The organism is Paenibacillus donghaensis, from assembly GCF_002192415.1.
GTDB lineage: Bacteria > Bacillota > Bacilli > Paenibacillales > Paenibacillaceae > Paenibacillus_AQ > Paenibacillus_AQ donghaensis.
In genome coordinates this window covers 2,249,188-2,306,858 of the sequence record NZ_CP021780.1, presented here as the reverse complement: position 1 = coordinate 2,306,858, position 57,671 = coordinate 2,249,188, and the positions used below count along the sequence as shown (strand labels likewise).

The window sequence follows — 57,671 nt, the reverse complement described above, 5'->3', positions numbered from 1 at the left end:
CCAGCACCATTCCGCTGAAGCCCAGCCATTTCATCCGGGCCTTGTTCTGGCCCATAATCTTGCCGGTTCCATAGGAGGCCAGACAGAGCAGAGCCAATGGAATCGCCAGCACAAACCCCTTCCTCGCCCCATGCATCTCATATTTCGACTCCAGAATCTCCGACAAATAGAACTGGACACCAAAGGTGACAAACATGCAGATGCCGCCAATCGCGAAGATGGCATATAACCAGCGTCCTTTTTCATGCAAAATGCGGACAATCCCGCCCATAAACTCCTTGATCCCCTGCGGTTCGGCTTCTTCCTGGCGCTTCGGCTTCTTAACCAGAAACAGCACCAGCCCAAATGAAATAAGGCACAGCACCGGAATCGCAATAAAAGGCGCATACCATAGCAGCAGTCCCAAATACGCCCCCAGAATCGGACTCAATACCTTGCCGAAGGTGTTGGAGGTTTCAATAATGCCCAGACTTCGGCTGACCTCGCGTTCATCGCTGAACAAGTCGCCCACGAATGGAAGCACAATGGGAAAAGCTCCCGCCGCTCCGATTCCTTGCAGCAGGCGTCCGCCCAGAATAACCCAATATGCGTCCACTCCGTTCATGAACCAGGCGGCAGCCACACAGACAGCCCCGCCCGCAGCGGCAATAATCAGGCTTGGCAATATGATCTTCTTCCGTCCGAAACGGTCGGACAGATAGCCGGCTACCGGAATCATCACAATTGCCATTAGGCCATATACAGTAATCAGCATACTCACTTGAAAAGCAGAAATGCCCAGCTCCCGTGAAATTTGCGGTAGAATGGGCAGCAGCATGGAGTTGCTCAGCGTCATTATCAGCGGGATGGAGGCAAGCGCCAGCAGGTCCCACTTCTTGTCCTTCATCGTCGAACCACCTTTAAACATAATCAGAGCTCTTTCTATTGTGGTTTGTTCTGACTGATTTATGTATACTGCGAAATAGTACTAACGTCTGACACAGCAAAAAACCACCTTTGAAAGGTGGTTGAAGCTTCCTGCGCATCTATTTTGATAAAAAATCAATGGCGGTTTTATTGTACAGCTACCGATTCGTTGCCTGCTGCTTGCAGAACGCGTTCAGGCAAAAAGGCGCTGGGCTGGCCCAAGCTGTAAATATGCAGCAGATGCATGGCCCGGGTGCAAGCCGTATAGAACAGCTTGCGCTCACTCTCGCGGCCGTAACGCTCTGCCGACCCATCATAGATAATGACTGCGTCAAACTCCACGCCTTTGGCCAGATACGCTGGAAGCACCAGCGCACCCTTTTGGAAGTTCGGTGTATCCTTGGTGACCAGCCTTACTGGCAGCCTTCCCTTCAGCTCAGCGTGTACATGTGCGCTCTCCTCCGCAGTCTTGCAGATGACAGCCACATAATGATAACCCAGATCCTGCAGCTTGCGGATATCCTGTTCTACCGAATCCAGCAGCTCAGCCTCACTGGAGACCCTACTCAGCTGGGGCTCCTCTCCACGCCGGTTAAACGGTACTATCTTCTCGCCGCCTGGTATCATAGCACGGGTAAATTCCACGATCTCATAGGTGGAACGGTAGCTCCGCGTCAAGGAGATCACTTCCGTATTCTCCTCCCCGTACACACTGACCAGCCCTGCCAGATCGCCCAGCACCTCGCCCTGGGCATAGATGGCCTGGTTCAAGTCACCCAGCACAGTCATTTTGGCCCGCGGGAACAGCCGCCGCATGAACTCCAGCTGGAAGGGGGAATAATCCTGCACCTCATCCACAATGACATGGCGGATCAGCGTATTGGTGCGGAAGCCCTGACTCAGTTCTTTCAGATATAAGAATGGAGTGGCATCCTCATATGCCAGTTCATTCACAGATAAGGATTCCAGGGTTTGACCGCAGATATTCTCCCAGCTCGCCGGAAGCGGCTTGCCGCCGCTTAAGCTCTCGATGTATTCACGGCCTTCGAACAGACTGCTGTACAGGCCCTTCACATCCACGAAGCGCCCCCGCTTGGTCCACACCCGCAGCGGTTTCAGCCTCTGGCTGATCAGATAGCGGGCCAGCATTTCTTTTTCCAGCTCGAAATCGTCAAAGCTCTCCTGCCTCCCGCCGCTCTTGCGCCGCAGCATCTGGTATGCCCGGTGATAGTCGCTCGAATCCAGCAGCTCGATCTGATCCTCCACCCAAGCCGCACTCCGCTCCTCTACACTGAACGCAGCAATCCGCTTGAGCAGCCAGCCTGTCATCAGTTCCACCCGGTTAGCCAGCTTGATCGCCGGATCATAGCTGTAGAACTGCTGCTGCATTTCTTCTTTGGTTACGATCGCTCTCCCCTGGAAGGTCAGCGGCTTAAAGCGCATTCCGCTGTTCTCCAGCGTAGTCGCAAATGTACGGATTACATCCAAGAACACCACAGAGGATTTGTAGGCTATCCCGTCTCTGCGCACGGAAGCTTCGGAACTATCCGGAGCATTCAGCAGCTTCTCCGTCTGATTGAACACATCCTCCAGCTGGAACTCACTGCCGAGGCGGTGCTCCAGATACATCTGGAAGGTAGTCTGCTGCATATTCTCCTCCCCCAGCTCCGGGAGCACGGTCGATACATAACTGTTGAACAGCGGATTCGGCGAGAACAGCAGCATCTGGTCGGCTTGCAGCACTTCACGGTATTTATACAGCAGATAAGCTACCCGCTGCAGTGCTGCGGAGGTTTTGCCGCTGCCCGCCGCCCCCTGCACCACCAGCATGCGGGTTCTGTCATTGCGGATAATCGCATTCTGCTCCTTCTGGATTGTGGCCACGATGCTCTTCATCCGGTCATCGGCACTATGGCTTAGCACCTGCTGCAGCAGCTCATCCCCGATGGTCATGCCGGTGTCGAACATCACCTCGATCGTTCCGTCATGAATCACAAACTGGCGTTTCAGATCCATCGTGCCTGCCACCTCGCCTCCCGGCGTTTGATACACTGCCGGTCCGGGAGCACCGTCATAATAGAGGCTAGAGATCGGAGCACGCCAGTCATAGATGAGGAAGGTACCGTTATCCTCCATCAATGAGCCGATTCCCAGATAGATCTGCTCGGAAGTTCCATCCGGCCGTTCGGTGAAGTCAATTCTGCCGAAATACGGTGAGGTAACCAGTTTTTTATATTTTTTGAGCGCTTTGCTGGATTGAAGATGATGCCGTTCGCGTTCATTCAGGATCTGGGCTTGCTGCCGCAAGCTGGTCGAGGTCTCGCCCAGATCGTCGGGACTGCTGAAATTGACCGTTACCTCTTCCCAGAAGTCCTTGCGCATATCAACTACATCACTCCGGTGGAGACCAAGCTCCTGGGAGAGGTGCTGAATATGGGCGGCGAGGAGTCTAGTTACTCCGCTTACCCGTTCCTGCTCTGCTTCCCATTCGCTGTTTTGATTATCCATTTTAATTCATCCCCTCTGGAAGGTTGACTTTCAGTATTTATTCTTCGCACATTTATTTCAGCGAAAATCGGCTCCGAACGACTTTAACTGTAATCCGTACAGCTATTATCCGTCAAAACGCTGCTGAAGCTCCAAACGGCCTCTTTTAACTGTACCAAACACACTTATATCTTCTCAAGCAGCTAATTTCGCCATTATAGCTGCACGAAATACAGTTATAATCCCTGTGATTCTTCCTTATCCTCACCATTAACCCGGTTGATCTGTTCGGCTACGCGGTCCAGCCGTTCCAACTGATAGCCGTAATCATAGATCGCCGCTGCCACCACCGAGAGTCTCAGCTGGCCTGCCTTCTCCGGGTTGTAGCCGTTGATGGCCGCTTCCAGGAAGCGGTCGTTATCCTCCTCCAGCGGCTGGGTATCCGCGGCCCCCCGCTTCAGCTTATCTTCAAATTTCAGCAGAATATGCTCGTGAGATTTAATCAGCTGCTCCAGATGGAGGTCAAATAGCCGATCTGTCCCTTCAGACCTCTCCGCCTGGAAATAATGGCGCTCAATCGCCTCAAGCACCTCATAGCCCTTCTGCAGCGAAGACAATAAATTTTTGTAAACGACCATTTGCCGGGTTTGGCTGTATTTGGCGCGACGCAGCTGCTTCTGCTCCTCTTCGAACAAGCTGTATTTATCAGCCAGTGACTTGATGGAGCCTTCCAGCGTGTTCTTCTCGTCACGAAATACACTTTCCTTCATCTCATGCGACACCGCTGTGCGCAACAGCAGCGACAGGCTGGAGAATACATTCTCAATCTGTTTGATATACTGCTTGCGCGGCTGTGGTGGGAATACACTGATGTTAATCACAAACGCGGAGACAATCCCCGTCAGAGTCAGCAAGAAGCGGGTCAGCGCGAATTCCCATTGGCCGGAGGCTTCCATTACGGAAATAACGGTGACCAGCGTCAGGCCGATCGTATCCCCCCGGTTCATCTTCATACTGATCATTATAACCAAAATACAAACCAGACCGACGGCAATCGGTTCATTGGACAGCAGCATCCCTCCCAGCAGCGCCAGAACGGCCCCAATGGTGCTGGTCTGAATCTGATCCAGGAAATAGCGCCAAGAACGGTAGATCGAGGGCTGCATTGCAAAAATAGCGGCAATCGCCGCACCCACGGGAGAAGAGAATTGCAGCAGCGCGGACATATAAAGAGCTAGTGTTACTGCCAACCCGGTTTTGAGAATACGGGCACCAAAAGCCAAATTCATCCCTCCTAAATAAATGTGAGCATCAGCTATGCTATTCCCTAACTTATGGTTAATAGCCATCCATCATGCAGATAGTTAAGATTGTGATACAACCATTATTACCCATCGTTCCTGCCAGCGAATTTATCATAACTTAAGCTGCGTTTCATAATTATTGTAGTTTTCAGGGAATACTGAAAACTGGCATGCCCATTACATTGCAAAGCAGGTGCAAAAATGAGAAACAAATTGACCCCGATTACAGCACTGGCAGCTGCCATGCTGCTTAGCCTTTCCCCTGCCTCGGTACTCGCAGCGCCCGGCACCGGTGGGGGATCTCCCACTCCGGTCCCCGATCAAATCCGCGCCGGACAGGAGCATCCTCATAACCCTCACGCAGTGAACAAAGAGGGTAAATTCAGAGCAGGCGGACACTTCATCCTGGCCGAATCGGCCCGGCTGCTGGAGATGGACCGGGCCGAGCTGGTCACCAGCCTGAAGGCCGGCAAGACTCTAACCGAGCTGGCCAAGGAGAAAAAAGGCTGGAACGAGGACCAGTTCATCCAGAAGCTTAACGAAGCTGCCGGCGCAAGGCTGGATCAGGCAGTCGCCGACGGCCGCCTGAGCGCAGCCGATGCCGCCAAGCTGAAGTCCAATCTGCCGCTTATCCTCAAGCAGCACATCGGCAAGATCGGCCGTTTCCAGGAAGGCCGGCCGGGCGGCGAGCACGTGAAGACGCCGTAGAATCTTCTTCCACTCCATAAAGCGGATACCTGCCGTTTCTGCGGCAGGTATCCGCTTCTTTTTGTAAATATGATAGGTAGCTTGTTTGCACTCTGTAATTAAATCCGCTTACCGTTGCGATTCTTCTTCTCTCTGGACTCCCTGTATTTCTGAAACAAGGTTATCGACAACATCAGCCAGGCCCCGCTTACCGCATACCCGCCGATCACATCACTTGGATAGTGAACCCCCAGATAAATCCGGCTCCAGCCAATGCCGCCGGTCATGAAGACCACGAGCAGAATCAGCACCACCCGTTCACGCCTGGACCTGAGATGGCGCCACAACAAAAAAGCAGTCACACCGTACAGGGAGAAAGCAGCCATGGAATGCCCGCTGGGAAAGCTGAAGCCCGCCTGTTCGATCATCCGGTGAAGATCGGGACGCTCCCGGCGGAACCAGAGCTTCATCAGCGTATTCAGCACCTGCGAACCTAGTCCCACCCACAGGAACAACACGATCTCCACACGGTGCTTCAGCAGCAGGAACAGCAGTCCCATTACCACTAATGAAATAACTATCGCAAGCTGGGTGGACCCTACAAGAGACAGTGACTTCGCCAGTGAAGTAAGCGGCGCAGATTCCGCAGACTGGACAGCATGGATTATCGCAAGATCGAAGGCAGCTGCCCGGTCCAGTTGGACAAGCACGGCAATGAAGACGAAGCAAGCCCCAAATCCCAAGAAAAAGCGAAAACTCTTGAACCTCTTAAGATAGTCGAGCATATCTAACCCCTTGTCTGATAGAAGGCTATTTAACCCATTTCCGGCGGAGCTTATCCGCATGGTATAATCAGTAATAAATCAATTCATTTCACAAAAATGGAGTGCTGCCAAAGTGGAAAGTCTAAAATTGCAGGAGCGTTTGTTGAACCAGTTCATCTCAACAAAAGTACCCGTGACGATCTTTACTACGAACGGAGTCAAAATGCAAGGGCTTGTAACCTCTTATGATGCGTATACCATTACCTTGCACGGCCAGGGTGACGGACGGCAGAATGTGCTGTTCAAATCTGCGGTATCCACTATTGTACCGCTGAAGCCCGTATCACTCAAATCATAATTCCAGATCATACAGGGAACACCGGAACAACTCCGGTGTTCCCTGTTTGTCTCTCTGCTACAAGGGTTGTACTACCCCTGAAAGATCACAGGCTTGACACATACCGGCTTGGACACTTCTGCTGTGTTGCCTGTGAAGTCAAGCCGGCCGCTCTGTGCGTCTACAGTAAACACAACCAGATTATTGGCATCGCGGTTAGCCACAATCAGATACCCTCCGTCAGCGGTCAACGCGAAATGGCGCGGGTGTCCGCCCCGGGTCGGCACATGCTCAATCACGCTAATTTCTGCCGTGGCACTATCTACCTTGTACACAACCAGACTGTCATGCCCGCGGTTGGAGCCGTACAGATAGCTTCCATCCTGAGACAGGGCGATTTCTGCACAGATATTCTCGCCTATGAAATCCTCCGGCAGGGTGGAGACAGTGCTTACTGGGTGCAGTGTACCCGTCTCCGGTTCATAAGTAAACGAAGTGACAGTGGAATCCACTTCATTAATAACATAAGCAGAACGGCCGTCCGGGTGAAACACAAAGTGGCGCGGTCCTGCACCCGCATGCAGCTTGGTATCCTTATGCGCCTCCAGCGTCTTGGCCTCGGCGTTAATGCGGTAGGAGCGAATCAGGTCCAGGCCAAGATCTGAGACAAACACATAATTGCCGTCCGGGCTGAACACTGCTGAATGCGGGTGCGGACGGTCCTGGCGCTCGGGATGACTGCCATGGCCGCTGTGCTGGGCAACATCGGTCAAGCGGCTCGCCAGCTTGTCCTCATCCAGCTCGATCAGGCCAATACTGCCTCCATGATAGCTGCACACAATTACAAAAGGGCGCTGCGGATCTCTGGCAATATGACAGGTTGTAGTCTGCGCAGTGCCGGCGGCAGGCATTGTAGTAAGCCGGCCCAGCTCCTCCAGCGTGCCGCTCTTTGGATCAATCCTGAAGGTAACGACCTCTCCTTCCTTCCCTCCTGCACCGTTGCTTTTCTCCGCGATGGCATATAGTCGTGAAGCAGTGGCATCTACATTCAGAAATGTGGGATTGGTTAATCCTTGCACTCCGTCCAGCCGCAGCAAGGTGCCTCCCGCCTCCGCATTGAATTCGAATACCTCTACGCCGCTTTCCCCCGTGCTTGCATAGGATCCTGTGAATATCAATTGTCTGTTGTGGCTGTTCATGTGTTCGAACTCCTCCTTCAGTTATGGTTAGTTATGTTTCAGTTCTATGTACCGCAATTGCAGCCATCTTTATAATTTACAGTTTTTAAAGGCCTATGACAAATGCAGCGTAACAATTGTCACAAAACATTTCAAAAATAAGACTTCTCAAAGCAAAAACGGTATGATATAATGAAAGCGCTAACATCAATTAATTTATTCCTTAACAAAGGGGGAACACGAATGAGTAGCATCCTGCTGGAAGCCAGAAACGTATATGAGGACTTCGAGGTGGAAACGGACATTCTGTTCTTTAAGGTCGGAGACCATGACCAGGTCATTTTTCACGGCAGAAATTATAATATTAAAAAGAGAATGACTGCCGAGCAACTAAACCGCCTGCTATCTCATTCAAGTTATTATCACGTCTATGGCAGCTGTTATGTGAATCTGAACAAGATCAGCTCCATAGAGGACGACTGCATCTACTTCGGACAAATGGGCTTGTACGCCAAGAACGTGCGAGTTCCCAGACGGAAGCAGGACAACATCCGCCACATGCTGAAGAATCTGGGTTCTTAGGCGGATCACGAATCCGCTGCCTCACAAAAAGCCGGAAAGACATGGTCCGCCATGGCTCTTCCGGCTTTTTGCTTGAGATTCTTTAGATTAATGAAAACTTAAAAATATTAAGTGCTTTTTTATACTTTCTTAAGGTTTACGAATCTGTTTTCTGGTAAAGTTGTAGAAAGAGAGGCAACACCTATATTGAAGGGAGTCATTACTTATAATGGACAAAAAAGATCTGAACGAAAATGAACACCAGAACGACAATGGGACGACGGAGGAATCAAACACCTTCGAGAATAATAAAGCTCCTGCCCCTGCAGATTCCGCTGCAGCGCCGGAATTAATCAAGGCTAAGCCTGCCGCAAATGTTCCCGTGATGAACAAAGTAGGACAAACTCCACCGGGAACGCCATCAACTCCAGGCAAAGGCGGCAAGGGCTGGATGATCACTTCACTGGCACTCGCTGTGGTGCTTATCATTGTATTGATTAAACCGCCATTCCAGAAGACTGATTCTGCAACAACCGTTGCGTCTGTAAATGGTACCGATATAACCAAAGAACAGCTGTACGATAAATTGCTCGAAGCAGGCGGCGAGAGTACTCTGCAAGGTCTGATTACAACCAGTCTGGTTGATCAGGAAGCCGAGAAGGCCAAGGTTACTGTAACCGATGCCGACATCGAAGCTGAAATCAAGGATCTTACCGCACAATTCGGCGGCGAAGAAGCCTTGAATGCCGCACTGACCCAGAGCTCGATGACCCTTGATGACCTCAAAGAGCAAATGCCGCTGCAGATCAAAGTACGCAAGATTCTGGAGCCGCAGATCAAGATTACGGACGAGGATATCAAAAAATATTTCGACGAGAACAAAGCCACTTACAATGTTGAGGAACAAGTTCGCGCTTCCCATATCCTGGTTAAGACCCAGGCTGAAGCCGACGCCATTCTCAAACAGCTGAAGGATGGCGCAGATTTCGCTGCCCTTGCCCAGGAGAAATCAATTGACCCTGTTTCAGCGGCCCAAGGCGGGGACCTCGATTTCTTCACCCGTTCAATGATGGTACAGGAATTCTCCGATGCTGCCTTTAAGCTCAAGACTGGAGACTTAAGCGGCGTAGTTAAGAGTGAAAAAGGCTACCACATTATTAAGGCGACAGATCATAAGGATGCCCACAGCTATACTCTGGATGAGAAGAAAGAAGAAATCCGCAAGCTGCTGATCCAGAAGAAGGTCAGCGAAATGTCCGCTACTTGGATGGAAGAAACTACAAGCAAAGCTAAGATTACCAACTCGTTAACGGACACCGACAAACCTGAGGTTTCCCCAGCAGCCTCTCCGGCAGCTACAGCTGAACCAGCTAAAAAGTAATATAACAAATAAAAAGCAGGACAAGCGCTAACCCGCCTGTCCTGCTTTTTATTTGTTCTGTCAATGGCCCTTCTTGCGGATCTGCTTGTCGTGGTTCTCGCCCCACTCCTTGGCCTGTGCTGTGGCAATAGCAATGGCGCGTCCTTCTTCATAGCCGTCATCCAGCAGGGCGTTGGCTATTTCTATCGCCTTGTTGCGAACAGGTGCCATGAAATTCTTCATTGAATCCGGATAGTTGTCCTTATCCCAGGGCATAACAAAAACCTCCTTGATCAGACTAAATATTATTTAGCCCACTTCAGGAGGTTCTAAACACTAACTTAACTTATTTATGGATCTTCACACGGTCTTCAATCGGCTGGAATTCCTTCTCGCCTGGTGCAGTAACCGGCTTGCCGAACGGCATCTCTGCGATCAGCTTCCACTCCTGCGGAATCCCCCACTCTTTCTTCACTTCATCGTCAATCAGTGGATTGTAATGCTGCAGCGAAGCGCCCATGCCTTCCTCAGCCAACGCCGTCCACACAACAAACTGCAGAATTCCGGAAGATTGGTTAGCCCACACCGGGAAGTTGTCAGCATAGAGCGCGAAATTCTCCTGCAAAGATTTCACTACCGTCTGATCTTCAAAGTACAATACAGAGCCATATCCGGCCTTAAATGAAGCCAGTTTCTGCGCAGTGCCCTCGAATTGCTCGGTTGGCACAATTTTGCGCAAAGCATCCGCTGTAATATCCCACAGTTTATCATGCTGCTCACCCAGCAGCACAACGGCTCTTGAGCTTTGGGAGTTAAATGAGGTAGGGCTATGTAGAACGGCCAATTCCACAATCTCCTGGATTTTTGCATCCGATACTGTAGATTCTTTACTGATGGCATACACGGAACGTCTGCCTTTTACCGCTTCAAAGAAATTTGTAGACATAATATGACTACCTCCATTATTTAAGTTACTTACTTTTGTTTATCTTAACACTTTTTATCCTGGAATACAATACCTCCTTCCGCTTGCGCAGCAGTTGGATTGTTTAACACCTCTTATTGTGAGGGTCCATGAGGCTATTTATTCTTTCCAAAATCGATCCCTCCCAAACCCTCCCTTCCAAGGGAGGGCCCCAAAGGGTTGCACCCTCTGGACACCTGCAAGTTTGGCGAATGAGCCTGGCGGTACTGTGATTAGTAGGCTGGGTGGGGAGAGCGCTTATCCCTGCGGGACCGCTTGAACGCCGCACTGTCCGGCCCGCTATCCCTGACGGGATGCACGCCGGGGGCTAAGGTCAAAGACGGGCTGTTCCTTCGGAATGCGCAAGATCTTAAGGGCAAAGGCGGGCTGTTCCTTCGGAATGCGCAAGATCTTAAATGACAAAGGCGGGCTGTTCCTTCGGAATGCGCAAGATCTTAAATGACAAAGGCGGGCTGTTCCTTCGGAATGCGCAAGATCTTAAGGGCAAAGGCGGGCTGTTCCTGCGGAATTCGCAAAACCTTCTTACATTACAAAAAAGGTTGCCCGCACATTTCTGCGCGGGCAACCTTTTTTTGAGGAATATTATTCGCGTACGATATCAATCCAGCCGTCCGGAGCTTTCTCCACCTTGGCATGAAGGGCTTCGGCCAGCATCCGCAGCGGAACATAAGCATCGCCGTATTCATCTACGAACACTGGCTTCTCCAGCTTCACTTTGGTGCCATTGACCATTACGTCGGCTGAGCCGATTTTGAAAATAAGCGTATCCCCATAAACATCATCGGTAACCACGATCGCACGGTTCACTGTATCCCACTCCACATCAGCACCCAAATCCTCGGCAAAATAACGCAAAGGCACATATGTGGTGTTGCCGTCTACAATCGGATAATAATAGTCATCATCCGGACCGATACTAATCTCCTTCTTGGTTATTCCCATGTCTTCCTTAAGGATGCGGTACACATCCGAGTTGGTCTCGAAATTGCGCAGTGTCTCACCAGGAGTCAAGCTCCCCGTTGAAACATCCAGGGCCCCTTCAGCACTGATTACATCAGCTTTTACAGCTCCGCCAATATTCCAGTTCTGTGTTTCAGCCTTGAAAGAAATGCTCTCGAGCGGCAGCTCATCGCTTGGCGGCAGCGCCACATTCAGGTCCATCGTCTGCTTGCGGATATGCAGCGAGCTATCCATGAAGATATCTGTCTTCAGACTGGTTCCCTTGCCGAGAACCGTCTTCAACTCAGGCGTGGATTCATACATGCGGGCAAGCTGCTGATCATAGACCAGAAGCAATGCGTCGACGCCTAATTTGGCAGCATCGTGTACAACGGTCACTACCGCTTCCTTGTCGTCCAGTGGAATCTCTGCGAATCCGAGATCAAGGGTGTTTCCATTGTCCATGGCTTCTGCCTTAATCATCGGGTAGAGGTAATCATATAAACCGCTGATGACTTGGGTGAATCCCTCTGTATCCTTAGAGATCGATTTCAGGAATTCCTTAAGAAGAGCAGGAAGCTGGTCGCCGCTGATTTCAGCATGGATCTTGGTCAGATTAAGCTGTTCTCCATAGACCGCTTCCGTCACTGGTGTGATATTGATCACTTCAGGGTTAGGCAGGTTACGGACGATAAACTTGGTCAGGAGTTTCGTCAGCTCCTGTGCTTTGGCTGTATCCAGTCCTTGCAGCGCAAGTGTCATTTCATCATCGGTAAGTGGAATATAAAATGGCTGTTTGGCACCTTCTACGTTAAATACGACAGCATCTGTGTTCATAAACAACGAGAACGGAATATCCATCTGCTTAAAGCCGATAGACCCTGCTGCAGACACGTTGCCGTTGTCCTGCACCTTGGCATTAAACACCTGCAGCGTAAAGGAGTTCACCAGATCAACCATAGCCTGGTCTTCGGCGCTGATTCCTGCAGCAGGAACAGCCTTCACTGAGAAGCTCATGCTGGATTCAGAGGATTTGACATCCAAATTCCCTTCCAGCGCTTTCCCTACATCCATTCCTCCGACAGGTTGACAGCCGGCCAATACCAGCAGCAGTGCGATAACAGGCAGCAACCACCTTGTCCTTGCTTTCATTTTACTCATAACATGTCTCCTCTACCCTATATTGGTTGAATCGTAATTCACAGTTTGGATTTCACCCTAAATTCAGTAAACTCCGCCACTCTATATGTACCCATTCATCCGAAACAAGAAACCTGACAATGGCTAAAACTGCCAGATGACCCGGATAAAAAGCCCACCAGACCCAGCGCGGAATCCGGTGCCGCTCCAGCGCTCCCCAATACACAGGCAATAAGCCGATTAACAGAGTGGGCACAATACTAAGCATCTGCACTTCCCAGCGGAGATAGAAGAAATAGAACAGGTTAAGCACAAAGTGGGCGATGACTACCCCGTAGGAACGGGTGTAGCGGAACACCAGCACCAAAAGCAGCCCATAAGCGTTATAGTCGAGCGGGAAGTATTCCATAAATGCACAGGCGGCTACCACCACCGGCAGCCCAAGCCATGGACTTGGCAGCTTATCCAGCAGCACTAGCACAAGCGCCGAGAGCAGCAAGGTGAATACCACATTTAAGCCGCCCGGGTCCAGTGCCAGATTGTAAGGCACCTGGGCAATCAGAGCGATCAACAGCAGACGCAGCAGGTATTTAGGTCTGGATGATGTATGTATATGCCCTTGTACCAGCGCATAGCAGTAAATTGGAAAAGCAATTCTTCCCACGTATCTCCAAGTGAGTTCTCCCGGAAAAAAAATATAGCCGATGTGGTCGATTAGCATCGTCAGCATGGCGATAATTTGCATTGCAGTCCTCCTTCAGCTTGGGATGCTCGGCTCCCTGACATTTTTCATCCTATTATCTAATGTTTTCCCTCAAGCCGCAAGCACTAGATTATAATTCGCAGATTAAGTATGTCAAAGAGGCCGCCCCCGATTGTTACGGGAGCAGCCTTCTATGGATAGACGCCATACTCCCAGGAGAGGATTACGTCTTCGACTTATTATAAATATCGAACCCAACCGCAAGCAGCAGCACCAGACCTTTAATGCCCTGCTGCCAATCAACGCCAAGGCCGACGAGGGACATTCCGTTATTCATTACCCCCATGACAAGACCGCCAATAATGGCTCCAATCACGGTTCCAATACCACCGGAAGCAGAGGCGCCGCCAATGAAACAGGCAGCAATCGCATCCAGTTCAAAGTTCGTTCCCGCTTTGGGTGTGGCTGAATTAAGCCGAGCGGCAAACACCAGGCCGGACAAGGCGGCCAACACCCCCATATTAACGAACACCCAGAACGTGACACGTTTGGTTTTGACACCGGACAGTCCGGCGGCTTTCTCATTGCCTCCAAGCGCGTAAATATGGCGGCCCATGGTCATCCGGTTCATCACAAACGAATAAATGGCAATTAGAATCAGCAGAATGACGAGAATATTGGGAATTCCGTTATATTGGGCCAGCACCACAGTGAAGAGGTTAATGATAATGACCAACACGGCGGCTTTTACTATAGACAACCAGACTGAAGATTGCTCAAAACCGTATTTCAACGTAATCTTGCGGGTTCTGAATTCCTGGTAGACGATAAGGAGCGAACAGATCACGCCGATAAGGATGGTGAGAAGATGCATCGAACCTCCGCCGAACCCATCGGGAATAAAACCGGAGCTTATTTTTTGAAAAGTTTTAGGAAAAGGCGCAATGGATTGGCCATTCAGCACAATCATGGTCAAACCGCGGAACAGCAGCATTCCCGCCAAGGTAACGATAAAGGCAGGTATTCTAATATAGGCTACCCAAAAGCCCTGCCACGCGCCAACAAGCGCCCCCATAAGCAAGGACAAAATTACAGCAAGTACAGGATTCAACTGCATATCGACCATCATTATGGCGGACAATGCGCCAATGAATGCAGCCACCGAACCCACTGAAAGGTCGATGTGACCCGTGATGATGACCAGTACCATCCCGATGGCCAGGACCAGAATATAGCTGTTCTGCAAAATCAGGTTCGTAACGTTCAACGGTTTGAGCAAGATGCCGTCTGTAAGGATCTGAAATAAAATCGAAATGAAGATCAGCGCAATAATCATGCCATACTGGCGGATGTTTTTTGTCACAATTCCCTGTAATGCCCCCATGCGGTTACCCCCTGCTTCGTGTCATATGTTTCATCAGTGTTTCCTGAGCAGCTTCCTGCCGCTCGAACTCGCCGGTAATGCGCCCTTCGCACATTGTATAGATCCGGTCGCACATACCGATAATTTCCGGAAGCTCGGAAGAGATGACCAGCACGCCTTTGCCTTCCGCCGCCAGTTGGTTGATGATGGAATAGATTTCATATTTGGCTCCAACATCAATCCCGCGGGTCGGTTCATCCAGGATGAGAATTTCCGGCTGCGCATAGATCCATTTGCTGAGAACGACTTTCTGCTGATTGCCGCCGCTGAGATTGACCGTCTTTTGCAAAATACTCGGTGTTTTGATGTTCAGCTTCCTCCGGTATTCCTCAGCGACCAGCACCTCCTCATGTTGGTTAATGACGCCGCGCTGCGATAACTTCTTTAAGCTGCCCAAGGAAATATTGCGTTTGATATCGTCGATCAGGATCAGTCCGAATTGCTTCCGGTCTTCCGTCACATAGGCCAGTCCGCTGCTGATAGCTTGGGGATATCGTCCAACTGCACCGCCTTGCCATGCATCAGCACCTGGCCACTGATCCGCTTGCCATAAGCTCTGCCGAATATACTCATCGCCAATTCCGTACGACCGGCTCCCATCAGTCCGGCAATGCCAACCACCTCTCCGCGGCGGATATGGATGTTGATGTGATCCAGAATCTTGCGGTCCTTCTGCACCTCGTGATAGACCTCCCAGTCACGGACCTCGAAGATCGTCTCCCCGATATGTGATATTCGCTCAGGATACCGGTGCGTCAGATCGCGGCCGACCATGCCTTTAATGATGATATCTTCGGTAACCTGATCCAGCTTCATATCCAGGCTCTGAATCGTTTGCCCATCGCGCAGGATGGTAACGGTATCCGCTACCTTTTCGATCTCGTTCAACTTATGTGAAATAATAATGGAGGTAATGCCCTGCCGTTTCAGCTCGAGGATCAGCATCAGCAGATTCTCACTATCATTCTCGTTCAGTGCGGCTGTCGGTTCATCCAGAATCAACAGCTTCACTTGCTTCGAAAGCGCTTTGGCGATCTCAACAAGCTGCTGCTTGCCTACGCCGATCATCGACACCTCTGTAGACGGCGACTCGTTAAGTCCAACGGTCTGCAGGAGTTCCCGTGTCTTCACCGTTGTTTCGTTCCAATTGATCACGCCGTGCCTTGCTTGCTCATTGCCGAGGAAGATATTCTCCGAGATCGACAAATACGGAATCAGCGCCAACTCCTGATGAATAATGACAATTCCAAGATTTTCACTATCTTTGATATCTTTAAATGAGCAAAGCTGTCCTCTAAATAATATATCCCCCTCATAGGTTCCATGAGGGTAAACCCCGCTAAGCACTTTCATCAGCGTGGACTTGCCCGCACCATTCTCGCCGCACAAGGCATGTATCTCGCCTTCCTTTACCTTCAGATTCACATTGGCCAGCGCCTTGACACCCGGGAAGGTCTTTGTAATCCCTCTCATCTCCAATATAAACTCCGCCACTGCTTCTCACCCAGCTTTCCTTGTGACTATTCTATCCGGTGCATCCGGCAGCCGCATTCGGCCACCGCCGCACCCAGTTGCAGGAATCAGAGCCGCCGGTTATTCGGCGAGCTGATCCTTGGTATAATAGCCGCTGTCTACAAGCACTTGATCTGCATTGATCTGATCCACAGAGACAGGTTCCAGCAGATACGAAGGCACAATTTTGGCTCCATTGTCATAAGTGGTCGTATCATTCACTTCCGCTTCCGTTCCTTGAAGCACACTTTCGGTCATTTCCACCGCTTTCTTGGCCAGCTCACGGGTATCCTTAAACACGGTTTGGGTCTGCTCCCCGGCAAGAATGGACTTGACGGAAGCCAGCTCTGCATCCTGACCGGTTACAACCGGAAGCTTTCTGTCACCCGTGCCGTATCCTACTCCTTTGAGTGAGGACAAGATCCCGATGCTGATTCCATCATAAGGGGACAGCACAGCGTCCAGACTCCCGCTGGCATAATTGGCGCTCAACAGGTTATCCATGCGGGCCTGGGCGGCTGCACCGTCCCAGCGGAGGGTTGCAGCTTGCGCCATCGTCGTCTGCTTGCTGCGGACCACAAGCTTGCCTGAATCGATATAAGGCTGAAGGATCGACATTGCGCCGTCAAAAAAGAAATAGGCATTGTTATCGTCCGGTGAACCACCGAACAATTCGATATTGAACGGTCCCTTGCCATCCTTCAACCCCAGTTTCTCTTCAATATAAGAGCCCTGCAGCACACCGACCTTGAAATTATCGAAGGTTGCGTAATAGTCTACATATTCACTTTTTTTGATCAAACGGTCATAGGCAATGACTTTAACGCCGGCATCATGCGCCTTTTGCAGCACATCGGTCAGCGACTCTCCGTCAATGGAAGCGACCACAATCGCATTCACGCCTTTGGTGATCATATTCTCAATTTGCGAGACCTGATTCTCCACGACATCTTCCCCATATTGCAGGTCGGTATCGTAACCCAGTTTCTCGAATTCCTTGACCATGTTGTTGCCGTCATTCACCCAGCGTTCCGAGGATTTCGTAGGCATGGCGATTCCCACCTTACCTTTGTTCCCTTCGGCTGTACCGCTCGAATCCTTCCCGTTGCCGCAAGCAGCCACAACCAGTACAAGTGCCATTGCCACCAGCATCCATGCATATTTCTTCATTTTAGCGCGACCCCCCAGACTATTCTGTTGCCCTCACGGGGAACGCTCCCCGGTTGACACGATGAGTATAGCAAGGGGAGACTAGAAGTGTATTTACACGGAAGCTACTCTTTTTATAAAAATCAAACTTACACTACAACAGGCCATGAGAATGGGAAGGCGCTTTTTAAGCGTTATCCCCTTCAGCCGGGCCCGCTCCCTTACGGAACTGGAGCGGAGATACACCCGTCTGCTTTTTAAAAGCAGTGCTGAAATAATGCTGGGTCTCATAACCGGAGCGTTCCGCGACTTCATAGATGCTCATTTCAGTGGAATGCAGCAATTGCGCCGCTTTGCGGATGCGGATTTGCGTCAGATACACACCAAAGGATTCGCCAAGCTCATGCTTGAACAACCGGCTGAGATAGACCGGTGAAGTCTGCAGCATCCCCGCAATGGATTCCAGCGTCATGCCACATTCACTGTAATGTTCCAGAATATACAATTTGGCTCTGCGGACCAGTGGGGACAGCGGCACTTCCCTGGATAATGCAGCCCGGCACTTATGGTAACAGAGCAGCAGCTGATTGAGCTCTCCCTCGACCGGCTCGCTGGCAACTTCGACAGCGATTCCCAGATTCGCGCGCACCTCTTGTCCGATCCGCCCCACTGTCCCTTCGGCCCCGTCCTCCCAGAGCAGAATCACCATCAGGCCGGACGAATCCCGGAACAGCACCTTGGGATAATCGTTAAGCAGCTCAGCAGCGATATTCTCAATCGCAAAAAGAAAAAGCTGGCGCTCTTTTTCCTTCATGCCCGAATACCGGGTTTCCCAGCTCCAGCGGATTATTCCGATGAGATGAGGCACCCGTTGCGGGAGCTGTAAAAATTGCAGCTGCTCCATGATCTCCTGCGGGCTCAGGCTGCCCTCCAGCCATTCCTGACAGAATCGTTCGCGCAACAGCGGAAAATTCTTGAGAATATGCTGTGAAGCCTGCTGCAGATGGAGGCGCTTCTGCTGTTCGGCAGCAAGCTCATCCCGCATCCCGCACAGCACTTGGGTTAACTGCTGCGGATCGGCGGGTTTCAGGATATAGTCATTCACCTGCAAACGGATCGACTCCTGGGCATAGGTGAATTCATCATGACCGGTGATGACTACAATTTTACATCCGGGCAATTGTTCCCTGATCCGTCTCATCAGTTCAAGTCCATGCATAATCGGCATGTTGAGGTCAACGAGTGCAATATGCACGGCATTCCGCAGCGCCAGCTCCAGGGCTTCCTCGCCGTCCTCCGCTTCCGCCACCACCTGCATCGACAGCGATTTCCAATCCACAGAATGCTTGATGCCCTCACGGATAATATCTTCATCATCCGCAATCATAACTTTCCATAGTTCCATTGCGACCCCTCCATAAGTAGACATTTGCCGCTTAAGAATAGTCTTAAGCGGACCCGTGGTTCGTCCAGCAGTTGTCCCGCACGATCGGATGCCTCACCGTCACCGTGGTCCCCACTCCCCATTCACTCTCGACATGCAGGCCATACGGCTGGCCACAGGTTAGCCGCAGCCGGGCCTGTACATTCAGAATGCCGTAGCCGCTGCCTGTACTTGCTGCAATGGGCGGCCCGGCTGCTGCGATCTCCCCTTCGGTTCCGGCTTCTTCCAGCTTGCGGTTCAACATCATGAGCTTCTCCGGTGGAATGCCCGCTCCGTTATCCCTGACAGTCAAGTACAAATCTCCTTCGCCTTCAGTTACCGCAATGGCAATATGTCCCGGGCCGCGCCTTTCCTTAATGCCATGATAAATCGCATTCTCAACAATCGGCTGCAGCAGCAGCTTCAGTACATACAGCTCCCGGAGCTGAGGCTCCACCTCTATGCTGTAAGCCAGCTTACTGCTATAGCGGACATGCTGGATCTTCAAATAGCTGACGATATGCTCCAGCTCATCGGAGACCGGAATACTGTCGCTGCCTTTGCTCAGGCCCAGACGGAACAGCTTGGACAAAGACTGTACCACTTCCGCGATGTCTTCCGCCCCTTTGCTGCGGGCCATCCAGTGAATGGTATCCAGCGTATTGTATAAAAAATGCGGCTTAATATGGGCCTGAAGGCTGCGAAGCTCCGCCTCCCGCTTCTGCCGTTCCTGCAATGCCGTCAGAGAGAGGAGGCGCCCAATCTGGGCCAGCATCGCGTTGAAGCTCCGGCCTAACATCCCAATCTCATCAGAGCGGTCCCCCCAATAACGGATGGTTAAATCCCCGGATTGGGCTTTGCTCATGAAGGAAGCCAACTGGCCAATGGGCCGGGATATGGAATACGCCAAATAAAAGGAGGCCGTCATGCCCAACAGGCAGACGACAAATACAAAGGTCACCACATTAAAGGTGATCTCCCGTACACCGTAAGCCGATTCCTCCATTGGGAAGACGCCCATTATCGTCCAGCCCGTAAATGACGAGGTCCTGTATATGAGCTGCAAAGGGCGGCCGTTCACTTTTACCGACGTAATTCCGGACTTCTCCGGGAACAGCTCTGCGGGTATGTTCTTCATCAAGGATTGCTGCGGAGCGTAGATCATTTCCCCACCGCCGTCCACAACGGTCAAATAGCCTGTTTTGCCCAGCGTAACCTCTCTGGTTGTCTCGGCAATAACCCGCAGCTTCAAGTCCACCAAGACTACGCCCAGAACGACTTGAGTTTCAGGATCGACAATGGCTCTTACCGCAGACACAACCTCGCTTTCCTTATAATCCACATGCGACCTTACAGACCGGTTATACGGATGGCCAATGATTCTGAAGATCCCTTTGTTCGCGGCTGCTTCCCGGTACCACTCCTCTTGGGTGGCCAGAGTTCCAGGCCGGGCATACATCTCATTGCTGATGCTGTCCCCTGCACTGTTTACGAGCATAATCCCGGCAATTTCCGAGCTAAGCGTGCTGAATCCCTGCAAGAATTTACGGATATTATATTCCACCGATTCCCCGTCAGGAATTGCACTTCCTTCTTGCAGATTCGGCTTGATCCCGCCGTTCATAAACGTCTGCACCGCCGGATCAAAAGAGATCAGGTACGTAATCTTCTGCAAGTTCTCCACATCATTCTCAATCACAGCGTTCACTTTGCCGATCAGTTGCATCGTGTTCGCATTGCTCTGATCTTCTACGATCCGGTCTACCGTCCAGCCAATAAGCAGGCCAAGACCAATCGCAGGCAGAATGCTGATAAGCAGAAAATGAAAGATCAGCTTATACCGGATAGGCAGATTGTTCATTCTTAACTTCTTCAGCAGCTGCATATCTTGGCGCATATTCGCTCACCTCCCCCTGCATACCCCTATTTCGCATAATAGTTGTCCACATTCACCGGCGTTACAACGTCGATGCCCGTATCCACCATGCCCGGGACAGGCAGCAGTTTATTATTCTTATAGACCGCGGGATCGGCTGCCAGATCCCTGTGAAGCTGAAACAGTTCCAGAAGGGACCAGTAGCCCATATTCCAGGTACCTTGCGCCATTGTCGCCGAGATCCCCCCCTTCTTCACCAAGTCCAGGGTCTCTTTATCCGTGTCAAAACTGATGATTTTGGGCAGTGCTGCGCTGTTCCCCTTCGCTGCCGATACGGCTTCAGCCACTCCGATTCCACCCTTGGATTCCGTGGCGAATATCCCGGCCAGCCGTGGATAATCGGCTAGAATTTGCTCGGCAGCCCCTCTGGAAGCCAACTGATCTCCCCGCCCATCCTTGATGGCAACCAGCTTCATAGCGGGATAGTGCTCGCGGATGGTATCGGTGAAGCCTGCCGTACGTTCCTGATGATTATGCTGATCCGGTGTTGTAATAATGGCGACTTCGCCTTTGGCATCGGTCAAATCAGCCATTTTGCGCGCTGCCTCAGCTCCGGCCTTGTAATTATCGGTACCCAGGAACGAATAGGCCTTGCTGTCAGGCGCGCCCGAATCGAATATTACCACCGGGATCCCGCTCTCAACAGCTTTGTTGATGGTTTCCGTCAAAAGCTTGGAGTTCACAGCGGAAATGGCAATCCCGGCAGGCTTTTTGGCAATCACCTGCTCCAGCACAGTCATCTGCTCGTTCGCATTATGCTGGGTAGAACCGTGGTATTCAACCGATACGTTCAGATCCTCAGCCCCGTCCTCAAAACCCTTAAGCACACTTTTCCAGTAATCTATGCCAATCTGAAAGGTAAGCATAACGTAGGTATCTTCCAGATTCCCCCGCAAACCGGCAGTTTCCCAAGGATCCACGTTATTGGCTTGCAGCCTGTAGTTCAGCAAATAAACGACGAAGATTCCAATCAGCAGCAGGTATACAAGGCCCAGCTTCTTCACTCTGTAACCCCTTTCATAAATCACGTTAATGTATAAACGCAGAACAGTTAAGGTTCGCGTTTTTAAAAAAGGGCACGCAGAAATAACTTCTGCGAACCCCATTTGGCCTAGCTATTCGATATTATGACGTAAGCAGCTTCTATTTCACGTATAAGCGGCTGCTTTCTTCCCAATACTCGCCCGGACTGAGGCTGAACAAGCCGATTTCTTCTGCGGGCAGGTCTACCTTGGGCGCATTGACCAGGTTGATTTGCGGTTCTGGGCAGAAGAAGCCTTCGGTAGCTCCGTTGTTCCAGATCATCCACTGTTTGTAGGAGGTTCCCACATCATAAACAAGGGTCACGCCGGCTTTGGTGTCGGTCAGTTCCATGCGGTTGCGGCCGTTCTGGGCCACTGCAGTGTAGTGGTTGTCCATTGCCGCGTAAAAAGGATACACGCCTTCTCCCTGCAGGGCCAGCTCCTCTGTCTGCAATTCCTGAAACTTGCCGGTAGGGAGCATCCGGTCACTCAGCTCCCAGCGCTCGCCGATAGTCAGCTTCACCCGGTAATCCTGAGCCGCGCTGCCCGATGCAAACGGGGCATTAACCGCGGTATGGAAGGCCAACAGACAGGGCATAACATCGTCTCCGTCATTGTGCACCAGCAGTTGTTGGGTCAATCCGCCTTCGCCAAGGCTGTAGCGCAGCTTGATCGTGTATTTGTGCGGCAGGTAGGCATAGGATGGATGGGACTCATCCACTTTGATTTGGACCGTTACGTAGCTCTCGGTCTTGCCGCTCCCGAAGTCTTCTACCTCCCAAGCTGCCGTATGTAAGAACCCGTGCAGATGGTTGCCAGTCGCGGCCTCATTGACCGGGAATTTATAAGTTTGGCCGTTCCAGGGAAATTCTCCGTCCTCATAGCGGTTCGGAGGGAATAATACGGGAATTCCGTGGATGCCCGGGTTTGCCTTGAACGCTTCCATCTCTTCCGCTCCGGGTTCATGCAGGAAACGGTAACCGTTTTCGTGATCGCGGAAACAAATCAGATTGCCTCCGATTCCCGGCAGGATAGCCGCCTCATAACGTCCGGCTTTAAGCCACACGGCTGCTTCTCCCTCATATTGTCCTTCATAGGCTGTAATTGTCATATCCTTCAATCTCCCTTCTATACTCTTATAAAATGCTCTCCACTTGTTAGAGCGTGTCTTCAAACCTAATTACCGATTCTGAAGACACCTCCTAGATTACCACATCTTCACAAGTGGAAACATGGCAATTTTATAGCTGCGCCACCTCTACGCTCATCACATGCTCAATCTGCTTCACATCATAATAAATTTCAGTGGCATAATCCGTATCGGGTGCAGACAGCACCATATCGATCATTTGTCTGCCGTCCTCCAGGTCCTTGATCTTAATGCGGCGGATCGAACGGCCCGGCCCTCTCGACTTACGCTGGGTGCCGAGATGGCGGCGCTCAATCTTCTGGATCACCTCAGTCAGCACAAAGTTGGCCTCCGTAATAATCTTGACTGAAACTTCATGTTTGTTGAGCACCTCCGGGCCAAGAGAGCGGATCAGCAGCGGCACGACATTGACTGCGAACATCAGCAGCACTACCGCATAAGCCGCTTCCACATAAAAGCCCGCTCCAACGGCAATGCCGATGCCGGATGCCGTCCAGATCAGAGCAGCCGAGGTCAGGCCGGAGATCGCATCTCCGCCTCGGCGCAGAATCACCCCTGCGCCGAGAAACCCGATTCCGCTGACAATCTGCGCAGCAAGCCGCATGGGGTCCATGTTGGGATGGTCCGGGCCTGAGAATTTGTCAAAGGCATGAATAGATACCAGGGTGACAAGGCAGCTTGCGATGCTAATGACCATACTGGTCCGAATCCCCAGCGGCTTTTGTTTGAGCTGACGGTCGATGCCGATGAACAGCCCGAACAGCATGGCCACAAGCAGTTTAATTAATGAATCCAAATGTAATATTTCCACGGTCCAATCCCCTTTCTGCACAGATAATCTATTATAACGGAAAACAACGGTAGATATCACCTGATTTATAGAAAAACGGCGTGCCTTCTTCCGTCACATGCCCATATCCCTTAACGGGATAGCACAGAACAGGAAGTCAGCCGCCGCCGTCTCACCAAAAAATAACGCATGCTCATTGAATAGTTCTGTCCAGCTTACCCATGCAGCAATGATTCTGCACCGTCACAATAAATTTCGGTTCCGGTGATATGATCCGAATCCTCGGATGCCAGGAACAAGGCGAGCTTCGCAACTTGATCCGGCCGTCCCGGCCCCTTCTCGAGCGGCTCTCCGCCATCCGGGAACTCCACAGGAATCTGAACTTCCTTCAGATCGTCGGAGGGATAGGTATTGTCGTCAATATGGGTCTTGATCGCTCCCGGACAGATGGCGTTGACCCTGATCTTGAATTGGGCCAGCTCCAGAGCTGCCATCTTCATGAAGGCAACCTGTCCGGCCTTGGTGGTGCTGTAGGCCGAGAAGCCCACATTAGAGAAGACACGGTTCCCGTTAATAGAGCTGTTGATCAGGATGCTGCCCCCGCTCTCTTTCAGATGCGGAATGGCATATTTGACCGTCGCAAACGTTCCGCGCAGGTTAATCTGTATCGTCTGATCCCAGGATTCGATATCCATCGTTTCAATCGGTGTCATTGCCCCGTTAATGCCTGCGTTGGCGAAGACGATATCCAGCCTTCCCCACTGGGCTGCTGCCTGTTTCACTGCGGCCTCCACCTGCTCGGGCTGGGCAACATCACATTCGATGACCACCGCTTCGCCGCCTTCTGCCTCTACCTGACGTTTTACCTTCTCCGCATTTTCAACCGTGCGATCCAGCAGCGCTACCTTCGCGCCATTTCTGGAAAATTCGAGTACGGATGCCCGTCCGATTCCCGAGCCGCCTCCAGTTACGATTGCTACCTTGCCTTTCAATTTCAGATCAGCCATATCAGCGTTTCCTCCTTGTGGAATATGCAAGCTTTCCAGTTAGTTCTTTCCCTAACCTTTACCTCACATACAAGAAGATGAACCGCCGGGAAGTTTATCCGTATGGATTGCTCTTGGTTCATTCCAGCGCGCTCTAGCCTTGCCGCAAATAAATCACAAGGTCATGCAGTCCGGCTTCACGGATGCCTTCCACTACCAATTCGGCCAGCAGACGCCCGCCAAGGATCTGGAAATGAGTATTATCCTGCACACCGGCAGGATGCTGAATAAATTCCCCCGGATAGCTCCACATAAACAGATCCTTCGAGCCTTCCGGTCCATAGGCTTCAAACAGCCGGCGACTCTTCTCATGCAGATCGATCAGCGGCACCTGCTCTGCGGCGGCCAGTTCTCTCATGGCTACCGGATAGTCGCCATGGCTATCTCTGATTACCCCATCGGCGTCGAAATTACGCCGGTGCATGGAGGTAACCAATACCGGAATGGCACCTGCGCTGCGGGCCTCGGTAATCATCGTGAGCAGGTTCTCCTTATACGTGGTGAAGGGCTCGGTATGACGCGCTTCATCCACTTTGGAGTCATTGTGGCCAAATTGGATGAACAGATAATCACGCGGGCGGATGTCAGCCATAATTCCGCTGAACAGCCCTTCATGGATGAAGCTGCGTGTACTACGCCCGGACAATGCGCGGTTGTCTACAGCAACGCCAGGCTTGAAGAAACCGGGAAGCATCTGTCCCCAGCCTGCATACGGGTAACCGTCCTCCGGCTGATCCGTCACGGTGGAATCGCCGGCCACAAATACAGTCAGCCCTTCGAGATCCGGTACAATCTCCAGCGCATTGATGCGTGGTGCCGCTCCCGAGAAGGAGAGTCGAAGCTGCCCGCTCCGGATGCACAGCGAGAACCCGTCCCGCAGGAACTGTCCGGAGGGCACATTCAGCGTATCCAACACAAATTTGCCTTCCCCAGCCCGGATAACCGTGCTGGTGTCGGCAATCAAATCGCCAAGAAGCAGGGATATCCGGTACACGCCATCCGGAATATCTGCCAGGAATACCGCCTTATGGGGAATACAGAAGTCATTGCGCAGAGGATCAACCCCTCCCCGGGAACGTCCATAAACCGTGGACCCTGCCGTGAATCCATAACCCAGCTCTTGGGTATACAGCGTCTCCGGCGACACTTTCGTGTAACCGGAGGCTGCAGCTTGAAGACCAAAATCAAACTGATAAGAAGTCAATTCCGTCATTCACCTTTCTGGCTTAAGTTTCCATGACCTTGCTAAACCCTATCCCTTCAATCCACTGGTACTGATGCCATCCACAATCTGCTTCTGGAAGATGAAGAAGATCAGCATGACCGGCAACAGACTGATTACCGACATGGCGAACATCGGCCCCCAATTGGATACGGACTCGCTGTCGAGGAACATTTTGAGCCCCATAGAGACGGTGTATTTGGATGGAGAGTTCAGATACAGCACCGGACCGAGTAGATCCTCCCAGCGCCAGTAGAAGGAGAAGATAGCCGCCGTCGCCATGGATGGGCGGATCAGCGGTAGGATAATCTTGTAATAGAGCCGAAATTTGCCGCATCCGTCGATGGTAGCCGCTTCATCCAGTTCCTGTGGAATCGTGCGGATGAACTGCAGCATCAGGAAGATAAAGAACGGTACCCCGAAGAATTGCGGGATCACGATGGGCCGGATGCTGTCAAGCCAATTCAGCTTGGTGTAAATAATGTACTGTGGAACCAGCACCACATCGCTGGGAAGCATCAGCGTCATCATCATCAGGCCAAACCAGAGGCCATGGCCCACAAATTTATTGCGGGCAAAGCCGAAGGCAACCAGAGAGGAGGAGAACACGGCGCCAACCGTGGCAATCAGTACAATAACGAATGAGTTCTTGATAAAGACACCGAAGGAATATCCGGCAACGCCTTCCCAGCCTTTGGCGTAGTTCCCCCATTCCCATGGATCCGGAAACAGCTGCTGGGCGGTTATAAATACCATCCGGCTTTCCTTGAAGGAGCTCATGATCATCCACAGAATCGGGTAGAGCATAATGACGGCAAGTCCACCGATGAGAATGTGATAGATCGGCCATTTAATTTTATTCTGTACCATGGATCATTTTCCTCCTCCCGATTCGTAGAAAACCCACGATTTGGATGTTTTGAACAGAATAGCGGTCATAATTCCGATCATCAGCATCATCACCCAGGCCATGGCCGAGGCATAGCCCATGTTATTGAACATGAAGGCTTGACGGAACAGGTACAGGGAATAGAGCAAGGTACCATCCATCGGGCCGCCTTCGCCCTTGGAGATAATATAGGCAGGTACGAAGGTCATAAATGCGCTGATTGTCTGCATAACCAGATTGAACAGTACGACCGAGCTTAAGAGCGGCATTGTAATCTTGAAGAACTTGCGGAAGAAACCCGCGCCGTCTACATTGGCTGCCTCGTACATTTCGCTAGGAATATTCTTCAGTCCGGCCAGGAAGATCAGCATGGAGGAACCGAATTGCCAGACGGACAAGGAGATCAGCATGACCAGCGCCGCGCTTGGATTGCCGAACCAACTGACCGGACCCAGACCGAAGAAGCCCATCAATCCATTGATAATACCAGTGTCGCTGAAAATATTGCGCCACATAATCGAGACGGCTACACTGCCGCCGATGATGGATGGCAGGTAATAGATAGTACGGTAGGTCCCTACCATACGCGATTTCGTATTTAGGATCATGGCCACAAACAGGGCGAACGTCAGCCGCAGCGGCACACCGATAAATACATAGAGCAGCGTCACCTTCAGAGACTGCAGATATTTCGGGTCATTTGTGAACATTTTGATATAATTGTCCAACCCCACCCATTGCGGTGGGGAGAACAAGTTATATTTGGTGAAGGATAGATAGAGTGAAATTATCATTGGCACCAGAGTGAAGCAGAGGAAACCAATAATAAAGGGACTTATGAAAGCATAGCCGGTCAGATTGCTCCGCAGCCGCTGTTTTAGCGGTTTTTTGGTCTTATAGACCGGCGCGTTTGCCGGCAGTGGATTGCTGAATGCCAAGGGTCACCAGCTCCTTATCTTTTTATGAGGATCACAGTATGGTTCATTACTTGAATCGCCTTAGCGACTGCTTAGGATTGCGCTTGCTTCCTTACGGAATTGGGCTGCAGCAGCATCCGGCTCAATCTGGCCAAAGTTCATCTGCTCTGCAAGGTCAGTAAGCAAGGCCACAACCTCCGGTGAACCTACCGGCGGACTCATTGGTGAAGTTTTGGGTTCCATATCGGCTACGAACTGGAAGACCTGCTTGCCGGATTCGGTCAAATCAGCTGCCAGTCCTTCTTTGATTTTGCTTGAAATCGGCACACCGCGTTCACCCAGAATAAGCTTGTTCGCTTCAAGGTTATTCGTCCAGAAGTCCACAAATTTGGCGGCTTCTTCTTTAGCCTTCGAGTTGGCTGTTACGGACCAATACATACTTGGCTGCATGTAGAGACCTTTTTCCATATCAGGACCCGGCATTGGCGCCAGCTGCATTGGACGGTTAACGGCCATCTGCAACGCTACATATTGATTGGACCACTGCCAGATTCCGATTCCTGTTCCTTTGACAATATCCGATTCTTCAATGACGCCCTTGTTCTGGCTCAGCTTGTCCTGTGAAGGGACTGCACCTTCCTTGATCAAGTCCGACAGCATGCCGAAGAATTCACTGTACAGCGCATCATCCTCATAGCCAAGCCCAGTACCGTCGGTATTATAGAGCGCCAGGCCTTTGGTGCGCAGGAAATAGTTGAAGAACACATCCGCAGCCATCGAGGAATCCATGAACAATCCAGCATCTTTGGCTTTCATGGCGATTTCCTTGTATTGATCCCAAGTCCAGTTCTCTGGAACCGCATCATAACCAGCTTTTTTGAGCAGCTCCGGATCATAATGCAGACCCAGCACATTGACTCCAAGCGGAATTCCGTACTGCTTGCCGCCAATGTTGCCGGTATTCAGTACATTCTCGTTCACATCGCCCACCTGAACCTGTTTGTTCAAATAGGGAGTCATGTCCTCCAGCTGTCCGTTCGAGCCATATTGATTGATATAGGAGACGTCCATCTGAACGATATCGGGAAGGCGGTTCGCTGCAGCCTGAGGAGCCAGCTTCTTCCAGTAATCATCAAAGGAGGCATATTCAGGTTCAATGGTTACGTTGGGATTCTGTTCTTCATACATGTCAATAACCTGCTGAGTGTAGGAGTGACGGGTGTCCCCACCCCACCAGGCAATACGCAGGGTAACCGGATCTGCTGAACTCTCAGCAGCGGGTTTGTCGGTTGAAGCCGCGTTCGTTGCTTTGTTCTCTGCTGCATTGTTATTTCCGCCGCAGCCGGCGAGAACTGACATCAATAACGGGACTGCCAATAATGCGGATAATTTCTTCAAATGTATTTCCCCCTTGTTACTTAGTTTGGAAGTGTTGCGCTTTCTGTTAGCGCTTCCATGTATGTATCTTCTCAAAATTCCATGGTTAAATGAATACAAAAAACCGTTTTGTTTGTGCAAAAATCAGGTCTGCTCTGTTTGGGGTTTCATAAAATCAGTGGGAGTGCGGCCGGTCACTTTTTTGAATACATTGCTGAAATATTGGGCATTCCCCCCAAAGCCGAACATTTCCGCCAGCTCAAACACCTTCACATCCCCGCTCTGCAGAATATGCTCGGACGCTTTCGCAATCCGGTATTGTGTCACATAATTGGAGAATTTCTCCCCGGTAATCTTCTTGAAGATTTTGCCGAGATAATCGGCATTCATATAGAGCATTTCAGCGGCTACCGAGCCTAGCGTCAGCTCAGCATTGCGGTAATCGGCTTCGATGATCCGCAGCATCTTATCTACCGTTGCCGCCTGGCGGGATACGAAGTGGCGCTCATACATACACGTCAGACGGTCTGCCGCTTGTTTCACATGATTCTTCAGTCCACCCAAGGTGTCGATCCCGGCCAGCTCTCCAAGGCCTGAGGTGAAGCTGCTGCGTTCCTCTGGCAAGCAGAGACGGATCATCGCGGCGTAGAGCTGCAGAATATAAGAGCGGGTCACATTGATATCCAGCCGGTCTGCCGACAGTACATCGAACAACCGCTCCAGCTCCTTGTCCACAGCCTGATTGTCGCCCGCCTTAATCAGCAGACAGATCTGCTCCTCCTCCAGATCAATCTCAATGCTGCCGCCCATTTCATCACCGGGGATATCACTTCTTGTAATCAAGCTGCCCGGCTCCAGATAGAAGCGGTGATTCATGCATTCCAGCGTCTGGCGGTACAGCCTGCGGGACTGGCTCATCCTGCCGGTGTCGCTAACGGCAATGGTCACATCCAGCTTGTAGAAGCGGCAGAAGACCTCCCGCACTTCACCCGTGCGGGCAAGTAGGCTGCCGCTTCCGTCAGCGGTCTCCACATGCTCCAGCAGAATCAGGAGATGGCTGCCAATCATCGTGCTGAGCAGGATCTCCTGCAGCATATCCTGGGCAATATTCTGCAGCGCAAACAGATGCTCATATTCATAGGAGCCTTCAATGCGGAACAGCAGCAGCCGGACATTCTTGCCGTTCAGTTCAATGCCGAACATCTCCTGGTAATATACCAGGTCACGCCTGCCGTAGGTCTTGTTGGAGATCCATTCCTTCAGAAATTGCTCTTTCACATGAGGCAATACCTTGGTCAGCCGCTGCTTCATTCCGCTTACGAACTGCTCGCGGTCCTGCTGTTCATCTAGATCCTCAACAAGCTCAACAATGGCTGCGTGAATCTGCTGCTCATTGCAGGGTTTAAGCAAATAATGCTTCACCCCATGATGCATCGCCTTGCGGGCATAATCGAAATCCTTATATCCGGTCAGCATGATAAATTTGACATCCGGGAACCGCTCGCTGCAGGTCTGCACCAGCCCCAGCCCATCCAGACCAGGCATCGAAATATCTGTGATCACAATCTGTGGAGACAGTGATTCTATTTTCTCCAAAGCCTCTATCCCGTTGCGGGCCGTACCTGCCAGCTCAGTCCCTGCCTTGTACCAATCCACTACCTGTGATATTCCTTCCAGAATAAGCCGTTCATCGTCCACCAGCAGCAGCTTATACATGCTTGACCTCTCCTCTCGTATACGGAATCCTTACATGAATAACCGTCCCGCTTCCCGGCACACTACTAATCACCGTTCCCCATTCGGTACCGAACACAAGCTGGATGCGCTCCTCAATATTGTTAAGCCCGATCCCTTCCCCCCGCGTCTGTACCCTGCCCTGCAGCAGCTCGCTGATAAAATCCGCAGTCATACCCGGTCCGTTGTCACTGACCTGAATATCAAGCCCCTTATCCAAGACCTCGACTGTAATCGATATTGTACATGGCTCAATATTCGGTTCCAGCGCATACCGGATGGCATTCTCGATCAGCGGCTGCAGGGTCAGCTTGGGAATCAGCGCATCCTGCAGGTGAGCGGGAATATCCATCCGGAAATCCAGCCTTTCCTCGAAGCGGGTCCGCTGGATCGTGACATAGCTGTCTACAATGCTCAGCTCCTTCTCCAGCGTAATTAGCGGGTCCTTCAGGCCTATGGAGCTGCGCAGCAGATATCCAAGCGCCACCACCATCTCCGAAATCTGATCCTGCTTGTTCATTTTGGCCAGCCAATTAATCGATTCGAGCGTGTTATACAAGAAATGCGGATTAATCTGCGCCTGCAGTGCCTTCAGCTCGGTCTCACGGATCATCAGCTGCTTGGCATAATTCTCGTCAATCAGCTCCCGGATGCGGCGGATCATCATTTTGAAGGTGCGGTTCAGCTGGCTTACCTCATCCTGTGCGGTCTGCGAGACAAGGCCAAGCGACTGCTCCTCCAGATTATCCAGATCTCCCTTCTCAATCTGCCGCATCTTGCCGGTCAGCTTGGAGATCGGACGGACAATGCTGCGGGCAAAGCGGTAGCCGAGCAACAGCCCCAGCAGCAGCAGACAGGCGAAGCTGACTACCACTAATCTTTTAACATACGTAATCTGCCGGAAAATTTCATTAAACGGAGTAGCATTGATATAAGTCCAGTTCATGTAGGAAGAATTGGTTTTGGCCAGAAAATAGGTCCCCCGCTCATAGCTTGCTGTGCGGTAAGCATCTCTGCTGCGCAGTTCGTCTGCCAGCTCAGACACATTCAGAATAGGCTCTGCCGGATACACAGCCTGGCCTGTACTGGCATCGGCAACAATCAGCTGATCCTGCTTGGAGGTCGCTCCGGTATTATCCGCTATGATCCGGTCGATACGGATGCGGACAACCAGTGTCCCCAGATTGTCCAATGTGAAGGTGGACCCGGTATAAGATTTAATCTGCCTGACGGCCAGCAGAGAGTTCTTGCTTCCCTGGGTGAACCATACATTACTGCCGTCGCCTTCTATAGCAAGCGGTTTCAACTGGTCTTGCAACGATTGCGATACGCTCTCTCTGTTCCCCGCCGACATCACACCCCCATTATTGTCGATCAGCAGCATGGAATAGACATATTTCTCGGCGCCCGCAAACGCCACCAGCCGATTGATAATTTTATTATGCAAGACCAGCCGGTTATAGGGCTGCGGATTGTCCTGCAGCGCTCTGAGGTACTGCTGGATCTGCTCATCGGTCACTACCGTATAAGATAGCTGTTCCAGCTCCCGCAGCTCACTTTCAATGTTGATGGCCGACATGCCCAGCACCTCGGAGGCCTTCTCATAAATCTGGCGGTCATAAATCCGGTAAATATATTGAAGTACGGTTAAGGAAAACAGGAAGGACAGCAGCAGCAAAAATGTGATCAGCTTGATCATTTTATTAAATATTCCTGAATTATAAGCGCCTTTATTTCTGAAAATCATAAATGCCTTCACGCTCCCTTATGCCGGATTGAACCTGATTAATTTATATTAGCATAAATCAGTATGGGTATTTATGAAAATAATAAGAAGAAATGGTTGTGAAGTTAAGGCCTTTAGAGTGATGTTTGCAGAAAAAAAGAAGCTATATCTTCAGTCTTAAGTAAACTGAAGACATAACTTCTTGGGGGATCAGCCCAGCATCATCCGGTCATCCGCCAGCTTATGGCCGCTGATGGTTTCGAATTCGCCGAGCAGACGTTCCACGGTCAGATCCTGCTTGCGTGATTCATCAATATCAAGCACGATGCTGCCTTTGTCCATCATGATCAGACGGTTGCCCAGCCTGATGGCTTGTTCCATATTATGTGTGACCATCAGCGTGGTAAGCTTCATCTCCCGCACAATGGTTTCGGTCAGCTTCGTGATCAGCTCGGCCCGCGAGGGGTCAAGCGCTGCGGTATGCTCATCAAGCAGCAGAATCTGCGGCTGTGTGAAGGTCGCCATCAGCAGGCTTAGTGCCTGCCGTTCTCCGCCGGATAGCAGCCCCACCTTGGCCCGCAGCCGATTCTCCAGCCCAATGCCCAGTCGGCTGAGCTCCTCGCGGAACATCTTCCGCTTCAGGGTATTTACGCCGATGGACAACCCCCGCTTGCGGCCCCGTTTGTAGGCCATAGCCAGGTTCTCTTCAATCGTCATATGCGGCGCTGTTCCGGCCATCGGGTCCTGAAATACCCGGCCGATCCAGCGGCTGCGCTGGTATTCCGCAAAACTGCTGATCGAAGCTCCTTCAATTCTCACTTCCCCGAGATCCGGTTTCATTACACCCGAGATGATATTCATCAAAGTGGACTTACCAGCCCCGTTGCTGCCGATGATGGTCACGAAGTCGCCCGGCTTCAGCTCCAGATCAATGCCAAGCAGTGCGATCTTCTCATCCGGTGTGCCTGGATTAAACAGCTTGGAGATATTATCTAGCTTTAGCATCAGCTGCCCCCCCTTTCTTGCGGACCAGAGCGTGCTCAGCCAATTCAGCCGTCCGTTTACGTGCAGAGCTCTTCTGCTTAAGGAACCGCTGGAAGGATGGGAACACCAGCGCAACTATAACAATGATGGCTGTAATCAGCTTCAGGTCGGAAGCATCCAGCCAAGATACCCGCAGCGCAATCGCCACAACAATCCGGTATACGATCGACCCTAGCACTACGGCCAGAGTAGCCCGGAAGACATTGCGCGCGCCAAAGATCGCTTCTCCAATAATGACAGAGGCCAGGCCAATGACGATCATCCCGATCCCCATCGAAATATCCGCGAAGGTGGAATACTGAGCCACCAGTGCTCCCGACAAGGCTACCAGCCCGTTGGAAAGGGCGATGCCAAGAATCGTCGTATTGTCGGTATTGACCCCGAAGCTGCGGATCATCCGCGCATTGTCGCCTGTAGCACGCAGAGCCAACCCCAGATCGGTGCGCAGAAACAGATCCATCAGCAGCTTGAGGAGTAGAACAACAAATGGCATCACCAAGAGCGGGTTCATTGAGCTGAACAGTGTGTCCTCTCCCATCAGCGACAGGTTCGGCTTACCCATGATCCGCAGATTGATTGAATAGAGAGCAATCATCATCAGAATCCCCGACAATAGGCCATTGATCTTGCCTTTGGTATGCAGCAGGCCGGTACATGTTCCGGCAAGCATCCCGCCAGCCACGGCGGCCAGGGTTGCCAGCCACGGCGAGAAACCATTCGTAATCATAACTGCGGCAATGGCACCGCCAGTGGTATAACTTCCGTCTACAGTCAAATCGGGGAAATCAAGTATTCGGAAGGTAATATATACGCCCAGAGCCATAAAAGCAAAGATAAGGCCCATTTCTACGGCTCCAAGCAATGAATCTACACTTATTATCATAGGTGACTTCCTCCTCCAAGCGGCAAGGGGCGTCCTGCCGGAATCGCCCCATCATAATGGTGTTATTGAATAATGTTGGCCGCCTGGTCTGCAACCTCGGCTTTCATGGCATCTGTCACTTCGATTCCCTGGGCTTCGGCAGCCTTCAGGTTGAGGATCAGATCCAGCTTCTCTTGCATCGTTACCTTCATATCCCCGGGATTCTTGCCATCCTTCAGCACCTCAACGGCCATCTGGCCTACCTGGTAGCCATGGTCATAATATTTGAAGCCAACTGTGGCAAAAGCACCCTTCTCCACTGTATCGCGGTCAGCCGAGAAGAAGGGTATCTTATTATCATTCGCTGTCTGGATAATGGCGTCCACTCCGCTGACTACCGAATTATCGAGGGTAATATAGAAAGCATCTACCCGGCCAACTAAGGAATCTGCAGCTTGCTTGACTTCAGAGGTATTGGTTACTGCCGCTTTGACTAGCTCGATGCCATGCTTGTCCAATTCTGCCTTGGCAATGTCCGACATGACCACGGCATTCTGTTCCCCTTCATTGATGATAATACCGAGCTTCTTCACGTCCGGGAACTGTGTAGCAATAAAGTTCATCAGCCGGGTAATCGATTCCGGATTCGTGTCGGAGGCTCCGGAGACGTTGGCACCCGGATGCTCCAAATCGGTCACAAGCTTGGCGTCAATCGGGTCTGTGACAGCAGCGAACAGAATGGGAGTGTCCTTGCTCACCTTCTGCACGACTGATTGTGCGGACGGAGTGGCGATAGCCAGCACCAGATCATTCGAGTCGCCGGCAATCTTCTGGGCAATCGACAGATTGTTGGTCTGGTCGGCCTGGGCATACTGCAGATCAACCGTAAGATTCTCGCCTTCTACCAGTCCGCCATCCTTGAGTGCAGCCATGAATCCCTCACGGGTAGCATCAAGCGACGGATGCTCCACATACTGCGAGATGGCGATCTTGTAGGATTTGCCGTCCGTGCTTCCGCTGTCAGCGGGAGCACTAGCTGTCGCGGCAGGATCATTCGCGGCATTTCCTGAATTTACAGCAGCATTATTATTGCCGCAGCCTGCGGATACTAACATCATACATAAGCTTAAACCCAGCCATATTTTCTTTTTCTTCATAAGTATAACCCCTTTTCATTTACGGTATCAGCGCGGGCATTGGAAGGAGCGTTTCAGCATTGTCGCTTTTATCTTTGAAAGCATTAAAGCGACAGCTCACACGTATCTCACATCTGCTCCTGCCAATCTATTAAACTTATATTATATGGAGGTTGATTATCCGTCAATCTCTTAAGCTGACACCAGTTATTACAAAATACGCACAATCTCTAGGCAAATTGCTCTATTTTCCAGCTTATTCTTGACATTGATTGCCTACGCCTCAATTACATAAGACCTAAACAACTTGCACAAACTGAATCTATATTTGAAGATGGAGCGTGATTTATGACCAATCAGCCTTATAAAATGCTTACTGCCGCCGCCGTGCTTACCGTATTCATGCTTACAAGCACGGCTTGCGGTTATGCCGCCAAGACAAAGAACAAAGAAACCAGCTCAATTTTGCCAAATGGAACACCGGCAGCCAGCTATTATGAGAAGTCTTACTACAAGGATGGAAACGGGACATTCTGGATTCCGGTCAAACCCGCTGCCGACTCGCTGGGCTACCGCATGAAGGATGACACCTCCAAAGGCGGATACACCAAGCTGGGCTTCAGCGATGTCATGTACATGCTTCGGCCGGGAAGTCCGCAGGTGTTCTCCATGGGCGAAGAGTTGGCTCTGCCGGAGGCTCCGATTCGCCGGGAGGGTCAGATATATATGACACCCACCGCCTTGTCCAAGCTGTTTCAGACGGAAGTGGGCTGGAATCCGACTACTGGAGAGATCAATATCGCTGTGCCTACAGAAGATAAAACTGACGATCAGAGTCCTCATGAAGCAGCCAAACCGATCCGTATCCAGAGCCTTTCCGCCTCTGACAGCCAGGAGCTGGTCGCCTATGCCAAGAAATTCCTCGGGGTGCCTTATGATTTCGGTGCCGGCCCGTATGAGGAGACGAACAAATTCGACTGCTCCTCGTTCACCCGCCATGTGTTTAAGAAATTCGGCGTGGACCTGCCCCGCCTGGCCAAAGACCAGGATAATCTAGGCAGACGCGTCAGCCGCAGCAACCTGGGGACGGGAGACCTGATCTTCTTCACCGTACCTGGCCGTTTCGAAAGTGATGCCATTCCGGGCCATGTCGGGATTTATATCGGTGACGGCAAATTCATCCATACCTGGGGTGAACCCGGTGTACAGATCAGCGAGCTGGACAGCGGATATTGGAGCAATGTCATCCTGCATATGCAGAGCATCCTTTAAAAACAAAAGTCTGGACTCCCTTAGCGGAAGTACCAGACTTTTTGTTTGTTCCGTGTTTAATCCCACGTTTTCCCTTTGCCTGTCAATCGGATAAACAGCTTGATGATCTCTACGATCACCACAATCGCTATTGCCGCCGAGCAGACAATGATCCACTGCAGGCCACTGAGATGCGATACGCCGAACCAATCATTCAGACCAGGAATAATAATGACCAGCACCAGCATCAGACCGGAGATTACCGAAGCCCCAAGCATATAGCGGTTGCTGAACAAGCCGATCTGGAACAGTGATTTGGTGTTGGATCTGACGTTGAACGCATGTGTAATCTGCAGCAGCCCGAGCGTTGCGAAGGCCATCGTCACAGCGATTCCTTCATTGTAATGCGTATGGGCCCAATTGTAGACCAGCAGCGTAAGCGCGGCCTCAATGATCCCCTGATAAATAATACTGATACCGACACCTTCGGAGAAAATACTGCTGCTCGATTTGCGCGGCTTCTTCGACATCAGGTCGGCGGAGGCTTTCTCCAGCCCCAACGCCAGTGCAGGCAGCGTATCTGTAACGAGGTTGATCCAGAGGATATGAATCGGCTCCAGAATCCGCCAGCCAATCATCGTCGCAATGAACAGTGTCAGCACTTCACCAAGATTGGCGGAGAGCAGGAACTGGATCGCCTTGCGGATATTGCTGTATACCTTGCGTCCTTCCTCCACGGCTACCACAATCGTTGTGAAGTTGTCGTCGGCAAGCACCATGTCGGATACGCCTTTGGCTACATCCGTTCCCGTTATGCCCATCCCCACGCCGATATCCGAGGTTTTGAGTGCGGGCGCATCATTGACCCCGTCGCCGGTCATCGCCACAATCTTGCCCTTGGCCTTCCAGGCCTTGACGATCCGCACCTTATGCTGCGGAGAGACGCGGGCATAGACCGAATAATCAGCCACTCTTTCGGCAAAATCCTGCTCGCTGATCTGATCCAGCTCCCGGCCGGTCAAGACGCCGCTCTCATCCTCAATGATTCCGAGCCGCTTGGCAATGGCCGCCGCCGTATCGCGGTGGTCGCCGGTTATCATCACCGGGCGGATGCCTGCCTTGCGGCAGACCGCCACCGCATCGCGCACTTCATCGCGCGGCGGGTCAATCATACCAACCAGCCCGACGAACACCAGACCCGCTTCCGTCTGTTCCGGCGCAGGATTCTCCGGCAGCTGCGCCTGGTCCAGATAAGCAAAGGCCAGCACACGCAGCGCCTCATCCGCCAGCCCTTTATTGCTGGCTGTAATCTGCTGCTTGTGCTCCTCCGTTAACGGGAATACCTCCCCGTTCAGCTGAATATGGCTGCATTTGGAGAGCAGCACATCGGGCGCACCTTTGGTCAGGATGCGGAATTGCCCCGCTTCCACCTCATGGATCGTTGTCATCAGCTTGCGGTCGGAGTCAAACGGCAGCTCCTTCTTGCGCGGGTATTGCTGCTCCAGCTTCCGCTTGTCAACACCGATGCTTAAGGCATAATCGACCAATGCGGTTTCTGTCGGATCACCGATGATCGCTTTGCCGCTGCGGGTACCGGCTCCTTTGCCTTCAGCCTTGCCGCCGGCGCCGCCTTCGTCGATGCTTGAATCATTGCACAGCGTCATCGCCTGCAGCAGCAGCTCGCCACCCGGTGTATCGGAGAGTGCTTCACCTGCCGGGATGCTGCTTCCATTCACATACAGCTGCTCCACAGTCATCTTGTTCAAGGTCAGCGTACCCGTCTTGTCGGAGCAGACAATCTCGGTGCTGCCCAAGGTCTCCACCGCAGGCAGCTTGCGGATAATCGCCTTGCGCTTCGCCATCCGCTGCACGCCAAGCGCCAGAATGATGGTCACGATGGCTGGCAGCCCTTCCGGGATCGCGGCTACAGCCAGCGAGATGGAGGTCAGCAGCATATCCAGCAGCTCTCTGCCTTCCAGAATACCAACGGCGAAGATCACGACACAGACGCCCAGGATGATAAAAGTGAAATATTTGCCCAGCTCATCCAGCTTTTTCTGCAGCGGTGTCGTTTCCGTCTCTTCCTCCGAGATGAATCCGGCAATCTTGCCGACCTCGGTCTGCATTCCCGTAGCCGTAACCACACCCACTCCGCGTCCATAGGTTACACTGCTGCTCATATAAGCCATATTCTTGCGGTCGCCGATGACAATATCGCTGCCCTCCAGCACCTCCGACTGCTTATCCGAAGGCAGCGATTCGCCCGTCAGAGCGGCTTCCTCCGTCTGCAGAGAAGCGGCGTGCAGAATCCGCAGATCCGCCGGTATCACATTGCCCGCTTCCAGCAGAACAATATCGCCGGGAACCAGCTCTTCACTTTTGATCTCGGTCACCTGTCCGCCGCGTTTCACTCTGGCTTGGGGAGAGGACATGCTTTTTAGGGCTTCCAGCGCCTGCTCTGCCTTATTCTCCTGGACAACGCCAAGTACCGCATTCAGAAGGACAACCAATAGGATGATTACGGTGTCGGTCCATTCTCCCAGAATACCTGACAGCACGGCCGCTGCGAGCAGAATAAAAATCATAACATTCTTAAACTGCTCCAGGAATTTGGCCAGCAGCGATTTGGTTTTGGCTTCCTGCAGCACATTTTTGCCATAACGTTCCTGAAGACTAGCGATCTGCTCAGGGGACAATCCGGCTTCTGACGATGCTAGCTGCTGCAGCACCTCCTCCTTGCTCAGCGTATGGAATGCTAATTCCTGATCTGGTTTCGATGATTGTGCATTCAAACCTTCTGCCTCCTTCCGGGAATCTGGTCTCTCTATATCAAGAACCTCTCATATGAGTCTTACCCAAAAATGGAACAGAGATTCTGCAATATTATGTACATTAACCAAAACTTCATCCCTTCGAAGCGGAAAATCCGCTGCAGAACTACTGGAACGATTTGCTTCCTTCGCGGCGGAAATCCTTGAATCTTGTCCCTTGATATGTAATTTCGCCATAGTCTCCTTCAACAATAAGACCATAAACCTTACTCTCCACCTGCAGCTCGGCGAAAACGCCCTGCGGGTTCCAGTTGTTCATTTGTATTAACCCCCTGTTTAATAGATACACTATTCTAAATCCTCTAACTACTTACGCCTTGTTTCACCCTCCGGTTCTCATATTCAATTGGCTCCATTGTAAAGGGTATGTTAAGCTTATACTACTATATGCAGTAAGGAGGTGTTCCCATGGTGCAATATATAGCGCGTCCAGCAGTGCTCTTGCGGCTGCTGCTTATTCTTGCTGTTTCTTTTTCCCTTACGGCCACTGCCTTCGGACAGGCGGATATCCCGGATTCGGGCCGCGAGCAGCTTGGCTTCCATCACTTGGACCGCAAATTCATCCCGCAGCAGCGGACTACGGCCACGCTCACCCTGCCATTGGCTGAGTGGCGCCAAGTCCATCATGGGGGCACCTTTCGGGCAGATGTGGCAATGTTGATACTTGGGTTTATGGCAGTATTCAGCCCTGTGATCTATAAATTTCTGCTGCGCTTGCTGCTGTACCCGCTCAACTATACTTCACAGTACGTATAGGCCAGGATCATTTCGCCTAACTTATATAGAGCTTACACTTATATTAGCCCATGAATCCTGTGGCAGTATATGACAAAATAGTTCCCTGCTGAAGGGAGGAGAACCTATGCTGGTCACCAAAAACCGCGAACTGCGGGAGAACCGAGCATTCCGTATTCTCGCCGTGATTGCAGGAGCCTTGCTTGCTGCTGTTGGCCTGGAATTGTTCCTTATGCCTCACGGTCTGGTAGTAGGTGGCATCACTGGCTTGTCGGCCATGTTCGCCCACACTACTGAAATGCGGCTTGGTTTGTTCCTGTTCTTATTTAATTTGCCGTTTATCTTCATGTCGCGCAAGCAGATTAATCTCCGCTTCGCGCTGTATACCGTATTGGGGCTGGCCTGCCTTACAATAGGCTCCCTGGCGCTGCACCGTTTCCCTGCGGTGCTGAGCGAACCGCTTCCCGCCGCTATAGGCGGAGGTCTATGTTTGGGCCTCGGGATAGGCATTGCCGTCCGCTTCGGCGGAATGAACCGCGAGGCCAGCGATCAGGGCTACACGCTGCTCAGCGGCGGCCCGCCCAAGTCGGCGGAAATTCCGGTGATGCTGCTCAATTGCGCTCTATTGCTGCTGGCTGGCGCGCTGTTTGGCTGGGATCAGGCCATGTATTCGATTATCGCCTACCTGCTTGCCTTTGAAGGCGTCCGCTTCTCGCTTAGAGGCTTGTCACGGTCCCGGGCTGTCTGGATTACCAGTACCCGATGTCCGGCGGTCCAGGAGGCTCTGAAGAGCGGTCTGAACCTTCCTGCCGCATTTACCGGTGAGTCTGTGCCGGAAGGGGTTGCCGGAACGCTGTTCTGCCTGACCAACAAGCTGGAGGAACCCGATGTGCTGGCGATTGTACTGCAGTGTGATCCGGATAGCAGGATTATAGTCAAGCGGGCGGATGGCTTCCGCAACCGCAAGATCTAAAAGATAGCCGACATAAGCAAAAGGCAGGTCAAGAGCGTTTCTTGAGCTGCCTTTTTATTGTTTAGGTATCGCTGACTCCATGCCCCGTATCGTATTCTTCTCTCGCTCTCTGAACCTGCGGGTAATATTCTATCGTCCATTCCTTCATTTGCCGCAGATGCGGAATCAGAGTTTCACCAAGCGCAGTCAATTGGTAATCCACTACCGGAGGCACAGATGGCTGCACCTCCCGCTGAATCAGTCCATTCCGCTCCATCTGCCGCAGCGACTGCGTAAGCATTTTCTGGGAAATATCCGCAATCCGCCTTCTCACCTCACCATAACGCAAGCTTCCATCCTCCAGTGCGAATATAACTAACACCGTCCATTTGTTCGATATAATTTCAAGCAATCTCCGGTAGCTGCATTCCTGCAGTGATATATCTGGTTTAAACGTTGTATTTCGAATCATCTCTTCCTCCTTATCGATCAACGAACCTAAAAGTGCCTACTTACTTAATACTAGTAATTATATTAATATATGTCCACACCCACAAATGCAGGTAAATCACAGCTCTTTGGTTATAGCTGGAGAGACATTCGATCAGGAGGAATTATAACATGCACAAAACTATAATAGGTGTAGGCGTAATCGGCGCAAGCATGGATGGAACCTGGGGAGGCACAGCACACCTTCCGGCGCTGCAGTCTCTGCCAGGCTATCGTATTGCTGCCGTCAGTACTACAAGGCAGGCCAGTGCCGACGAAACGGCTCAGAAGTTTGATGTGCCTCATGCTTTTGCGGATCTTCATCAGCTGGTCACCCATCCTGACGTTGATCTGGTCACCATTACGGTCAAGGTTCCTGAGCATGACCGGCTGGTGCGTGCTGCAGTTGGAGCCGGTAAACATGTATACTGTGAATTTCCACTAGCCCGCTCCACCGCTGAAGCCAGAGACTTGCTGCAAACTGCAGAGACCAGAGGCATACGGCATTTCGTCGGTCTCCAGGCTCGTGCAAATCCGGCAATGGCTTATGTCAAGGATCTGATCCTCCAAGGTTATGTTGGCAAGGTACTGGCCGTTCACTGTGATTACGCTTTGCCTGTCTACCCTGTTCGTTCTAAACAGATTACTGCTTCCCGCCAATATCTGCTGGACAATGCCAATGGGGCTAACCAGTTGACCATTACAGCAGGGCATTTGCTGGATGGCATTCAATATATGCTTGGGGATTTCACCGAGGTATCCGCAATGCTCGAGACACAGGCCAGGCTGGTGCAGGTCGTGGAAACAGGGGAGCATGTTCAGGCCACTTCTCCAGACCATGTTGTCATCAACGGAATACTGGAGAATGGAGCCATCCTGAACACCCATATCCGTAATACCTACAACGGCAGTTTATCGCTTTCCATTCATGGAACCGAAGGAGACTTGATTCTGCAATCCGTGGAAAACAACATGTTCCAGATGGACTCTTTTATCGTAAAAGGCACACAGCAAAGCTCAGCAGTCCTTCCCCTGACGATCCCAGCTCACTACCACCTGCTGCTTCCTACCCGCATGTCAGCTGGACCTGCCCTTCAAGTAGCAGGACTGTATGAGCAAATCTACAAGGATCTTCAGAATGATACCTCTGTTGCCCCGAGCTTCCATACGGCAGTGAAGGTTCATCAACTATTGGATCATGTACGCTCATCATCTGACACCGGGCGTAGAGTCAAACTATAAGCCTAATAAAAGAAACAGCCCCGACATACCTGAATGGTTGACGGGGCTGTTTCCCTGCTCTTCTTATTCTGTTACGTCCGGTTTTAGCGGAACATGCTCCACAGCCGGATCAAATGAAAGGTATTCGAGGGATCTACTTTTTGGGCAATGATAAATTTGACAATCTGATCTTCCTGGGCGGAAGTCAGCCTCTCACTCAGCACTCCCGACGCATTGCGCACCAGTCTGCGCACGACCGCAGCATCCTGCAGCTCCTGCTTGCTGATCCCGTTAATCATATTTTTGATCCGTTCCTTGACTGCTTTATTCTTCATCTTCAGCTTGATGCGCTCCACCAGCTGGGGACTGATTCCGAATTGCTGATAACTCAAAGCCTGCACCTCCCGTCATATCCAGTCTTTCTCAGTATATGAGGCGGCAGGTCAGCAATGCCTGGTCAATCAATTAATTCCCCCTGAAAAATTTGCTGGCTCTGCAAATACTGCCGCAGCGGCGTATAATCAGGGGATGTCCAAAAGGCGGAATCCCGCAGCAGCTCAGCGACATCATCGCGGGCCTGCTCCAGCACCTCGAAGTCAGCGGTCATGTCCGCAAGCCGGAATTCCGGCAATCCGCTCTGCTTCGTGCCAAAGAAATCGCCCGGTCCCCGCAGCTCCAGATCACGCCGCGAGATTTCGAAGCCGTCATCCGTATCCGTCATCGCACTCATCCGCTCGCGGCCGATCTCCGATTTCGGGTCGGCAACCAACACGCAGTAGGAAGCATGCTCCCCCCGGCCCACCCGGCCCCGCAGCTGATGCAGCTGCGACAGGCCGAAGCGGTCAGCATCCATAATGATCATCAGTGAAGCGTTGGGCACATCGACCCCAACCTCCACTACAGTGGTGGATACAAGCAGCTGCAGCTCGTTGCTGTAGAAAGCGCGCATCATCTCATCCTTCTCCGCCGATGTCATCCGGCCATGCAGCAGCCCCACCTTATAGGCCGGAAATGCCTGCGACATCTGGATATGCAGATCAATCGCATTCTGCACATCCAGCTTCTCCGACTCCTCGATCAGCGGGCAGATCAGGTAAGCCTGACGGCCCAGGTCAATCTCGCGGCTGATGAATTTCAGCACCCGCTCCATCAGGTCGGGCTTGACCCAATAGGTGGAGATGGGCACCCGTCCCTTAGGCCGCTCCGACAAGGTGGAGACATCCATATCGCCGAAGACGGAAATCGCCAGCGTCCGCGGGATCGGTGTCGCCGTCATCGTCAGCACATCCGGGTTGTATCCCTTGCGGCGCAGGACGCCGCGCTGGTTGACCCCGAAGCGGTGCTGCTCGTCGGTAACGACAAGCCCCAGCTCGCGGAAGAACACATCCTCCTGGATCAACGCATGTGTGCCTACCACAATATCAATCATCCCCATCTGCAGCGAAGCCAGCAGGTCCTTACGTTTGCGGCCGTTGACACTGCCGGTCAGCAGGCCTACGGTAATCCCGAACGGTTCAAACATCCTTGTCAGGGAACGCATATGCTGCTCAGACAGGATTTCCGTTGGCACCATCAGTGCGCCCTGGAACCCCGAACGTACCGTAGCATAGAGCGCAATCGCCGCCAGCACCGTTTTGCCGGAGCCTACATCCCCTTGCAGCAGACGGTTCATGTTATACGGAGAACGCATATCATGAAGAATCTCCAGTTCTACATGCTTCTGGGCATCGGTCAGCTCAAAAGGCAAGCTGCGCACGAACTGCCGGACCGTAGCATTATCGACGGTATGCACCACACCGTCCTGTCTGCCGCGGTTCAGCACCCGGAACGCCTGCATCTTCAGTTGGAACATAAACAGCTCCTCATACACCATTCTCCGCCGGCCTTGCTGGCCTTCCCGGCTGTCTTCGGGCTGGTGGATCGTGGCGATTGCCCGCTTGCGGGGCATGAAGTCATATTTGCGCAGGATCACATGCGGCAGAATTTCGGGGATCAGCTCACCGTATTGCTCCAGCGCCTGTTTGATGATTTTGCGGATCCATGATTGCGTAATCTTGCCGCCTACCGAATACACCGGCTGCAGCGTCCCTGTCTTGCCTTCTCCCCGGTCAGGGAACTCATGGTCGCTCACGGATATCTGGCTGCGCTTCTGATCCCACTTGCCCGTAATGACTACCGCCCTGCCGGCGGTCAACTGCTCCCGTACATAATGGCGGTTAAACCAGGTGGCTGTGAACATAAACGGCTCCGCCACCAGCTTGCAGCTGAGACGGGATTTGCCGCCGAAGCGCTGCAGTACCGGAATGCCGATCACCTTGGCCTCCACCGTCACCTTGTCGCCATGTTTGCTCTCGCTCAGCGAACGCGGGCGGTAATCCTCATAACGGAATGGATAATATTCAAGTAAATCCTTCACTGTAGAAACGCCAAAGGCGTGAAGCTCGGCTTGCTTTTGAGCGCTCACGCCATTTATGTTCTTGACTTCAATTTGCTCCAAAGACAGTGTCATGTTCATCCCTCATTATGCGGGCCAGATGAATACAGCCAATGTGCCGTTCCCGACGTGGCTCCCTACAACAGGTCCAATGTTGGTCAGCACTTGCTCCTCCAGCTTAAAATGGCCTTGCAGCTCCCTGAGGAACTCCTGTCCAGAGGCGGGTTCGGCCGTATGCCCCACGGCCACATTAATTTTGTCTACACCTTGAAGTTCACCCTTGAACAGCTCAATCATCCGGGCAACGGCCTTCTTGCGGCCTCTGACCTTCTCAACCGCATAGATGATGCCTTCAGCATCAATCGAAAGAATAGGCTTGATATTCAGCAGCGTGCCCAGAATCGCAGATGCTCTGCCGATTCTGCCGCCTTTTTGCAGATATTCCAGACTGTCGACCAGGAAATACAGCTTGCGCGACTGGCGCATGCGTTCCGTAGCCTCCAGAATCTGCTCGGTGTTCTTGCCTTCTACAGACAACCGGGCGGCTTCTATCACCATAAAACCAAAGCCATAGGAGGCGGAGAGCGTATCTACTACCGTAATGGCTTCTCCCTGTTCCTCCAGCATGGATTTGGCAAGCAATGCCGATTGATAGGTGCCGCTAAGTCCAGAAGAGATATGATAAGACAGAATCCGGGCATCCGGATACTCCTCCAGATATTTGCGGTAAACCTCCAAATACTCCATCGGTGAAGGTTGGGATGTAGTCGGCAGCTGCGGTGAACGGGGAAGACGCTCATAGAACTGTTCCGGTGTCATATCCAGATTGTCGCGGAAAGACTCTTCGCCAAACATCAAGGTAAGCGGCACTACGATGATCCCGTAAGCCAATACAAGATCCGGCGGGATGTCGGAAGTGCTGTCTGTGACGATAATGATACGATTCATGGATTTCCCTCCCCTAAATCTAATTAAGCCTTTCTTCCCAATCTAAGAACAGAATAAACGGTGAAGCCGCCTGTTCATGTCTGTTGTAACTATGGTTCTACAGAGAACAGGAAATAATAAATCGGCTGGCCGCCTTCATGGATCTCAACCTCAACATCGGGATAAGTCTCCTGCAGCCACTGGCCCAGAGCCGCCGTAACCTCCGCATCCGTATCTGCGCCAATCAGGACAGTTACAATCTCATCGCCGTTCTCCAGCATATTGCTGAGCAAGGCTTGGCTGGCCGGCAGCAGCTCATCCGCAGCAGCCACAATCTTGGAATTGGAAATTCCGATGTACTGGCCGGATTTGATCTCCAGCTCATCATAGCTGGTATCACGAACCGCATGCGTAACCTGTCCGGACTTGACATGTGCGATCGCTTCCAGCATGTTGCCAGTATTGTTATCTACCGCATCTTCTTCCTGGAAGGCAAAAGCGGCTGCAATTCCTTGCGGAATGCTCTTGCTTGGAATGACAGTAATATCCCTTTCACCTTCCAAAAGGTCCTTTGCCTGCTGTGCGGCAAGAACGATATTGGAATTGTTCGGCAGGATATACACCTGTTTGGCCGAGATGGAAGAAATGGCATTCACGAAATCCTCCGTGCTCGGATTCATCGTCTGACCACCTGCAAGCACTACATCCACACCGAGACTGGTAAAGATGTCTCCGATACCGCTCCCGGAAGATACGGCAATGAAGCCATAAGGTGCCATGTCATCAGCTGGAGGTTCAGCAGGAACGGGCGCCGCTGTCTGTTCATGCGGAATATCGGCAAACAGATCCGGCATTGGAGCGATATCCATCCCTGCTGTGAGCAGGTCACGGTGCTGCTCGCGCATGTTCAGAAGGTGAATCTGCGTGATTTCACCGAATTGCAGAGCAAGATTCAGAACATCGCCCGGCGTTTTGGAGTGCACATGTACTTTGATCGTCTCGTCATCCGAAATAACGATAATGGAATCCCCGTTTACCGATAAAGCTTGTCTGAACAATTCTTCATCGAATTTGGCCTTCGCGTACGAACCAAGCTGGCGGTTAATGAAAAACTCCATGTCATATAGAAACTCGATGTCCTCCGTGGACAGCTGGGATTGAGCGGAAGACTGCACGAAAGACGGAACATGCTCAGTTTGGGTCAGAACGGCTGCCGGTGCCTGAGCAGGTGCTGCAGGAGCTTGTCCTTGTGCCGGTACAGAGACAGGCGTTTCGGAAATACCGTGTGTCAGATGCTGATGGAAGCCTTCATAGATGTAGACCAGACCTTGACCACCGGAATCCACCACACCCACTTGCTTCAGCACAGGCAGCAGCTCAGGCGTATTAGCCAGCGCTTCCTTGGCCTTCGCCAGAACCTCCGTCATCAGATCTGTAACATCCGTCGTACGGCGGGCATAATACACCGCGTGTTTGGCTGCTTCTTTGGCTACGGTAAGAATAGTTCCTTCCACAGGCTTCACAACGGCCTTGTAGGCAGCGTCGACACCTGTCTGAAGAGCTGCTGCAAACTGCTGCGGATTCAGTTCATCATATTGAGCCGCATATCGGCCGAAACCTCTAAACAGCTGTGATAAAATAACGCCGGAGTTCCCCCGTGCACCCATTAGCAGGCCTTTGGAGAGTACCCCCGCACATTGACCAACTGAGACGGTATTATTCTTCTTCAACTCGTTCGCGCCTGCAGTCATCGTCAAGTTCATGTTTGTTCCCGTATCTCCATCCGGAACCGGAAAAACATTCAGGGAGTTGACGTGCTCTGCATGCTGCTGCAGCTTCTCCGCTCCGGCCAATACCATTGCGGTAAAATCTGTTCCGTTTATAGAACGCTTGCTCAATGAGAATTCCCCTTCCTAACTTCATGCCTAATCAATTCTATGATTAACTGGACATAATGCACTAATTTACATTGTACTATAAGAGACAAAAGAAATAAATGTTTTTGAATCAGTTGACGTAGCAAATTTTGCTGTGATATGATATTTAAGTATTGTTTTATGCAGGTGTAAGTAACAAGGAGGTGTAATCTATGTCCCGCACATGTGCTATTACTGGCAAGAAGCCGGGTAGCGGCAACAACGTTTCCCACGCAAACAACCGTAACCGTCGTACTTGGGGAGTTAACGTTCAGAAGGTCCGCATTCTTGTGAACGGCAAGCCAAAGCGCGTATACGTTAGTACCCGGGCTTTGAAATCCGGCAAAGTTGAACGCGTGTAGTTTCCGCATTTCTTATTTTGACCGAGATATCTCATATGAAGCAAAAAGCACCCTTTACATTTGTAAGGTGCTTTTTTTCATGTTTTCTGTTCCTTGCTAAATCTCAACTCTTCTGAAACGTGTTCAAAATCGCTTTAACAAAACCTCCCAAAAATCTTGGCAGTTTAAACGTGTAAAATTTCATAATTTTACCCTCCCATCAATTCTTGCCGTACGGTAGGAGAACTCTCTCTCGTTAACCTGCGGTATCGTACTGCAGAATTCCCTGTTCAAACAAAAAAAGGCTACATGAGATTTCTGCTCATGTAACCATATTTATGCGGCCACAACTTGGCCTATACCTTGCTTATCTGAAGTGCTATGAGCGAAATGACCTCTGCGCCGCTTCGCGAATCTCCGAAATAGCTCCGGCACGATCCTTGCGGCCAAATACGGCGTTGCCGGCAACCAGCACATCGGCACCTGCCGCCGCAACCAGCGGTGCGGTTTCAGCCGATATTCCACCATCCACCTCAATCCGCAGCTGCGGATTAACATCATTGGCCCAGCCGCGGATTTCCGCAATCTTGCGCACCATGCCCGGAATAAAGGCCTGGCCGCCAAAACCCGGATTCACGGTCATCACCAGCACCATATCCAGGTCCTCCAGCACCTCACGCACCACAGCAGCCGGGGTTCCCGGATTCAGAGCTACCCCTGCAAGCAGACCCAGTTCCTTAATCTGGTGAACGACCCGGTGCAGATGAACACAGGCCTCGGCATGCACGGTGATTACACCTGCGCCTGCAGCTGCAAAATCCGCGATGTAACGCTCTGGCGCTTCAATCATCAGATGAACATCCAGCGGCAGCGTTGTATGTGCAGAAACCGCTTTGACGATAGGAGGACCCAACGTAATATTCGGCACGAAGTGCCCGTCCATCACATCCACATGAATCCAGTCTGCGCCGCTGGCTTCGGCTTCCGCTGTTTCCGCGCCTAGTGCTGCAAAATCCGCCGACAACAAAGATGGGGCAATCATAATCATGAAATCAGTACCTCCGCTTTTTATCTTTCATTTCATTGTAAAACAGCTTGTAATGCTCATACCGGCTAGAGGCAATTTCGCCCTGCTCAAGCGCTGAAATCACCTGGCAGCCCGGCTCATGCAGATGGCTGCAGCCACGGAATTTGCACTGCTCGGCATAAGGAGCGAACTCCCGGAAGCAGGTGGACAGCTCCTCCACGCCAAGCTCAAGGAAATCCAGTTGGCTGAAGCCCGGAGTATCGGCTACAAAGCCGCCCTCCCCGATGTCCATCAGCTCGACATGACGGGTGGTATGGCGGCCGCGTCCCAGCCGCAGGCTGATCTCTCCTGTCTCCAGCCCAAGACCCGGCACAATCCGGTTCAGCAAGGTGGACTTGCCCACACCGGATTGACCGGCAAAGACACTGATACCGCCCGAGAGCCGTTTGCGCAGGTCCTCGCTGCCCGCTCCGGTCAGCGAGCTGGTCACCATAACCTCATAGCCAACCTGCTCATAGAGGGCCTTGACATAGGCTGTAGCTTCTCCAGCGTCATCGGCCAGATCCTGCTTCGAAAGGACAATTAATACCTTGAGCCCGGAATTCTCAATATGAACGAGGAATTTGTCCAGCAAATTAAGATTCATATCCGGCTCACGGACAGAGAAGACCAGTACGGCAAGTCTGACATTAGCTACCGGCGGCCGGATCAGCTCAGACTCCCGGGGGTGAACATCATCAACCATTCCCTCGCCATTTTCGGTCAAGGAATAGATCACATGGTCCCCTACCAGCGGAGTGATTTCCTTGCGCTTGAGAATTCCTCTTCCTCTGCATTGAACAGTGTCTTCTCCGGTAACGATCGCATTCTCTTGAAACGGCTTAACATAATAATAGCCGCTTAATGCTTTGACAATTATTCCTTCAGGCATACATTGAGAGCCGTCCTTTCCTGATTGTTGCGAAAATGACCCAAGCTTGCGGCCCAGGTCATTTCGCTGCAGCAGCTGACAGTGTAATTCTGCTCAGCTGCTGCTTGGTATCATTATGGTTCATTCGGGCTGTCGCTTTAATCCGATCACTTGTCTTTCCCGTTACCCTTGTCCTTAGCCTTCTCTTTAACAGCCTTATTCTCTGCCAATTCATTATTTGCAGAACCTTCAGGCACGAATCCGGTCTGGTTCACATTGCCATTCCCGCTGTTATTGCCTTCGTTCTCCGTACCCGGATCAGGAATGATCTCGTTATCCACAGGGATATCGGTAGGCTCGGGAGTCGGTTCAGGCGTTGGCGTTGGTGTCGGGGCCGGTGTAGGCGTGGCAGGCGGTTCCGGCGCAGGCACGGTATCATTTTTGGCATCAATATAATTCACGGAATACGTCTCGATCAGTTCTCCGTCACTGAAGACCAGGATAGCCGCGTTTTTGTTGGGAGCAAGTACCAGATCAACCGGCAAGGTCTGGCTTTTGCCGATAGTCCGGCTGCCCCATTCCTGCTTGTCGCCGTTATTACGGGCATCGGTGAACTCAATCACAATCTTGTTGCGTTTGCCTTCCACTGAAGGTGCCACTGGAACACCATAAGTATAACTCAGTGCTTCAGGCGGATACCCGGTACTTATATAGATGGTAATCGCCGTTCCCGGAGGAACCGAAGAGCCTTTGTCATAATCCGATTGTCTCGTAACCTTGCCTTCTTCAACATCGAAGCTCGATTCTTCCTTCACTTCGCCGAGTACCAGCTTGTTGGCTTCCAGTAATTTCTGAGCTTCCTCGCGGGTCTTCTTGAACAAGTCAGGCATGGTGGTGTTCTCTTCGCCCAGACTGACATATAACGTCACCGTGTCCTCGTCCTTGTCGAAGTTGCTGCCTGCAGCGGGTTCGGAGCTGATGATCTGACCTGCCGGGACAGTGGAGTCATTACGCTCATCCTTCTTAATCCGTTCCTCCGACACCCCCATATCCATCAGCTTCTGCTCTGCCTGATCATAGGTATCCGTAGGGAATTCAGGCATGACGCTTAAAGGCTTGGCAGTGCTGACCGTAAGGGTCACGGAAGCACCTTTCTTCACCTTCTCATCCTTGTCGCGGCTCTGTTTGTATACGATATTCGGCTCATAATCCTTATTGTATTCGACCACAGGCTCGGCAACGACCAGTCCCGCCTCTTCCATCATAGTACGGGCCTTATCCAGCGTCTCGCCCACTACATAAGGCACGGGCACCTCAGGTACATCAAACTTGGTGTTGACATACCATACCACACTGCCCATCGCCAGCAGAATAAGCAGGGTTAGCCCAATCCACAGCGCCGGACGGCCCAACTTCTTCTTCTTGCCCCCAGGCACCGACGTATGTTCTTCATCACGTCTCATCCGCTCTTCACCGCCATTCCTTCCGCTGCTGCGCTGAATAGGCTTAATTGCCGGCACGATCCGTGTCCGGGCCTCATCGTCGTCCTCATCGAACAGCATCTTGGCTTCCCCGCGCCGTTCCGGCTGCAGGCATGTCTCCAGATCACGCAGCATCTGCTTGGCGGACTGGTAACGCTCCTCCGGGTTCTTGCGCATCGATTTCAGAATCACATTCTCAACGCTCTGCGGAATCAGCGGATTCAGCAGCCTTGGCTCCTCGAACTCTTCCTGCAGATGCTTCAGGGCTATACTGATCGGGCTCTCACCGAGAAATGGCAAGCTGCCGGTAAGCATCTGGTACAGCACGATGCCCAGTGAATAGAGATCGGACTTCTCTCCTGTAGCTACGCCTTTGGCATGCTCCGGAGAGAAATAATGCACAGACCCAATCACTGAGCCGGTCTGTGTAATGGTAGTTGAAGTAACGGCACGGGCAATCCCAAAGTCCGTCACCTTGACCCTGCCGTTGCGGCCAATCAATATATTATGAGGTTTGATGTCCCGGTGTATAATTTGGTTCTGATGGGCATGATCCAGCGCATCGCAGATCTGTGCGGCGATCCGCACCGACTCATCTACCTGGAGCGGCGCCCGCTCCTTGATAATTTCGTTAAGATTCTTGCCTTCGATATATTCCATTACAATATAATGAACCTCGTCTTCCTGTCCAACGTCATAGATGCTGACGACATTTGAATGCGACAGGGAAGCGGCAGACTGCGCTTCACGCCGGAACCGGCGGATAAATTCCTCATCGTGCACAAACTGGTTGCGAAGCACTTTAATAGCGACGTTCCGGTTAAGGAGAATGTCATGGGCTCTGTAGACAAGCGCCATGCCACCTCCTCCGATCCGTTCAATGACTTGGTAACGGCCGCCCAATTCGTGACCGATCATGAGTCCCACTCCTTTGTTTCGGGCACTGCGGCCTCTCCATAATGTTCTAACATTGCGATGCTGATATTGTCGCTGCCGCCGGCAAGCAGTGCCAGCTGCAGCAAGCGGTCGGCCCGTTCCTCCAGAGAAATCTCATGGATGCCCGCGACCTTGCCCAGATGCTCTTCACTGACGAAGTTGCTCAGGCCGTCGCTGCACAGCAGCAGCAGTGCCTTGGCTTCCACCGTGACAGGGGCCAGATCGGCAGATACCTCTGCGTCTGTGCCCAGTGCTCTGGTCAGGACATTGCGTCTCGGGTGATTGTTTAACTCCTCTTGGCTGATCTGTCCGCTCTTGAACAGCTCATTAACCAACGTGTGATCCTCAGTAAGCTGGATCGCCGCACCGTCCTTTACCATATAGGCCCTGCTGTCTCCGATGTGGCCGATAAATCCGGTTGACCCTTTAAGCAGCACCGCAACGACGGTGGTCCCCATATTATGATATTTCTCATCACGGGAAGCCTCCCGGTAGACCATGTTATTGGCTTCCAGAATGGCAGCAGACAACGCAACGCGCAGCTCTTCGTCCTCAAGCCCGGCAGGCAGAGCATCCAGAGTGTTCCTCATCGTCTCCAAGGCCAACCTGCTGGCGGTATCGCCTGCCTGATGCCCGCCCATTCCATCGGCTAAGATCCCCAGGGTATAACCATGGCGCGTCGCGCCGATCCAGACGGAATCCTCATTGACGGAACGTACCCGGCCAATGTCGCTGGCATGTACTGTTCTGATCAAATATCCTCACCCCAACTCCATATGTTTGGCGCGCAGCTGACCGCATGCGGCCGCAATATCATGGCCTTGCTCGCGGCGAATCGTAACATTGATGCCGTGATCAGCCAGAACACGTTGAAACTCAAAGATATCATTACGCGAGGTACGCACATATTTGCGCTCCGGCACGTGATTGACCGGAATCAGATTAACATGGCACAGCATGCTCTTCAGCACGCCCGCCAGTTCCTCTGCATGCTCGGGCTGGTCATTTATTCCGCCGATCAAGGCATATTCGAAGCTGATACGGCGCCCGGTCTTGGCTTGATAATAACGCAGCGACTCAATGACATCGTCAAACGGAAACCGGCGGTTGACCGGCATCAGCTTCGAGCGCAAGGCGTCATTGGGCGCATGAATGGAAATCGCCAGATTGATCTGGGTATCCTCATCAGCGAATTTATAGATATTCGGCACGATTCCGCTGGTGGAAACCGTAATATGCCGTTGTCCGATATTAAGGCCTTTCTCATGAATCATTAGACGCAGGAATCTCATCGTCGCGTCGTAATTCTCAAACGGCTCGCCCGTACCCATAATTACGATGCTGCTGACCCGTTCGCCGCGCGCATCCAGAATCTGCTGGGAGCGAACCACCTGCGCTACGATCTCGCCTGCAGTCAAATCGCGCTTCAGTCCGCCCAATGTCGAGGCGCAGAAGGTGCAACCTACCCGGCAGCCCACCTGTGTAGTTACACAGACGCTGTTGCCGTAGTTGTGCTTCATGATTACCGTCTCGATGGCATGATCATCATGCAGGCCGAACAGGAATTTCACTGTGCCGTCCTTCGATTCCAGCTTGGTAATCTCATGGAGCGCTGCAATGCTTAATTGTTCGTTTAGCTTCACGCGCAGCGCCTTGGACAAATTGCTCATTTCATCGAACGCATTGACGCGTTTTACATACAGCCAATCAAAGATTTGTCCGCCGCGAAAAGCGGGCTCGCCATTGTCCTTGGCCCACTGCTGCAACTCTTCTAAAGAGAAATCATATATTAAAGGTTTCATTATTTGCACCTGTTCTTTCATAAGGATATGCGTATTGTTTCTCATTCGTCCTATTTTAACACAAATTTCAAAGACGGTAAAAGAAAAGCCCGCCGCACCGGTTCCCGGCGGGCGGGTTATAGAATAATCGGTCTGTGAAAATGCTATATTACAAGTTTCGACGCATCTGTGCAATATAGAAGCCGTCACTGCCATAATGCTGTGGCAGCAGCTGAATGCCCTGCCCGCGCGCCAGCGCGGTTCCCGCAAGTCGCTCCCACAGCGGGGAGTCGAAGCTTACCGGACTAAATTCCGGATGTTGTGCTAGAAAAGCAGCTACAACATCACTGTTCTCCGCTTGCTCCGTTGTGCAGGTGCTGTACACCAGCAGCCCTCCGGGTTTCACCAGCCGCGAGACCGACTGCAGCAGCTCTCCCTGCAACACCGCCACACTGGCGATATCCTCCGGCTGCTTGCGCCATTTCAGATCCGGCTTGCGGCGGATCACCCCAAGGCCGGAGCAAGGCGCATCCAGCAGCACACGGTCAAAAGAAGCCGGTGCGAGCGTATCGGCAAGCTGAAGTGCATCGGCGCTTCCGGCCTCAATGCTCTCCAGCCCCAGACGTTCTGCCTGCTCGGCAACAAGCACCGCTTTATGCGGATGCACATCATTGGCGTAAATGAACCCTTCATCCTTCATCAGCTCGCCCATATGCATGCTTTTGCCGCCCGGAGCAGCGCAGCAGTCAAGCACACGTTCTCCCGGCTGCGGATCAACCGCCTCTGCCACCAGCATCGAGCTTTCGTCCTGTACGGACAGATATCCGTCCTTGTACCAGGAGGAGAGAGCCAGATTGCCGCCGCCCTTAACAATAATTCCATAAGGGCTTAGCAGAGAAGCCGAGGCCTGGAGGCCTTGCTCAAGCATCTGCTTCAGCAAAGACTCCCGGCTAATCATCGTTGTGTTGACCCGCACGCTTACCGCAGGCGCTTCATTATCAGCGGCGCACATCGCTTCCGCAGTCTCCAGGCCATACTCAGCGCTCCAGCGCTGCACCATCCACAGCGGATGGGAGTGCTTAAGCGCAATCCGTTCCTCCGGGCTTAGGTGGTCCGGCAGCACCGGAAGGCTTCCGGCACGCAACACGCTGCGCAGAACACCGTTGACCATGCCCGAGATCCCTTGATGCCCGCGCCTCTTGGCGATATTCACCGCCTCGTTAACGGCTGCATGCGAAGGAATACGGTCCAGATACATGATCTGGTACAAGCTGACCCGCAGCAGCGAACGCACCCAGGGCTGCAGCTTGGCCAGCCCTTTGCTTACGAAATCTTCCAGCACATAATCCAGCGTATTCATTCTGGAGAGGGTCCCATAGACCAGCTCCGTAACCAATCCGGCATCTTCTCTGCTCAGGGTGGACTTCTGCAGAGTGCTGTTCAACTGCAGATTGCTGTAGGCTCCCTGCTGCTCGACTCTCTCCAGCACTTCGAGTGCCAGCTCGCGCGCCGAAGCTGGAGCTTGCCTGCTGCGGTTGCCCGCCGGCTTCGCGCCTCCGCCGCGCGGGCCGGGACGACGGCCTGCGCCGCCACCTTCGCCCCCGCTCAACCGAGCACCGTCCCGGGCTTCATGGCTGCGCCGCGGCTGAAGGCAGCGGCATCCATCGCTTTTTTGCCGGACGGCTGCACAGTGGTCAGCAGCAGGCTGCCGTCGCCGGTCTTAACTTCAACGCCCTGCCCGCTAACGGCCAGCACCGTTCCCGGCAAGGCAGAGCTGGCACTTCCCTGGACAGGAAGCGCCGCCGCCCACACCTTAAAGGTCTCCCCGTTCCACAGCGTAAACGCCCCGGAGAACGGCACCAGACCACGGACACGGTTATACGTCTCCCGCGATGATGCATTCCAGTCGATCCGCTCATCCTCGCGGCTAAGGTTCGGCGCATAGGTCGCAGCGCTGTCATCCTGCGCCTCCGCTTCCACGCGGCCATTGATCAATCTGGGCAACTCAGCCCGCAGCAGGTCGCGGCCGGCCAGACTCAGCTTGCTGAACATGGTGCCGGAAGTGTCCTCATCCTCAATCGGCACCTCTACACGCGAGATCATATCTCCGGTGTCCAGACCTTCCGCCATGTACATCAGCGTTACACCTGTCAGCTGCTCGCCATTGATGATCGAACGCTGAATCGGCGCGCCTCCACGGTATTCCGGCAGCAGCGAGCCATGCACATTGAGGCAGCCGTTCCTTGGCAGATCCAGCACAGCTTTGGGTAGAATCTGGCCATAGGCGGCTGTAACAATCAGGTCCGGTTCATACGCGGCCAGCTCAGCCACTGCTTCCGGACGGCGCATCCGCTCAGGCTGAAGCACAGGCAAGCCCAGGGCCAGCGCCGCTTCCTTCACCGGCGAGGGCGCCATTATTTTCTTGCGGCCCTGCGGACGGTCGGGCTGGGTTACAACGGCTGCAACCTCGTAGCCCTCCTCCACAAGCATTTGCAGGCACGGCACCGCAAAAGCGGGCGTACCCATGAACACAATCTTCATTACACTCACTCCCCGGTTTCCTTGCCTGGTATATATTCATAGACCTTCTCGGCAATGTCAGTAAATAACACGCCTTCCAGATGGTCGATCTCATGCTGAAATGCCCGTGCGAGCAGACCGCTGCCGGTAATTGTGATCTCCACGCCTTCCCGGTTCAGTCCGCGAACCGTTACGGTCTCCGAGCGGCGC

The 57,671-nt window shown here is 52.2% G+C and carries 51 protein-coding genes and 1 pseudogene (2 of these 52 only partly in view); 9 read left to right on the top strand and 43 right to left on the bottom strand.

Going from position 1 to position 57,671, the window contains the following annotated elements; genetic code table 11:
• The 3 genes from bcbE to B9T62_RS09910 all read right to left on the bottom strand — a co-directional run.
• Positions 1–886 carry the 5' portion of a bacillibactin exporter BcbE gene (gene bcbE / locus B9T62_RS09920; protein ID WP_087915109.1) on the bottom strand. Its footprint begins 386 nt before the window's first position, so 886 of the gene's 1,272 nt are visible here — the first part of the coding sequence; the start codon lies at positions 884–886; its stop codon lies beyond the left edge, outside the window.
• A gap of 167 nt (positions 887–1,053) precedes the next feature.
• A complete protein-coding gene (gene helD, locus B9T62_RS09915) occupies positions 1,054–3,414 on the bottom strand; it encodes an RNA polymerase recycling motor HelD (protein WP_087915108.1) in 2,361 nt (786 codons plus the stop codon).
• Positions 3,415–3,629: 215 nt separating this feature from the next.
• The gene (locus tag B9T62_RS09910; protein ID WP_087915107.1) at positions 3,630–4,676 is read right to left on the bottom strand and encodes an FUSC family protein; all 1,047 of its coding nucleotides are present in this window, start codon (positions 4,674–4,676) and stop codon (positions 3,630–3,632) included.
• Positions 4,677–4,898: 222 nt separating this feature from the next.
• Between B9T62_RS09910 and B9T62_RS09905 the strand changes: the two genes are divergently transcribed.
• Complete coding sequence (locus tag B9T62_RS09905; protein WP_087915106.1) at positions 4,899–5,405, top strand: hypothetical protein; 507 nt, start codon at positions 4,899–4,901, stop codon at positions 5,403–5,405.
• 98 nt (positions 5,406–5,503) lie between these two features.
• On the opposite strand, the gene B9T62_RS09900 is transcribed toward B9T62_RS09905, so the two are convergent.
• Entirely contained in the window at positions 5,504–6,127 is a 624-nt protein-coding gene (locus tag B9T62_RS09900; RefSeq protein ID WP_245864409.1) for a phosphatase PAP2 family protein, read from the bottom strand.
• Between the two features lie 154 nt (positions 6,128–6,281).
• On the opposite strand from B9T62_RS09900, the gene hfq reads away from it, so the two are divergent.
• On the top strand, positions 6,282–6,506 hold the full coding sequence (hfq, locus tag B9T62_RS09895; protein ID WP_087915104.1) for an RNA chaperone Hfq: 225 nt from the start codon (positions 6,282–6,284) through the stop codon (positions 6,504–6,506).
• A gap of 71 nt (positions 6,507–6,577) precedes the next feature.
• Here hfq and B9T62_RS09890 read toward each other — a convergent pair whose 3' ends face one another.
• The gene (locus tag B9T62_RS09890) at positions 6,578–7,684 is read right to left on the bottom strand and encodes a lactonase family protein (RefSeq protein ID WP_087915103.1); all 1,107 of its coding nucleotides are present in this window, start codon (positions 7,682–7,684) and stop codon (positions 6,578–6,580) included.
• A gap of 222 nt (positions 7,685–7,906) precedes the next feature.
• Here B9T62_RS09890 and B9T62_RS09885 point away from each other — a divergent pair, with 222 nt between their 5' ends.
• Both B9T62_RS09885 and B9T62_RS09880 read left to right on the top strand, forming a co-directional pair.
• On the top strand, positions 7,907–8,245 hold the full coding sequence (locus B9T62_RS09885) for a LytTR family transcriptional regulator DNA-binding domain-containing protein (protein ID WP_087915102.1): 339 nt from the start codon (positions 7,907–7,909) through the stop codon (positions 8,243–8,245).
• A gap of 208 nt (positions 8,246–8,453) precedes the next feature.
• Positions 8,454–9,605, top strand: a complete 1,152-nt coding sequence (locus B9T62_RS09880; RefSeq protein ID WP_087915101.1) for a peptidylprolyl isomerase — start codon at positions 8,454–8,456, stop codon at positions 9,603–9,605.
• Between the two features lie 60 nt (positions 9,606–9,665).
• Here the strand turns inward: B9T62_RS09880 and B9T62_RS09875 are convergent, their stop codons facing one another.
• The 22 genes and pseudogenes from B9T62_RS09875 to B9T62_RS09770 form a co-directional block, all read right to left on the bottom strand.
• On the bottom strand, positions 9,666–9,860 hold the full coding sequence (locus tag B9T62_RS09875) for a DUF2188 domain-containing protein (RefSeq protein WP_087915100.1): 195 nt from the start codon (positions 9,858–9,860) through the stop codon (positions 9,666–9,668).
• A gap of 70 nt (positions 9,861–9,930) precedes the next feature.
• Positions 9,931–10,530 carry a nitroreductase family protein gene (locus tag B9T62_RS09870; RefSeq protein ID WP_087915099.1) on the bottom strand — a complete coding sequence of 200 codons (600 nt, stop codon included), beginning with the start codon at positions 10,528–10,530 and terminating at the stop codon, positions 9,931–9,933.
• A gap of 621 nt (positions 10,531–11,151) precedes the next feature.
• A complete protein-coding gene (locus tag B9T62_RS09865) occupies positions 11,152–12,669 on the bottom strand; it encodes a copper amine oxidase N-terminal domain-containing protein (protein WP_087915098.1) in 1,518 nt (505 codons plus the stop codon).
• Positions 12,670–12,721: 52 nt separating this feature from the next.
• Positions 12,722–13,393, bottom strand: a complete 672-nt coding sequence (locus B9T62_RS09860; RefSeq protein WP_087915097.1) for a TraX family protein — start codon at positions 13,391–13,393, stop codon at positions 12,722–12,724.
• 181 nt (positions 13,394–13,574) lie between these two features.
• A complete protein-coding gene (mmsB, locus tag B9T62_RS09855; protein WP_087915096.1) occupies positions 13,575–14,735 on the bottom strand; it encodes a multiple monosaccharide ABC transporter permease in 1,161 nt (386 codons plus the stop codon).
• Between the two features lie 4 nt (positions 14,736–14,739).
• Positions 14,740–16,268: pseudogene (mmsA, locus tag B9T62_RS09850) on the bottom strand (multiple monosaccharide ABC transporter ATP-binding protein).
• 99 nt (positions 16,269–16,367) lie between these two features.
• The gene (gene chvE / locus B9T62_RS09845) at positions 16,368–17,456 is read right to left on the bottom strand and encodes a multiple monosaccharide ABC transporter substrate-binding protein (protein WP_087915095.1); all 1,089 of its coding nucleotides are present in this window, start codon (positions 17,454–17,456) and stop codon (positions 16,368–16,370) included.
• Between the two features lie 166 nt (positions 17,457–17,622).
• Positions 17,623–18,840 (bottom strand): response regulator transcription factor, encoded by a 1,218-nt coding sequence (locus B9T62_RS09840; protein WP_087915094.1) that lies wholly within the window; start codon positions 18,838–18,840, stop codon positions 17,623–17,625.
• Between the two features lie 43 nt (positions 18,841–18,883).
• Positions 18,884–20,755, bottom strand: a complete 1,872-nt coding sequence (locus B9T62_RS09835; protein ID WP_087915093.1) for a cache domain-containing sensor histidine kinase — start codon at positions 20,753–20,755, stop codon at positions 18,884–18,886.
• 26 nt (positions 20,756–20,781) lie between these two features.
• A complete protein-coding gene (locus B9T62_RS09830; protein ID WP_087915092.1) occupies positions 20,782–21,798 on the bottom strand; it encodes a substrate-binding domain-containing protein in 1,017 nt (338 codons plus the stop codon).
• A 139-nt stretch (positions 21,799–21,937) separates the two neighbouring features.
• A complete protein-coding gene (locus B9T62_RS09825) occupies positions 21,938–22,927 on the bottom strand; it encodes an aldose 1-epimerase (protein ID WP_087915091.1) in 990 nt (329 codons plus the stop codon).
• 130 nt (positions 22,928–23,057) lie between these two features.
• Positions 23,058–23,732: an MgtC/SapB family protein gene (locus B9T62_RS09820; protein WP_169834511.1), complete on the bottom strand. Its 675-nt coding sequence runs from the start codon at positions 23,730–23,732 to the stop codon at positions 23,058–23,060.
• 239 nt (positions 23,733–23,971) lie between these two features.
• A complete protein-coding gene (locus B9T62_RS09815) occupies positions 23,972–24,763 on the bottom strand; it encodes an SDR family oxidoreductase (protein ID WP_087915089.1) in 792 nt (263 codons plus the stop codon).
• A gap of 133 nt (positions 24,764–24,896) precedes the next feature.
• On the bottom strand, positions 24,897–26,006 hold the full coding sequence (locus B9T62_RS09810; RefSeq protein WP_425436644.1) for a rhamnogalacturonan acetylesterase: 1,110 nt from the start codon (positions 26,004–26,006) through the stop codon (positions 24,897–24,899).
• A 48-nt stretch (positions 26,007–26,054) separates the two neighbouring features.
• Positions 26,055–26,894: a carbohydrate ABC transporter permease gene (locus B9T62_RS09805; RefSeq protein ID WP_087915087.1), complete on the bottom strand. Its 840-nt coding sequence runs from the start codon at positions 26,892–26,894 to the stop codon at positions 26,055–26,057.
• A 3-nt stretch (positions 26,895–26,897) separates the two neighbouring features.
• Positions 26,898–27,833 carry a carbohydrate ABC transporter permease gene (locus B9T62_RS09800; RefSeq protein ID WP_087920207.1) on the bottom strand — a complete coding sequence of 312 codons (936 nt, stop codon included), beginning with the start codon at positions 27,831–27,833 and terminating at the stop codon, positions 26,898–26,900.
• A gap of 78 nt (positions 27,834–27,911) precedes the next feature.
• On the bottom strand, positions 27,912–29,228 hold the full coding sequence (locus B9T62_RS09795; RefSeq protein WP_245864408.1) for an ABC transporter substrate-binding protein: 1,317 nt from the start codon (positions 29,226–29,228) through the stop codon (positions 27,912–27,914).
• A 123-nt stretch (positions 29,229–29,351) separates the two neighbouring features.
• Positions 29,352–30,923: a response regulator transcription factor gene (locus B9T62_RS09790; protein WP_087915086.1), complete on the bottom strand. Its 1,572-nt coding sequence runs from the start codon at positions 30,921–30,923 to the stop codon at positions 29,352–29,354.
• Complete coding sequence (locus B9T62_RS09785; RefSeq protein ID WP_245864407.1) at positions 30,916–32,640, bottom strand: sensor histidine kinase; 1,725 nt, start codon at positions 32,638–32,640, stop codon at positions 30,916–30,918. The genes B9T62_RS09790 and B9T62_RS09785 overlap by 8 nt, the downstream gene beginning before the upstream one ends.
• Before the next feature lie 237 nt (positions 32,641–32,877).
• Entirely contained in the window at positions 32,878–33,672 is a 795-nt protein-coding gene (locus B9T62_RS09780) for an ABC transporter ATP-binding protein (protein WP_087915084.1), read from the bottom strand.
• On the bottom strand, positions 33,656–34,594 hold the full coding sequence (locus B9T62_RS09775) for an ABC transporter permease (protein ID WP_087915083.1): 939 nt from the start codon (positions 34,592–34,594) through the stop codon (positions 33,656–33,658). Before B9T62_RS09775 ends, B9T62_RS09780 begins: the two co-directional genes overlap by 17 nt.
• 62 nt (positions 34,595–34,656) lie before the next feature.
• On the bottom strand, positions 34,657–35,730 hold the full coding sequence (locus B9T62_RS09770; protein WP_087915082.1) for an ABC transporter substrate-binding protein: 1,074 nt from the start codon (positions 35,728–35,730) through the stop codon (positions 34,657–34,659).
• A gap of 327 nt (positions 35,731–36,057) precedes the next feature.
• Here B9T62_RS09770 and B9T62_RS09765 point away from each other — a divergent pair, with 327 nt between their 5' ends.
• Positions 36,058–36,981 (top strand): C40 family peptidase, encoded by a 924-nt coding sequence (locus B9T62_RS09765; RefSeq protein WP_087915081.1) that lies wholly within the window; start codon positions 36,058–36,060, stop codon positions 36,979–36,981.
• A 56-nt stretch (positions 36,982–37,037) separates the two neighbouring features.
• On the opposite strand, the gene B9T62_RS09760 is transcribed toward B9T62_RS09765, so the two are convergent.
• Together B9T62_RS09760 and B9T62_RS09755 are read right to left on the bottom strand one after the other, a co-directional pair.
• Positions 37,038–39,752 (bottom strand): calcium-translocating P-type ATPase, SERCA-type, encoded by a 2,715-nt coding sequence (locus tag B9T62_RS09760; RefSeq protein WP_087915080.1) that lies wholly within the window; start codon positions 39,750–39,752, stop codon positions 37,038–37,040.
• 145 nt (positions 39,753–39,897) lie between these two features.
• Positions 39,898–40,050, bottom strand: coding sequence for a DUF2500 family protein (locus B9T62_RS09755; protein ID WP_087915079.1), 153 nt, complete (start codon positions 40,048–40,050; stop codon positions 39,898–39,900).
• Between the two features lie 149 nt (positions 40,051–40,199).
• Here B9T62_RS09755 and B9T62_RS09750 point away from each other — a divergent pair, with 149 nt between their 5' ends.
• Positions 40,200–40,547: a hypothetical protein gene (locus B9T62_RS09750; protein ID WP_087915078.1), complete on the top strand. Its 348-nt coding sequence runs from the start codon at positions 40,200–40,202 to the stop codon at positions 40,545–40,547.
• A gap of 106 nt (positions 40,548–40,653) precedes the next feature.
• Entirely contained in the window at positions 40,654–41,499 is an 846-nt protein-coding gene (locus B9T62_RS09745) for a YitT family protein (RefSeq protein WP_087915077.1), read from the top strand.
• A 61-nt stretch (positions 41,500–41,560) separates the two neighbouring features.
• Here the strand turns inward: B9T62_RS09745 and B9T62_RS09740 are convergent, their stop codons facing one another.
• Complete coding sequence (locus B9T62_RS09740) at positions 41,561–41,950, bottom strand: winged helix-turn-helix transcriptional regulator (protein ID WP_087915076.1); 390 nt, start codon at positions 41,948–41,950, stop codon at positions 41,561–41,563.
• A 149-nt stretch (positions 41,951–42,099) separates the two neighbouring features.
• Here B9T62_RS09740 and B9T62_RS09735 point away from each other — a divergent pair, with 149 nt between their 5' ends.
• Positions 42,100–43,209 (top strand): Gfo/Idh/MocA family protein, encoded by a 1,110-nt coding sequence (locus tag B9T62_RS09735; protein WP_087915075.1) that lies wholly within the window; start codon positions 42,100–42,102, stop codon positions 43,207–43,209.
• Positions 43,210–43,292: 83 nt separating this feature from the next.
• Here B9T62_RS09735 and B9T62_RS09730 read toward each other — a convergent pair whose 3' ends face one another.
• The 4 genes from B9T62_RS09730 to B9T62_RS09715 form a co-directional block, all read right to left on the bottom strand.
• Positions 43,293–43,580, bottom strand: coding sequence for a stage VI sporulation protein F (locus B9T62_RS09730; RefSeq protein ID WP_087915074.1), 288 nt, complete (start codon positions 43,578–43,580; stop codon positions 43,293–43,295).
• A gap of 65 nt (positions 43,581–43,645) precedes the next feature.
• Positions 43,646–45,697: an ATP-dependent DNA helicase RecG gene (gene recG, locus B9T62_RS09725; protein WP_087915073.1), complete on the bottom strand. Its 2,052-nt coding sequence runs from the start codon at positions 45,695–45,697 to the stop codon at positions 43,646–43,648.
• Between the two features lie 12 nt (positions 45,698–45,709).
• Positions 45,710–46,570: a DegV family protein gene (locus tag B9T62_RS09720; RefSeq protein ID WP_087915072.1), complete on the bottom strand. Its 861-nt coding sequence runs from the start codon at positions 46,568–46,570 to the stop codon at positions 45,710–45,712.
• Positions 46,571–46,659: 89 nt separating this feature from the next.
• Entirely contained in the window at positions 46,660–48,447 is a 1,788-nt protein-coding gene (locus tag B9T62_RS09715) for a DAK2 domain-containing protein (protein WP_087915071.1), read from the bottom strand.
• A 191-nt stretch (positions 48,448–48,638) separates the two neighbouring features.
• Here B9T62_RS09715 and rpmB point away from each other — a divergent pair, with 191 nt between their 5' ends.
• The gene (gene rpmB / locus B9T62_RS09710; RefSeq protein WP_087915070.1) at positions 48,639–48,827 is read left to right on the top strand and encodes a 50S ribosomal protein L28; all 189 of its coding nucleotides are present in this window, start codon (positions 48,639–48,641) and stop codon (positions 48,825–48,827) included.
• A 103-nt stretch (positions 48,828–48,930) separates the two neighbouring features.
• Here the strand turns inward: rpmB and spoVM are convergent, their stop codons facing one another.
• The 9 genes from spoVM to def form a co-directional block, all read right to left on the bottom strand.
• Positions 48,931–49,011, bottom strand: a complete 81-nt coding sequence (gene spoVM / locus B9T62_RS09705; RefSeq protein WP_020431362.1) for a stage V sporulation protein SpoVM — start codon at positions 49,009–49,011, stop codon at positions 48,931–48,933.
• Positions 49,012–49,185: 174 nt separating this feature from the next.
• Complete coding sequence (rpe, locus tag B9T62_RS09700; protein WP_087915069.1) at positions 49,186–49,854, bottom strand: ribulose-phosphate 3-epimerase; 669 nt, start codon at positions 49,852–49,854, stop codon at positions 49,186–49,188.
• Between the two features lie 4 nt (positions 49,855–49,858).
• Positions 49,859–50,764 (bottom strand): ribosome small subunit-dependent GTPase A, encoded by a 906-nt coding sequence (rsgA, locus tag B9T62_RS09695; RefSeq protein WP_087915068.1) that lies wholly within the window; start codon positions 50,762–50,764, stop codon positions 49,859–49,861.
• 146 nt (positions 50,765–50,910) lie between these two features.
• Positions 50,911–53,142 (bottom strand): Stk1 family PASTA domain-containing Ser/Thr kinase, encoded by a 2,232-nt coding sequence (gene pknB, locus B9T62_RS09690; RefSeq protein ID WP_087915067.1) that lies wholly within the window; start codon positions 53,140–53,142, stop codon positions 50,911–50,913.
• Entirely contained in the window at positions 53,139–53,915 is a 777-nt protein-coding gene (locus B9T62_RS09685; RefSeq protein WP_087915066.1) for a Stp1/IreP family PP2C-type Ser/Thr phosphatase, read from the bottom strand. The genes pknB and B9T62_RS09685 overlap by 4 nt, the downstream gene beginning before the upstream one ends.
• Before the next feature lie 6 nt (positions 53,916–53,921).
• Positions 53,922–54,962 (bottom strand): dual-specificity RNA methyltransferase RlmN, encoded by a 1,041-nt coding sequence (gene rlmN / locus B9T62_RS09680; RefSeq protein WP_245864406.1) that lies wholly within the window; start codon positions 54,960–54,962, stop codon positions 53,922–53,924.
• 148 nt (positions 54,963–55,110) lie between these two features.
• Complete coding sequence (rsmB, locus tag B9T62_RS09675; RefSeq protein ID WP_087915065.1) at positions 55,111–56,550, bottom strand: 16S rRNA (cytosine(967)-C(5))-methyltransferase RsmB; 1,440 nt, start codon at positions 56,548–56,550, stop codon at positions 55,111–55,113.
• Positions 56,547–57,482: a methionyl-tRNA formyltransferase gene (gene fmt / locus B9T62_RS09670; RefSeq protein ID WP_087915064.1), complete on the bottom strand. Its 936-nt coding sequence runs from the start codon at positions 57,480–57,482 to the stop codon at positions 56,547–56,549. The genes rsmB and fmt overlap by 4 nt, the downstream gene beginning before the upstream one ends.
• A 5-nt stretch (positions 57,483–57,487) precedes the next feature.
• A protein-coding gene (def, locus tag B9T62_RS09665) for a peptide deformylase (RefSeq protein ID WP_087915063.1) crosses the window boundary here: on the bottom strand, positions 57,488–57,671 show its 3' portion. It continues 299 nt past the right edge of the window; 184 of the gene's 483 nt are visible here — the last part of the coding sequence; the start codon falls outside the window, past its right edge; the stop codon is at positions 57,488–57,490.

Excerpts from the sequence above, each read along its gene's own strand:
- B9T62_RS09880 (WP_087915101.1), top strand. The coding sequence starts at position 8,454 with ATGGACAAAAAAGATCTGAACGAAAATGAACACCAGAACGACAATGGG.
- B9T62_RS09740 (WP_087915076.1), bottom strand. The coding sequence starts at position 41,950 with ATGATTCGAAATACAACGTTTAAACCAGATATATCACTGCAGGAATGC.
- B9T62_RS09775 (WP_087915083.1), bottom strand. The coding sequence starts at position 34,594 with ATGATAATAAGTGTAGATTCATTGCTTGGAGCCGTAGAAATGGGCCTT.
- B9T62_RS09750 (WP_087915078.1), top strand. The coding sequence starts at position 40,200 with ATGGTGCAATATATAGCGCGTCCAGCAGTGCTCTTGCGGCTGCTGCTT.
- chvE (WP_087915095.1), bottom strand. The coding sequence starts at position 17,456 with ATGAAGAAATATGCATGGATGCTGGTGGCAATGGCACTTGTACTGGTT.
- rpmB (WP_087915070.1), top strand. The coding sequence starts at position 48,639 with ATGTCCCGCACATGTGCTATTACTGGCAAGAAGCCGGGTAGCGGCAAC.
- rsgA (WP_087915068.1), bottom strand. The coding sequence starts at position 50,764 with ATGCCTGAAGGAATAATTGTCAAAGCATTAAGCGGCTATTATTATGTT.
- B9T62_RS09765 (WP_087915081.1), top strand. The coding sequence starts at position 36,058 with ATGACCAATCAGCCTTATAAAATGCTTACTGCCGCCGCCGTGCTTACC.
- mmsB (WP_087915096.1), bottom strand. The coding sequence starts at position 14,735 with ATGGGGGCATTACAGGGAATTGTGACAAAAAACATCCGCCAGTATGGC.
- B9T62_RS09840 (WP_087915094.1), bottom strand. The coding sequence starts at position 18,840 with ATGGAACTATGGAAAGTTATGATTGCGGATGATGAAGATATTATCCGT.
- pknB (WP_087915067.1), bottom strand. The coding sequence starts at position 53,142 with ATGATCGGTCACGAATTGGGCGGCCGTTACCAAGTCATTGAACGGATC.
- recG (WP_087915073.1), bottom strand. The coding sequence starts at position 45,697 with ATGACACTGTCTTTGGAGCAAATTGAAGTCAAGAACATAAATGGCGTG.
- rlmN (WP_245864406.1), bottom strand. The coding sequence starts at position 54,962 with ATGAAACCTTTAATATATGATTTCTCTTTAGAAGAGTTGCAGCAGTGG.
- B9T62_RS09890 (WP_087915103.1), bottom strand. The coding sequence starts at position 7,684 with ATGAACAGCCACAACAGACAATTGATATTCACAGGATCCTATGCAAGC.
- B9T62_RS09820 (WP_169834511.1), bottom strand. The coding sequence starts at position 23,732 with ATGCTGTTCGGGCTGTTCATCGGCATCGACCGTCAGCTCAAACAAAAG.
- B9T62_RS09870 (WP_087915099.1), bottom strand. The coding sequence starts at position 10,530 with ATGTCTACAAATTTCTTTGAAGCGGTAAAAGGCAGACGTTCCGTGTAT.
- B9T62_RS09875 (WP_087915100.1), bottom strand. The coding sequence starts at position 9,860 with ATGCCCTGGGATAAGGACAACTATCCGGATTCAATGAAGAATTTCATG.
- B9T62_RS09745 (WP_087915077.1), top strand. The coding sequence starts at position 40,654 with ATGCTGGTCACCAAAAACCGCGAACTGCGGGAGAACCGAGCATTCCGT.
- B9T62_RS09790 (WP_087915086.1), bottom strand. The coding sequence starts at position 30,923 with ATGTATAAGCTGCTGCTGGTGGACGATGAACGGCTTATTCTGGAAGGA.
- B9T62_RS09735 (WP_087915075.1), top strand. The coding sequence starts at position 42,100 with ATGCACAAAACTATAATAGGTGTAGGCGTAATCGGCGCAAGCATGGAT.
- B9T62_RS09825 (WP_087915091.1), bottom strand. The coding sequence starts at position 22,927 with ATGACAATTACAGCCTATGAAGGACAATATGAGGGAGAAGCAGCCGTG.
- B9T62_RS09860 (WP_087915097.1), bottom strand. The coding sequence starts at position 13,393 with ATGCAAATTATCGCCATGCTGACGATGCTAATCGACCACATCGGCTAT.
- B9T62_RS09720 (WP_087915072.1), bottom strand. The coding sequence starts at position 46,570 with ATGAATCGTATCATTATCGTCACAGACAGCACTTCCGACATCCCGCCG.
- B9T62_RS09815 (WP_087915089.1), bottom strand. The coding sequence starts at position 24,763 with ATGGCTGATCTGAAATTGAAAGGCAAGGTAGCAATCGTAACTGGAGGC.
- B9T62_RS09780 (WP_087915084.1), bottom strand. The coding sequence starts at position 33,672 with ATGCTAAAGCTAGATAATATCTCCAAGCTGTTTAATCCAGGCACACCG.
- B9T62_RS09785 (WP_245864407.1), bottom strand. The coding sequence starts at position 32,640 with ATGATCAAGCTGATCACATTTTTGCTGCTGCTGTCCTTCCTGTTTTCC.
- helD (WP_087915108.1), bottom strand. The coding sequence starts at position 3,414 with ATGGATAATCAAAACAGCGAATGGGAAGCAGAGCAGGAACGGGTAAGC.
- spoVM (WP_020431362.1), bottom strand. The coding sequence starts at position 49,011 with ATGAAATTTTACACGTTTAAACTGCCAAGATTTTTGGGAGGTTTTGTT.
- rpe (WP_087915069.1), bottom strand. The coding sequence starts at position 49,854 with ATGATTATGATTGCCCCATCTTTGTTGTCGGCGGATTTTGCAGCACTA.
- B9T62_RS09805 (WP_087915087.1), bottom strand. The coding sequence starts at position 26,894 with ATGGTACAGAATAAAATTAAATGGCCGATCTATCACATTCTCATCGGT.
- B9T62_RS09905 (WP_087915106.1), top strand. The coding sequence starts at position 4,899 with ATGAGAAACAAATTGACCCCGATTACAGCACTGGCAGCTGCCATGCTG.
- B9T62_RS09865 (WP_087915098.1), bottom strand. The coding sequence starts at position 12,669 with ATGAGTAAAATGAAAGCAAGGACAAGGTGGTTGCTGCCTGTTATCGCA.
- B9T62_RS09770 (WP_087915082.1), bottom strand. The coding sequence starts at position 35,730 with ATGAAGAAAAAGAAAATATGGCTGGGTTTAAGCTTATGTATGATGTTA.
- B9T62_RS09885 (WP_087915102.1), top strand. The coding sequence starts at position 7,907 with ATGAGTAGCATCCTGCTGGAAGCCAGAAACGTATATGAGGACTTCGAG.
- B9T62_RS09755 (WP_087915079.1), bottom strand. The coding sequence starts at position 40,050 with ATGAACAACTGGAACCCGCAGGGCGTTTTCGCCGAGCTGCAGGTGGAG.
- B9T62_RS09835 (WP_087915093.1), bottom strand. The coding sequence starts at position 20,755 with ATGCGCCAAGATATGCAGCTGCTGAAGAAGTTAAGAATGAACAATCTG.
- fmt (WP_087915064.1), bottom strand. The coding sequence starts at position 57,482 with ATGAAGATTGTGTTCATGGGTACGCCCGCTTTTGCGGTGCCGTGCCTG.